This is a genomic window from Actinophytocola sp. KF-1 (genome assembly GCF_054661535.1).
In genome coordinates this window covers 1,012,435-1,069,265 of record NZ_BAAFVK010000001.1, presented here as the reverse complement: position 1 = coordinate 1,069,265, position 56,831 = coordinate 1,012,435, and the positions used below count along the sequence as shown (strand labels likewise).

The 56,831-nt window shown below is 71.5% G+C and carries 51 protein-coding genes (2 of these 51 only partly in view); 23 read left to right on the top strand and 28 right to left on the bottom strand.

Features of this window, described 5'->3' with window-relative positions:
* Positions 1-349, top strand: the 3' portion of a protein-coding gene (locus ACYQ77_RS05195) for a VOC family protein (protein ID WP_459707880.1). It extends 8 nt beyond the left edge of the window; only the last 349 of its 357 coding nucleotides appear in the window; the start codon falls outside the window, past its left edge; the stop codon is at positions 347-349.
* Between the two features lie 365 nt (positions 350-714).
* Complete coding sequence (locus ACYQ77_RS05190) at positions 715-2,235, top strand: Nramp family divalent metal transporter (RefSeq protein ID WP_459707878.1); 1,521 nt, start codon at positions 715-717, stop codon at positions 2,233-2,235.
* Here the strand turns inward: ACYQ77_RS05190 and ACYQ77_RS05185 are convergent.
* On the bottom strand, positions 2,232-2,567 hold the full coding sequence (locus tag ACYQ77_RS05185; protein WP_459707876.1) for a hypothetical protein: 336 nt from the start codon (positions 2,565-2,567) through the stop codon (positions 2,232-2,234). The genes ACYQ77_RS05190 and ACYQ77_RS05185 overlap by 4 nt on opposite strands.
* A gap of 380 nt (positions 2,568-2,947) precedes the next feature.
* On the opposite strand from ACYQ77_RS05185, the gene ACYQ77_RS05180 reads away from it, so the two are divergent.
* Positions 2,948-4,807: an aKG-HExxH-type peptide beta-hydroxylase gene (locus ACYQ77_RS05180; RefSeq protein WP_459707874.1), complete on the top strand. Its 1,860-nt coding sequence runs from the start codon at positions 2,948-2,950 to the stop codon at positions 4,805-4,807.
* 9 nt (positions 4,808-4,816) lie between these two features.
* Here the strand turns inward: ACYQ77_RS05180 and fxsT are convergent, their stop codons facing one another.
* The 5 genes from fxsT to ACYQ77_RS05155 form a co-directional block, all read right to left on the bottom strand.
* Entirely contained in the window at positions 4,817-9,220 is a 4,404-nt protein-coding gene (fxsT, locus tag ACYQ77_RS05175; RefSeq protein ID WP_459707873.1) for an FxSxx-COOH system tetratricopeptide repeat protein, read from the bottom strand.
* Complete coding sequence (locus ACYQ77_RS05170) at positions 9,221-10,327, bottom strand: AAA family ATPase (protein WP_459707871.1); 1,107 nt, start codon at positions 10,325-10,327, stop codon at positions 9,221-9,223.
* A gap of 12 nt (positions 10,328-10,339) precedes the next feature.
* On the bottom strand, positions 10,340-12,064 hold the full coding sequence (locus ACYQ77_RS05165; protein ID WP_459707869.1) for a VMAP-C domain-containing protein: 1,725 nt from the start codon (positions 12,062-12,064) through the stop codon (positions 10,340-10,342).
* Positions 12,065-12,179: 115 nt separating this feature from the next.
* Entirely contained in the window at positions 12,180-13,586 is a 1,407-nt protein-coding gene (locus ACYQ77_RS05160) for a M20/M25/M40 family metallo-hydrolase (protein ID WP_459707866.1), read from the bottom strand.
* Between the two features lie 33 nt (positions 13,587-13,619).
* Positions 13,620-14,492: a sugar phosphate isomerase/epimerase family protein gene (locus ACYQ77_RS05155; protein WP_459707864.1), complete on the bottom strand. Its 873-nt coding sequence runs from the start codon at positions 14,490-14,492 to the stop codon at positions 13,620-13,622.
* A gap of 158 nt (positions 14,493-14,650) precedes the next feature.
* On the opposite strand from ACYQ77_RS05155, the gene ACYQ77_RS05150 reads away from it, so the two are divergent.
* Complete coding sequence (locus tag ACYQ77_RS05150) at positions 14,651-15,829, top strand: MFS transporter (RefSeq protein ID WP_459707862.1); 1,179 nt, start codon at positions 14,651-14,653, stop codon at positions 15,827-15,829.
* A 14-nt stretch (positions 15,830-15,843) separates the two neighbouring features.
* Here the strand turns inward: ACYQ77_RS05150 and ACYQ77_RS05145 are convergent, their stop codons facing one another.
* Positions 15,844-16,335: a CbrC family protein gene (locus ACYQ77_RS05145; protein ID WP_459707861.1), complete on the bottom strand. Its 492-nt coding sequence runs from the start codon at positions 16,333-16,335 to the stop codon at positions 15,844-15,846.
* Between the two features lie 53 nt (positions 16,336-16,388).
* On the opposite strand from ACYQ77_RS05145, the gene ACYQ77_RS05140 reads away from it, so the two are divergent.
* Positions 16,389-17,399 carry a M14 family zinc carboxypeptidase gene (locus ACYQ77_RS05140; RefSeq protein WP_459707859.1) on the top strand — a complete coding sequence of 337 codons (1,011 nt, stop codon included), beginning with the start codon at positions 16,389-16,391 and terminating at the stop codon, positions 17,397-17,399.
* Positions 17,400-17,524: 125 nt separating this feature from the next.
* Entirely contained in the window at positions 17,525-18,739 is a 1,215-nt protein-coding gene (locus ACYQ77_RS05135; RefSeq protein ID WP_459707857.1) for a lytic transglycosylase domain-containing protein, read from the top strand.
* A 377-nt stretch (positions 18,740-19,116) separates the two neighbouring features.
* On the opposite strand, the gene ACYQ77_RS05130 is transcribed toward ACYQ77_RS05135, so the two are convergent.
* The gene (locus tag ACYQ77_RS05130; RefSeq protein ID WP_459707855.1) at positions 19,117-19,539 is read right to left on the bottom strand and encodes a hypothetical protein; all 423 of its coding nucleotides are present in this window, start codon (positions 19,537-19,539) and stop codon (positions 19,117-19,119) included.
* Between the two features lie 229 nt (positions 19,540-19,768).
* Between ACYQ77_RS05130 and ACYQ77_RS05125 the strand changes: the two genes are divergently transcribed.
* From ACYQ77_RS05125 to ACYQ77_RS05105, 5 genes are all read left to right on the top strand, one after another.
* On the top strand, positions 19,769-20,485 hold the full coding sequence (locus tag ACYQ77_RS05125) for a response regulator transcription factor (protein WP_459707853.1): 717 nt from the start codon (positions 19,769-19,771) through the stop codon (positions 20,483-20,485).
* Complete coding sequence (locus ACYQ77_RS05120) at positions 20,463-21,926, top strand: sensor histidine kinase (protein ID WP_459707851.1); 1,464 nt, start codon at positions 20,463-20,465, stop codon at positions 21,924-21,926. The genes ACYQ77_RS05125 and ACYQ77_RS05120 overlap by 23 nt, the downstream gene beginning before the upstream one ends.
* Before the next feature lie 39 nt (positions 21,927-21,965).
* Positions 21,966-23,696 carry a glycosyltransferase family 39 protein gene (locus ACYQ77_RS05115; RefSeq protein ID WP_459707849.1) on the top strand — a complete coding sequence of 577 codons (1,731 nt, stop codon included), beginning with the start codon at positions 21,966-21,968 and terminating at the stop codon, positions 23,694-23,696.
* Between the two features lie 65 nt (positions 23,697-23,761).
* Complete coding sequence (locus ACYQ77_RS05110; RefSeq protein WP_459708157.1) at positions 23,762-24,991, top strand: bifunctional glycosyltransferase family 2/GtrA family protein; 1,230 nt, start codon at positions 23,762-23,764, stop codon at positions 24,989-24,991.
* The gene (locus tag ACYQ77_RS05105; RefSeq protein ID WP_459707847.1) at positions 24,988-26,784 is read left to right on the top strand and encodes an ArnT family glycosyltransferase; all 1,797 of its coding nucleotides are present in this window, start codon (positions 24,988-24,990) and stop codon (positions 26,782-26,784) included. The genes ACYQ77_RS05110 and ACYQ77_RS05105 overlap by 4 nt, the downstream gene beginning before the upstream one ends.
* Before the next feature lie 13 nt (positions 26,785-26,797).
* Here ACYQ77_RS05105 and ACYQ77_RS05100 read toward each other — a convergent pair whose 3' ends face one another.
* Positions 26,798-28,192, bottom strand: a complete 1,395-nt coding sequence (locus ACYQ77_RS05100) for an MFS transporter (protein WP_459707846.1) — start codon at positions 28,190-28,192, stop codon at positions 26,798-26,800.
* Between the two features lie 76 nt (positions 28,193-28,268).
* On the opposite strand from ACYQ77_RS05100, the gene ACYQ77_RS05095 reads away from it, so the two are divergent.
* The 3 genes from ACYQ77_RS05095 to ACYQ77_RS05085 all read left to right on the top strand — a co-directional run bounded on the left by ACYQ77_RS05095 (position 28,269) and on the right by ACYQ77_RS05085 (position 30,202).
* Positions 28,269-28,703 (top strand): MarR family winged helix-turn-helix transcriptional regulator, encoded by a 435-nt coding sequence (locus tag ACYQ77_RS05095; protein ID WP_459707844.1) that lies wholly within the window; start codon positions 28,269-28,271, stop codon positions 28,701-28,703.
* A 117-nt stretch (positions 28,704-28,820) separates the two neighbouring features.
* The gene (locus ACYQ77_RS05090; protein ID WP_459707842.1) at positions 28,821-29,459 is read left to right on the top strand and encodes a TetR/AcrR family transcriptional regulator; all 639 of its coding nucleotides are present in this window, start codon (positions 28,821-28,823) and stop codon (positions 29,457-29,459) included.
* Entirely contained in the window at positions 29,456-30,202 is a 747-nt protein-coding gene (locus tag ACYQ77_RS05085) for a sugar isomerase domain-containing protein (protein ID WP_459707840.1), read from the top strand. Before ACYQ77_RS05090 ends, ACYQ77_RS05085 begins: the two co-directional genes overlap by 4 nt.
* A 13-nt stretch (positions 30,203-30,215) precedes the next feature.
* On the opposite strand, the gene ACYQ77_RS05080 is transcribed toward ACYQ77_RS05085, so the two are convergent.
* Positions 30,216-30,680, bottom strand: a complete 465-nt coding sequence (locus ACYQ77_RS05080) for a cupin domain-containing protein (protein WP_459707839.1) — start codon at positions 30,678-30,680, stop codon at positions 30,216-30,218.
* Between ACYQ77_RS05080 and ACYQ77_RS05075 the strand changes: the two genes are divergently transcribed.
* Genes ACYQ77_RS05075 through ACYQ77_RS05055 form a run of 5 tightly spaced genes read left to right on the top strand, consistent with a single transcriptional unit; the run spans position 30,679 to position 34,398 of the window.
* On the top strand, positions 30,679-31,728 hold the full coding sequence (locus ACYQ77_RS05075; RefSeq protein WP_459707838.1) for a dihydrofolate reductase family protein: 1,050 nt from the start codon (positions 30,679-30,681) through the stop codon (positions 31,726-31,728). The two genes, ACYQ77_RS05080 and ACYQ77_RS05075, sit on opposite strands and share 2 nt — an antisense overlap.
* A gap of 58 nt (positions 31,729-31,786) precedes the next feature.
* The gene (locus tag ACYQ77_RS05070) at positions 31,787-32,113 is read left to right on the top strand and encodes a PadR family transcriptional regulator (protein WP_459707836.1); all 327 of its coding nucleotides are present in this window, start codon (positions 31,787-31,789) and stop codon (positions 32,111-32,113) included.
* Entirely contained in the window at positions 32,110-32,886 is a 777-nt protein-coding gene (locus tag ACYQ77_RS05065) for a DUF1700 domain-containing protein (protein WP_459707834.1), read from the top strand. The genes ACYQ77_RS05070 and ACYQ77_RS05065 overlap by 4 nt, the downstream gene beginning before the upstream one ends.
* Before the next feature lie 36 nt (positions 32,887-32,922).
* The gene (locus ACYQ77_RS05060) at positions 32,923-33,552 is read left to right on the top strand and encodes a TetR/AcrR family transcriptional regulator (protein ID WP_459707832.1); all 630 of its coding nucleotides are present in this window, start codon (positions 32,923-32,925) and stop codon (positions 33,550-33,552) included.
* A gap of 9 nt (positions 33,553-33,561) precedes the next feature.
* Complete coding sequence (locus ACYQ77_RS05055; RefSeq protein ID WP_459707831.1) at positions 33,562-34,398, top strand: hypothetical protein; 837 nt, start codon at positions 33,562-33,564, stop codon at positions 34,396-34,398.
* Positions 34,399-34,766: 368 nt separating this feature from the next.
* Here ACYQ77_RS05055 and ACYQ77_RS05050 read toward each other — a convergent pair whose 3' ends face one another.
* From ACYQ77_RS05050 to ACYQ77_RS05000, 11 genes are read right to left on the bottom strand one after another with little or no spacing between them, the layout of a single operon-like run.
* Positions 34,767-35,996 carry an MCE family protein gene (locus tag ACYQ77_RS05050; protein ID WP_459707829.1) on the bottom strand — a complete coding sequence of 410 codons (1,230 nt, stop codon included), beginning with the start codon at positions 35,994-35,996 and terminating at the stop codon, positions 34,767-34,769.
* Positions 35,996-37,147, bottom strand: coding sequence for an MCE family protein (locus ACYQ77_RS05045; RefSeq protein WP_459707828.1), 1,152 nt, complete (start codon positions 37,145-37,147; stop codon positions 35,996-35,998). The genes ACYQ77_RS05050 and ACYQ77_RS05045 overlap by 1 nt, the downstream gene beginning before the upstream one ends.
* On the bottom strand, positions 37,144-38,355 hold the full coding sequence (locus tag ACYQ77_RS05040; RefSeq protein WP_459707825.1) for an MCE family protein: 1,212 nt from the start codon (positions 38,353-38,355) through the stop codon (positions 37,144-37,146). The genes ACYQ77_RS05045 and ACYQ77_RS05040 overlap by 4 nt, the downstream gene beginning before the upstream one ends.
* Positions 38,352-39,371, bottom strand: a complete 1,020-nt coding sequence (locus tag ACYQ77_RS05035; RefSeq protein WP_459707824.1) for an MCE family protein — start codon at positions 39,369-39,371, stop codon at positions 38,352-38,354. Before ACYQ77_RS05035 ends, ACYQ77_RS05040 begins: the two co-directional genes overlap by 4 nt.
* On the bottom strand, positions 39,371-40,408 hold the full coding sequence (locus tag ACYQ77_RS05030) for an MCE family protein (RefSeq protein WP_459707822.1): 1,038 nt from the start codon (positions 40,406-40,408) through the stop codon (positions 39,371-39,373). The genes ACYQ77_RS05035 and ACYQ77_RS05030 overlap by 1 nt, the downstream gene beginning before the upstream one ends.
* A complete protein-coding gene (locus tag ACYQ77_RS05025) occupies positions 40,405-41,718 on the bottom strand; it encodes an MCE family protein (RefSeq protein WP_459707820.1) in 1,314 nt (437 codons plus the stop codon). Before ACYQ77_RS05025 ends, ACYQ77_RS05030 begins: the two co-directional genes overlap by 4 nt.
* Before the next feature lie 2 nt (positions 41,719-41,720).
* The gene (locus tag ACYQ77_RS05020; protein ID WP_459707818.1) at positions 41,721-42,578 is read right to left on the bottom strand and encodes an MlaE family ABC transporter permease; all 858 of its coding nucleotides are present in this window, start codon (positions 42,576-42,578) and stop codon (positions 41,721-41,723) included.
* On the bottom strand, positions 42,579-43,367 hold the full coding sequence (locus ACYQ77_RS05015; protein WP_459707816.1) for an MlaE family ABC transporter permease: 789 nt from the start codon (positions 43,365-43,367) through the stop codon (positions 42,579-42,581). It lies immediately after the preceding gene.
* Positions 43,368-43,409: 42 nt separating this feature from the next.
* A complete protein-coding gene (locus ACYQ77_RS05010) occupies positions 43,410-44,171 on the bottom strand; it encodes a glucose 1-dehydrogenase (protein ID WP_459707815.1) in 762 nt (253 codons plus the stop codon).
* A gap of 1 nt (position 44,172) precedes the next feature.
* Positions 44,173-45,684 carry an aldehyde dehydrogenase family protein gene (locus ACYQ77_RS05005; protein WP_459707814.1) on the bottom strand — a complete coding sequence of 504 codons (1,512 nt, stop codon included), beginning with the start codon at positions 45,682-45,684 and terminating at the stop codon, positions 44,173-44,175.
* Positions 45,681-46,580 (bottom strand): 3-oxoacyl-ACP reductase, encoded by a 900-nt coding sequence (locus tag ACYQ77_RS05000; RefSeq protein WP_459707812.1) that lies wholly within the window; start codon positions 46,578-46,580, stop codon positions 45,681-45,683. The genes ACYQ77_RS05005 and ACYQ77_RS05000 overlap by 4 nt, the downstream gene beginning before the upstream one ends.
* 70 nt (positions 46,581-46,650) lie before the next feature.
* Between ACYQ77_RS05000 and ACYQ77_RS04995 the strand changes: the two genes are divergently transcribed.
* From ACYQ77_RS04995 to ACYQ77_RS04980, 4 genes are all read left to right on the top strand, one after another.
* Entirely contained in the window at positions 46,651-47,829 is a 1,179-nt protein-coding gene (locus tag ACYQ77_RS04995; RefSeq protein WP_459707811.1) for an acyl-CoA dehydrogenase family protein, read from the top strand.
* A gap of 6 nt (positions 47,830-47,835) precedes the next feature.
* Positions 47,836-48,963, top strand: coding sequence for an acyl-CoA dehydrogenase family protein (locus ACYQ77_RS04990; RefSeq protein WP_459707809.1), 1,128 nt, complete (start codon positions 47,836-47,838; stop codon positions 48,961-48,963).
* A gap of 11 nt (positions 48,964-48,974) precedes the next feature.
* A complete protein-coding gene (locus tag ACYQ77_RS04985; protein ID WP_459707807.1) occupies positions 48,975-50,573 on the top strand; it encodes a long-chain-fatty-acid--CoA ligase in 1,599 nt (532 codons plus the stop codon).
* 70 nt (positions 50,574-50,643) lie between these two features.
* Positions 50,644-50,787 carry a DUF5302 domain-containing protein gene (locus ACYQ77_RS04980; protein ID WP_459707806.1) on the top strand — a complete coding sequence of 48 codons (144 nt, stop codon included), beginning with the start codon at positions 50,644-50,646 and terminating at the stop codon, positions 50,785-50,787.
* Between the two features lie 611 nt (positions 50,788-51,398).
* On the opposite strand, the gene ACYQ77_RS04975 is transcribed toward ACYQ77_RS04980, so the two are convergent.
* From ACYQ77_RS04975 to ACYQ77_RS04945, 7 genes are all read right to left on the bottom strand, one after another.
* Positions 51,399-52,046, bottom strand: a complete 648-nt coding sequence (locus ACYQ77_RS04975; protein ID WP_459707805.1) for a response regulator — start codon at positions 52,044-52,046, stop codon at positions 51,399-51,401.
* Positions 52,043-53,044, bottom strand: a complete 1,002-nt coding sequence (locus ACYQ77_RS04970; RefSeq protein WP_459707803.1) for a sensor histidine kinase — start codon at positions 53,042-53,044, stop codon at positions 52,043-52,045. The genes ACYQ77_RS04975 and ACYQ77_RS04970 overlap by 4 nt, the downstream gene beginning before the upstream one ends.
* Positions 53,044-53,604: a DUF998 domain-containing protein gene (locus tag ACYQ77_RS04965; protein WP_459707801.1), complete on the bottom strand. Its 561-nt coding sequence runs from the start codon at positions 53,602-53,604 to the stop codon at positions 53,044-53,046. The genes ACYQ77_RS04970 and ACYQ77_RS04965 overlap by 1 nt, the downstream gene beginning before the upstream one ends.
* 78 nt (positions 53,605-53,682) lie before the next feature.
* Positions 53,683-54,207, bottom strand: a complete 525-nt coding sequence (locus tag ACYQ77_RS04960; protein ID WP_459707800.1) for an NUDIX domain-containing protein — start codon at positions 54,205-54,207, stop codon at positions 53,683-53,685.
* Complete coding sequence (locus tag ACYQ77_RS04955) at positions 54,204-54,740, bottom strand: NUDIX domain-containing protein (RefSeq protein ID WP_459707798.1); 537 nt, start codon at positions 54,738-54,740, stop codon at positions 54,204-54,206. Before ACYQ77_RS04955 ends, ACYQ77_RS04960 begins: the two co-directional genes overlap by 4 nt.
* Positions 54,737-55,834: an NAD(P)H-dependent flavin oxidoreductase gene (locus ACYQ77_RS04950; RefSeq protein ID WP_459707796.1), complete on the bottom strand. Its 1,098-nt coding sequence runs from the start codon at positions 55,832-55,834 to the stop codon at positions 54,737-54,739. The genes ACYQ77_RS04955 and ACYQ77_RS04950 overlap by 4 nt, the downstream gene beginning before the upstream one ends.
* Positions 55,821-56,831, bottom strand: the 3' portion of a protein-coding gene (locus ACYQ77_RS04945; RefSeq protein WP_459707795.1) for an acyl-CoA synthetase. The gene runs 609 nt beyond the window's last position; the window shows 1,011 of its 1,620 coding nt (coding positions 610-1,620); its start codon lies beyond the right edge, outside the window; its stop codon occupies positions 55,821-55,823. The genes ACYQ77_RS04950 and ACYQ77_RS04945 overlap by 14 nt, the downstream gene beginning before the upstream one ends.

The window sequence follows — 56,831 nt, the reverse complement described above, 5'->3', positions numbered from 1 at the left end:
GATGTTCCTGTACCAGCCGGTGACCGACCTCGAGGCGACCGTCGCCTTCTACCGCGACGAACTGGGCCTGGACGAGTCGTGGCGCGAGGGCAAGACGACCGCCGCGTTCCGCCTGCCTGGCACGGAGGTCGAGTTGATGCTGGACGTGCGCCCGGACGACGGTCCGGAGTGGAACGCGGGCGGCTTCTTCGCGGTCGACAGCGTGGACGCGTTCGTGGCCGAGCACCCGGACATCACGTGGGTCGGCGAGGTGATCGACGTACCGGGCGGCCGGTCGGCCACGTGCCAGGACCCGGCGGGCAACACGCTCCACCTGCTGGACCAGTCCGCCCCGGAACCGACCGGCTGAAGCCGGGGCCCTCCGCGAGCGGATCCGCGGCACGTCGGTGAAAAGCGTGGCGAGAACGCCGCCGAAACCGCCGGACCGCAAACCCCACCCGATCCCGGGGGCCACCCGCCTTGCCAGTCTACCAGTACCCACCGACAACGACCCCGTTGCCGATCTTGCCTGTGGACAACCCGGTGGGCTGTGGACAACTCCCCGTCGAGCGCCCTCCGCGCTGTGGTGCCGGGCGGCCAGGGTGCTTGCGCTGTGCACAAGACCAACCCCTCCGGACGACCTTCCGCCGCGTTCGCATCGCGAACATTTCCTTGTCGGCAAAGGACAATTGACGGAAATCTCGCCGTGCGCTAAATCAGACGGAGGAGGTCGTCATGGCCAAAGATGTCGATGAACGCGCTTCTCAGTCCACCGAATACCCCCTCGGCGTCAGCCGTCCCCCGCTCAGCGTCGCTGACCTGCCGGAACCGGAAGAAGTCTTCAAGGTCCGCCGCCTCGGGGCGCGGCAGATCATCCAGTTCGTCATCGGCCCGAGCCTGATCGCGCTCGGGATTTCCATCGGCAGCGGCGAGTGGCTGCTCGGGCCCGGCGCCATCGGCGAGTTCGGGTTCGTCGGCGTCGGGTGGGTCATCACCGTTTCCGCGATCCTGCAGACGTTCTACAACGTCGAGTGCGCACGATACGTCACCGCGACCGGCGAGGTGCCGATCGTCGGGTTCGGACGCGTGCCGCCCGGCTGGCGGCTGTGGGTGCCGTTCTCCCTCGTCGCGTTCTACTTCGCGTTCATCTTCGGCGGGTGGGCCGCCGGCGCGGGGCAGGGGCTGTTCGCGTTGATCACCGGCAGGACCCACCGCCCGGACGAGATCGAGTGGGTGCGCCTGCTCGCGATCGCGCTGCTGCTGGTCGTGTTCGCCATCACCGCGTTGGCGCGCAAGGTTTCCCGCACCCTCGAGCTCGCCAACTGGGTGATGGTCGGCACGCTGCTCGTGGTGCTGATCATCGTGTGCCTCGCCGTCGTGCCGTGGACGATCTGGTGGGAGGGCGTGCGCGGCCTCGTCACCCCGGCCGCACCACCGGAGGGCATCACGGCGACGACCCTCGGGGCACTCGCCGGCTTCACCGCGCTCGCGTCGGGCCTCAACTGGTACGCGATGAACCACTACCGCGACAAGGGTTACGGCATGGGCTCGCGCGTCGGGTTCCTGTCCGGCATGCGCGGCAAGCAGGAGACGGTGCGCGACGTCGGCGTGACGTTCCCGGACACGCCGGAGAACACGGCCCGCTGGCGGCGGTGGTACCGGCTGCTGATGATCGACCTGTGGCTGGTGTTCTTCGGCGGCGCGGTGATCGGCATGCTGCTGCCGACGATCCTCATGGCACACGTCGTGAACACCAGCGGCGAGGTCCCCACGACCGCGAACGTGCCGACGTTCACCGCGGAGCTCCTCGGCACGGACTACGGGCAGGGCATGTTCTACCTGATGCTCGTCGTCGGCGTGCTGGTGCTGTTCTCCACGCAGCTCGGCATCTTCGAGGCGCTGGTCCGCAACTTCACCGACGCGGCGCACGCCACCAGCCCCCGGCTGCGCCGGCGGCTGGAAGGCGATCCCCGCAAGTTCTACTACCCGTACATGCTGGTGGTGCTGGTCGTGATCGCGGCAGCGCTGCACCTCGCGCTCCCCGTCGAGCTGGTGCAGATCTCCGCGAACATGTCGAACTTCGGCGCACTGATGTTCCCGTTCGCGTTGATGTACCTGAACTCCCGGCTGCCGAAGGCCGCCAGACCCCGGCCGTGGCACTACGTGATCCTGGTGCTGAACGTGCTGTTCTTCGGGTTCTTCTTCGTGAACTTCGCCTACGAGTTCGTCACCGGCGGCCCCCTGGTGTCGTTCTAGTCCGTCCGGCGGCGCCTGCCGCGCAACAGCACGACAGGCGCCGCCAGCGCGACCATCGTCCCCGCGAGCGCGAACACCCCGTCGTCCAGCGATCGCGCGAGGAACCCGAACAGGCCGAACAGCAACGTCAGCACCACCACGGACCGCGTGGACATCCGCGGGGGCTTGTCGTCCACCGGCGGCCTCCCCGGCCCCGGCGCCTCCTCCGCCGCCCCGCGGTACCAGCCCCCGGACTGCAGCGGCGGATGCGGCAGGTAGACGTCCGGCTTCCGCGCCCCGGATACCGGCGTCCAGACGGCCTGGCGTTCCAGTGTCTTCGCGTGGTCGTTCATTTTCCCGCTCCCCACGTCTCACCCGATGACAACCATCTTGAGCGACGCCACGACCAGGCCATATGCCACGTGGCACGTTCGCGGGAAATTCACCGGCACACCCACCCCACTTCCCGAATCCACCACGGTGAGCGATGATGGTTTGACCGGGTGCAAGCCAATCCGCGGGTGGAGGGGGCCACGACGTGAAATTCGCCGACACCGACACAGGCATCGAATCCCCGTTGATCGACCTGAGTTCCGTTTCCCTCGATCGTTTACGGCGGCTGAACAGTTCAGCGCTGCACCAGGCCATGGACCACGTCCTGGACAGAACGGGACGACAACGAGACATACGAAGCTCCGATGACGGTGGCCACTGTCAATCACGCTAGGCATCCGTGGCAGCCGCGGTCGCCGGACCACCACCCGTGAACAACCAGGACTTCCCGGAAGACGCCCGTTTTCACCGGATGTCCTGGGCAGACTTCGACGAGGTGGCACGCGGCCAGACCGGCCCGGGGGTCGTGCGCAGGCTGCGCCACGCCGAGCGCAGCAGACGCCTTCTCCTGCTGCGTGCGCTGGTGGACGAGGTGTGCAAGAAACCGGAGCTGTACACCCCGCTCCCCTCTCCCGAGGAGGCGTGGGACCTCCTGGCCCGGGTCGACGCGAAGGATCCGGACGCGTTCGACCACGTGCTCGCCCACCCGTACGTCGGGAGCTGGGCCGGGTACACCATCCGATTGTTGCGCAAAGGAATCACCGGTGTTTGTCCGCTGTGGGCGCACGTCGGCCACCTGCACTCGGTCGCCGCGGCCGCCGCCATCCGCGCCGGCCTGGACTTCCACGTCCTCGTGCCCGTGTGGGGCGGCGGCGTCAACCTGCCGACCCTGGGGCTCGCCCGGCTGCCGGCCGACGAACCGCACTCGGTGGCGGCGGTGCGCGGCACCCGCGACCACGTCGAGATCGCGCACGAGAGCGGCCGGGTGGTCCTGACCGCGCCGTTCGGCGACGACGCGCCGGGCTGGTGGGGTGTCCGGCAGCTGGCCATGAGCACGGGCCGGCACCGGCTCACGCTCCGCCTCGACGACGTCGATCACTACCGCGGGCTTCACGAGCCGACGCTCCCCCGGCGGTTGGACGCGACCGAGGTCGATGCCTGGCGGAGGCTGCTGGCGGGCGCGTGGGACCTGGTCTGCCGGCACCTGCCCGAGCGGGCAGGCACGTTCTCGGCCGGACTCGACTCGCTGGTCCCGGTGCGGGCCGTCCGGTTCCAGACCATGAGCGCCTCCTCGGGTGAGGCGTTCGGCAGTGCCGTCATCGCCGAACCGGACGACAGCGTCACGCTGGGCGCCACGCTCGTCCACGAGTTCCACCACATCGTGCTCGGTGGTGTCCTGCACCTCGCGCGGCTGCAGGAAGAGGACCGGCGAGAACGGTTCTACGTGCCGTGGCGCCCCGATCCGCGACCGCTCAGCGGTGCGTTGCAGGGGATCTACGCCTTCTTCGGTGTCACGGAGTTCTGGCGGGCGATCGCGTACGCGCCGGCGAGCGACCTGACACGCCGGGCGATGTTCGAGTTCGCGCAGGCACGGAGCGAGACGTGGCGCGTGCTCCAGGCCGTGCGCGCCGACGGCGGCCTGACGAGAGAGGGGCGCCGGTTCCTCGACGGCATCGCGGGAAGACTGGGGCCGTGGCTGGACGAGCCGGTGCCCGAGGACCTGAGGCGCCTCGCCGAGTCGGTCACCGCGGATCACCACGCAGGGTGGCGGATGCGGCACCTGCGTCCGGACAGCGCCGCCGTCGCGGCACTGACCGAGGCGTGGCTCGCCGGACAGCCGCACGCACCGGTCGCCCTGCCGCAGACCGACCCGGAACCCACGCCGGTGGCCGACGGCACGCCGTCGCTGGCGAGAACCGACCTCATCCGGCTCGGCATCACCACCGGCGACCGGCGGGCCGCGGGCGCGTCATGGCGATCGGTGCGCAACGCCACCACAGCGGATCTGGCATACGCCAACGGCAGGTTCGCCGACGCGGCCCAGGAATACCGGGCCGAGCTGGCGAAGGACCCCGACCGCGTGTCGGCCTGGGTCGGGCTCGGCCTCGCACTCAGCGCCGTCGGCACCGGCCCGGCGGCACGAGCCCTGACCCGCCACCCCGAGCTGGTGCGCGCCGTGCGCAGGCGGATCGCCACGACCGCGCAGGACGTGCCGGCACCGGAACGTCTCGCCACCTGGATCGGCCAGGGCATGTACTGACCCGGCCGGCTACAGCAAGAGCGGATCGATGTCGCAGTTCGCGCGGCTCCCCTTCGCCGCGGCGGTCGTCCCGGGGTGGCTGTCCCCGAACGCCCGGCGGTACCGGGCCATCACGTCGGAGTACCGGGTCTCGGTGTCGTCGTGCCCGGCCAGGCGCATGTCGAAGACGAGGTTCACGGCGGCGGCCAACGTCGTGGGGTGGTCGGGCCCGAGCACGTTCGTGGCCCGCGTGCACATGTCGCGGCCGAGTTCGATCGCCGCGTCGGTCTCGCCGAGCGCCGACAGGTCGCTGGCCAGGTTGATACCGCTCACGATCGTGTTCGGGTGGTCCGCGCCGAGGCCCGTCCGCAGCCCCTCCAGGGCGCGGAGATCGAGTTCGCGCGCTGCCGCCACCTCTCCCGACAACCGCAGCGCCACCGCGAGATCGACGGTCGCCGCGAACGTGTGCGGATGGTGCTCGCCCAGCAGCCGGCGGAAGCTGTCGAAGGCGTTCTCGCCAAGGAGCCGCGCCGCGGTCAGGTCGCCGGCATGCCGCTGATCGATCGAATGGGCGAGCACGCAACCGACCGTGTTGGGATGATCGGGCCCGTAGCGGTGGCGGAAGTGGTCCAGCGCCGGGCCGGACAGCTCGAGTGCCCCCGCGTGGTCGCCGTCCTTCCGGCGGGCGATCGACAACATGTGGATCCGGATCTGGGTGGCCCTGTTGTCCATGCCGAACCGCTCGACGGCCTGTTCCACGAGCTTCTCGTACTCGATCCGGGCCCAGGAGTACTCACCGGCCTCGCGCCGGTCGACGACGACCGACATGAAGGAACCCAGCGTCTTCGGGTGGTCGCGACCGAGGATCTCCACCCGCTTCCGGTAGGTGTTCTCGTCCAGCACGCGCGCGGCGGCGAAGTCGCCGACGAGCCGGAGGCTGATGCCGTGCCGGTACGCGGCGTTCAGGGTCTCCGGGTCGTCGGGGCCCAGCAGCTTGCTGGTCTTGTGCAGGATCTCCTCGCTCAACCGGCGAGCCGCGCCGAAGTCGCCCTGCGCCTTCAGGTCGGCGAGCACGTTCGCCTGGATCGCGAACGTCTCCTCGCTGTTCTCCCCGGACACGTGTACGCGTCGTTCGAGCGTGCGCTGGTTCAGCTCCGCCGCCTCCGCGAACCGGCCGAGTGCCCACAGGTAGATCCCCAGGCGCAGCGCCACTTCGAGCGTCTGCGGGTCGTTGGGCCCCAGTTTCTCCGTGAAATCCTCGTACGCCTGCTGCGCCAGGTTGGCCGCCTCGTCGTGGTCGCCCCACTGGAACAGGAAGCGCATCAGGTTGATGACGAGCTGGCGGACCCAGCTGTCGGTGCAGTTGACGACCTCGGCGGCGTACGCGTGGGGCAGCAGCTCGCGGTAGCGGGGCCAGCTGCGGCCCGACTCGGGGTCGTTCGGGTCGAGGTTCGCCAGCAGCTGGTGCGCGCCGTGGCGCATCTGGGTTTGCAGGGTGGTCGTGGTGATGCGGTTGCGGAGCACGAACTGGACCAGGCGGTGCAGTTGGATGGTGTTGTTGCCGTGGTCGATCTTCGCCAGGCCGTAGCGGTTGATGTCGCGGATCGCGCGGGCCAGCTGGATCGGGTCGCGGAGGGCCACGTCGAGCTCGGGGGAGATCGACACGCCGCGCACGCCGGTGAAGAGGTCGCGGGTGATCGGGTCCGGGGAGAAGAACGAGCAGATGAGCAGGATCTGGTGCGCGGCCGGGTTGCGCCTGCGCAGCTCGTCGAAGGACACGTTCCACGCGGCGGCGACCGAGACCTCGTAGTCGAGTGGGGCCGACGAGTCGAAGATCTCCGAGACCTTCTCCTCGAACAGGCGCAGGTATTCGCGCACCGGCATGCCCGTCTCGGCGCGCCACGCCGCGGCCTGCTCGATCGCGAGCGGCAGGTCACCGAGCTTGTCCGCGATCCGGTCGGCGTCGTCGTCGCTGATGTCCGGGCCCCGGCGGCGCAGCAGCTCCTTGCTCTCCGCGCGGCGGAACACCGAGACCTCGAGCGGGCGGGCGACACCTGCCCACGCCGGGTTGCGGGACGTGACGAGAATCTCGCCGGGACCGTTGGAGGGGAAGAACTTCCGCACCGCCTCCGGGCTCTCCGCGGCGTCGAACACGAGCAGCCACCGGCGCACCGGGTTGCCGCGGCGCAGCGCCTCGAGCACCGCCGGCACCGCGGAGTGCGCCTCCGAACTCCCCGGCAACCCCAGCTGCCGCGCCAGGTCGGTCAGCGCGGACCGGATCTGCGTCGGCTGTGCCGCGGGCACCCACCACACCAGGTCGTAGTCGTCCAGGTGGCGGTAGATGTACTCGACGGCCGTCTGCGTCTTCCCGATCCCGCCCATCCCGTGCAGGGCCGCGGGCAGCACCGCGGTCAGGCCGCCCGAGGTGAGCTGGTCGTGGAGCTGGTCGATCAGGTCCGCACGACCGGTGAAGTTGAGGTTGCGCGGCGGGACGGTGCCCCAGATCGGCGGCGGGTCACCGGGTTGCCGTTCGCCGACCCCGGGCGAGAACACCACCGGCGTCACGGAGGCCGTGTCCGGCTCGGGAGCGTCGACCTCCGGCGCCGAGACCGCCGCCGCTTGCTCGTGCTGGATCCTGGCGCGCTCGGCCGCTTGCGACATGGTGGCACTCTCGGGTGATTCGGTGGGAACGGTGTCGACGGACGGCACGTGGTCAGCCGGTGGTCCGGGCGTAGCGGCGAGCCGCTCCGCCCTCGCGAGGTACGGACCACCGCTCAACGCCCGGAGGACGAGGCTCTGCAGCACTCGGTCGGCCTGCGCCGCGGGTTCCCTGGCATGCTCAGGGTCCGCGATGGCCTCGTGCAGGAGAGCCAGCGCGCCTATTCGATGGCCGTGATGTTGTGCGGCCTTCCGCACGACGCGCGCGGTCTCCGTGCGTCGCGCGCCTTCGAGCAGAATCTCACGGTCTGACCTGGCGATGTCGAACTCGCTCAAGTCCACTGTGGACCCAGTGGGTGCGGTGCGCGAAGCGTACCGCAGTAGTCCCCCGACGACTAATTCGGCCATCAGTTCCGGGCCTGTGCCGGGAAGGAACTCGTCCTGCACCAGTTTCGCCACCGGAAGATCGGCGGGTAGCGCGGCGAGGAGCTGGGCGAACCGCTGGGCTTCCGGCGACGCCGCTCCTCGGAAAGCCGCGACCCGGCTGTGCGGCGACGACGTCTCGCGCACGTTCTCGTACGCGGTGACGTGCGGCCGGGGCTTGTCGGTCGCGAGCAGGACGGTGGCGTGCGCCTGGGCGCGGTGTCCCCCGGTCATCAGGCGCGCCCACCAGCGCAGCCACCGCGGACCGAGCTCGAGCACCGGAACGGGGACGACACCTTCCGGAAGCACGTGTTCGGGTTCCCTTGCGCGCCAGGCATCCGGCAGCTCGATCGACCACGTCCGGTTCGGGCGCAGGTCGGCGGCGGCGAACAGGGTGGCGCGGTGCAGCGCGGGCCCCGCCCGCCCCCACATCCATTGCGGCAGCAGGTGTACGACCGACACGGGCATCGCCCTGCCCCACCGCGCGAGGACCGGTCCGATCAGGTCGCTGCGCCACGCCTCGCCCAGCCCGTCGGTGAGCACCAGCACCACACCGCGGCCGGAGTGGTCGACGACCTCGGCCGGATCGCGGGGACCCGTGGCCCCGCACAGCACCGGCGGCAGTGGCACGCCCGCGGAGAACCGGTTGGTGTCGAGCCTGCGGACCCGGATCATCCGGAAGGCGCCGAGCTGCTCGAGCAGTTCCACGAAGGCGGCGACCTTGTGCCGCCACAGTGCCATGGTCGGTGCGGCGTCGACGACGACCGTCAGGTCGAGCCACCGCTCGCGGCGCTGTTTCGTGACCGGCCACCAGAGTTCGTCCTGCACGGCGCGTTCCGCCGTCGCCACCTCGTCGATCACCACGTCGCCGACGCGGCGGGACGCGACGTAGCGCTTGAGGGGGCGCAGCGCGCGGATGACGTCCAGGCGGTCCGGCAGCTGCCACCCGGACGCGGCCGTGCCGTGTCCTGCGGGTTCGCCGGTCACCGCCTGCGCGGGCAGCGCAGCCTCCTCGCGCGGCCGCTCCGGCGGCGGAGGCGTCGGCGCCGGTTCCGGTTCCGGACGTGCGGGTGGCTGCTCGGCCCGCGTACCGTCCCCGTCCGGCGCCGTGTCCTCGCGCGCCCCCGGTGCGCGCTCCGGGGTGACGTGCTCACCGTCGCCGGGCGGTGTGCGCGGCGCGGCGGGCGGTTCGGACCCGGGCGCCGACGGCATGACCGCCGCGAGCCACAGTGCTTCGGCGAGTTCGTGCCACGTCAGGTCTTCCGCTGACAGGTGGCCGGGTGACGTCCCCGGTGCGGCCGGTTCCGCCGGGATGGCGGCACCGGGCCCCGGGGCGTCGGCCGGCCGAGCCACTCAGGGCGCCAGACTGAGCCGACGCCACAGCGCGTCGAGCAGACGGGGCCACGACTGGTCGTTCCCCCGGAACGCACCGGACGTGGCCAGGTACACGGCTTCCAGCAGCTTGTCGGCGGGCAGGCCGTCGAGTGCCGCGCTCTTCGCGACGAACTCGCGGATCAGCCGGTCGGTGTGGTGCCCGTCCTTGTCCAGCATGTGGTTGGCGACCATCGCCGCGAGCTGGTTGGCGTCCGGTTCGCGCATCTCCAGCCGCAGGCAGCGGCGCAGGAAGGCCGCCGGGAACTCCCGTTCGCCGTTGCTCGTGATGACGATGACCGGGAACGCGGCGCACGCCACGCGGCCGTCCACGACGGTGGCACTGCGGTTCCGGTCGCTGGTGAACACGCGCACGCTCGGGGTGTGCGCGCGAATCCGCTCCAGTTCCGGGATGCCGAACTCGGCGTCCTCGAAAATGCTCAGCAAATCGTTGGGCAGGTCCGCGTCGGACTTGTCCAGCTCGTCGATGAGCAGGACGCGCGGGGTGCGGGTCGGCAGGAACGCGGTGCCCACCGGCCCGAGCCGGATGAAGTCGCCGATCGCGGGCTCGTCGATGTCCGTGGCACCGTTCGTGCTCGCCGCGTCGGTTCTGCGGGCGGCGGCGTACCGGGTCGCGGCGGCCTGCGCACGGCCGATCGCGTCGTATTCGTAAATACCGGACTGCAGCGTCGTGCGGCTCGTGATCGACCAGCGCAGCACGCGACCGAGCCGCAGTTCCCGGGAAATGCGGTACGCGAGCGCCGACTTCCCCGATCCGGGTTTTCCGGTCACCAGCAGCGGCCTGCGCAGGAAAAGGGCCGCGTTGACCATGTCGATCTCGCGGGGATCGACGTCCGCCTCCGCCAGGTGGAATTCCGCGCCGAGCCTGCGTTCCGCCTCGTGGTCGTCGTCCGGCGGGATTTCCGGCCCGTCCGGCGGCACGCCGCGAAAACGCCGCCACGGCGGCGGGGGCGGCAACCGGTCCACGAGCTGGACGTCGTGCAGCGGCCGGCCGGTGCCGCGGTAGATTCCCCACTCGGACGCGACGGAGTACGGTGCCTGCTCTACGTCATGATCGTGCGCGCTCATCCGCGACATCCCCTAGGACGCGGGCCGGCCGACTTCGATTGTTCGATCAGGGTCATCCCAGAGTACCACCAGATCACGAGCGTGCGTGCTGTCAAATGGGTAGACGGATGACCGGAGCGCCGCCCGCCTGACCTTTTTACTTTGGTGGGGCAGATCGAACAACCCGCCACGCTCGACCAGCCCCGTCACCAATTCGTGTAGTTCCGCGGAACTCGCACCGGGACACCACAGAAGAACGGGGAGCCCACTGCGCAGGCCCGCCGTGAACTCGTCGACCGTGGTGCTCACGGAAAGCAGCGGCGGCGCGTTCAGCACCATTGCCACCGAGTCGTGGTCCCGCAACGCGACATCGACGCGTTCCTCCCCCTTCTCCGCGAAATGGATGCGCGCCGGTGAGGGGTCGGCCCGCATCGACTGCCACCTCTCCCGCCACACCCGGTGCCAGTGCGTGGCCTTCAGCCGGTCGAGCGACCGGACCCGGATGATGTAGTCGAGGCAGAGCGGTTGTGGCTGGCCGGAGTCGTACTCCTTGTGCCAGCTGTGCACCGGCAGCCCCAGCAGCTCCCTCGGCAGGAACACCTCCAGCGTCACCGCGGCGCGCTGGCCGGCCCAGGCCCGTTCGGCCGTCACCACGACGTCGTCCACGGCCCGTTCGATGTCGTCGACGCGCACCTCCCGGATGTCGCCGCGCACCGGTGACCACACGTCGGGATCGTCCTGCCGCCACGCGGACAGCACGTAGCGGTCGGCGTCGATCCCGTCGTGTTCCAGGGAGATCACCAGGTGCAGCCGCTGCTCGACGCCGACCGCGCGGGCCGCGGCCGCCCTGCGTTCCGCGAAGGCCTCCTCGATGCGCATCCGCCGCACCTGCCGGTCGACCCACCCGGTCATCGCGCCGCCCAGCTCGCCACCGACCTCGGTCGCCAGCGCGTCGAGGAACACCAGTACCGGCGGTACGCCGTCCGGGCCGGAATTGACATCCGCCAGGCGGGTGCAGGCGTGCCACGGGTCGGCGAACCTCGGCAGCGGCAGCGCGGACGGCGCCGCGCGGCGGGCGATGTCGGCGAAGTCCAGCTCCTTCACGTCGGCGAGCCAGCCGCGCACGCGCTCCATCTCCTCGCGCGGGAACGCGCCGAGCACCTCCGGCTCCTCGGGCGCGGCCGGGGCGCCTTCCGGCCTGCCGAGCAGGCGCAGGTACGCGTCCGCGGCGAACCCGTCGAACTCCGCCCTGATCCGCTCGTAGGTGTCCGGCGCGGCGGCGGGCCGCTGGGAGATCACCTCCGCGTAGAAGTGCTCGGAGACGACCACCGCGAGCAGCCCGCCCGACTCGCGCAACGACCGTTTCGCCACCGGCGCGGCCAGCAGGCGGAAGGCGTGGTTCAACGCCGGTCCCGCCACCCCGGCCGCGTCCTTCTCCACCTGGCCGGAGTGCAGCACGAGCCGCAGCTGGATGGACGCCTCGCGCGCGTGCACGGCGTTGTGGTCGCGCAGCGCGGAGACGATCCGGTCGAGCAGTTCGTCGGCCAGCACGACGGCGGGCACGTCCGCGGGCACGAGGATCATCGCCCCGTCGCCGCGGTCCTCCCGGTCGCACCTCGACCAGTCGACCCGCGCCTTGGTGAACGCCTCCTCGAGGACCTTGTAGAGGCCATCACGCACCGCGACCTGGTGGGCCAGCTTCCGCTCCGGCCGGGTGAAGCCGGCCACGTCCACCAGCACCATGAGCGACTCCGGCATGCCGAACCTCCCCGACAGCGTCGACGCCCAGGTTGGACACCTCAAGGTCGTTGATTATCAAAAGCGGGGCGGTCCGGATGTGCCGGTGTCACGAGACTGTCATGGATTTGACCATTCAGCTCCCGGGTTGCGGGTACGCGACCGGGCTGCGGTGGCCCGCCGTGCCGACCGCGCGGACGCCGAAGAACACGTTGTCCTTCGACATGTCGACGGTCGCCGTGGTGACGTCGCCGACCGGGATGACGTGGGTCCACTCCGGGGCGGTCGTCTCGCGCCAGACGATCTCGTAGCCCGCCAGGCCGGGGTCGTCGGCGCGGGTCCAGTACAGCTCGGTGTCGTTGGTGAGGCCGCTGGTGCGCACCCGCACGCCCTTCGGGGTGCCCGGGGCGGCCGCCAGGGACCAGAGCGCGGCGCCGTTCACGCGGGCCACCCTGGCGATGTAGCCGAAGTCGCAGAACTCGGGGAGGTCGCCGTACTGCTTGCCGTTCTCGACGCGGACGTCCTGGTGCTGGTGGGCGAAGTCCTCGTCGGGCTCGGTGAACCGCGCGGCCGGGTAGCCCTGCTCGAGGAAGCCGATGTGGTCGCCGCCGCGCAGGTAGCGGTCGCGGCGGTAGATGACCCGGACCCGCAGGCCGGTCTCGTGGTTCTCCGCGACCGAGCGGACGAACCTGGCCAGCTGGCGGGGCGGGGAGTCGTTCTCGCCGCCGACGGACCTGCGGACCGCCGCTTCCTCCGGGGTCTCCGCCGTCGGCACGCCCTCCGCGAACAGGCGCACGGTGCGCGGGTCGCGGGTGCCGTCGTCGGCCGTGCTGGAGCCGACGATGTCGTTGGTGAACATGGCCTGGACGTCCGCGCCCGCGGCCTTGTACTGGGCGGCCATGTACCGCGCGCCGTACAGGCCCTGCTCCTCGCCCGCCACCGCGGCGAAGACGATCGTCGACCTGGGGGCGCGCGTGGCCATGACCCTGGCCAGTTCCATGGACACCGCGACGCCGGACGCGTCGTCGTCGGCGCCCGGGGCGTCCGCGGTCGCGTTCATGACGTCGGTGACGCGGGAGTCGTAGTGGCCGGACACCACGTACACGCGTTCCGGGGTGACCGAGCCGCGCAGGGTGGCGACCACGTTGGTGATCCTGGTGGGGACCGGGATCCTGGGCCCCGGCTCCTGGACGCACGACTGCAGCTCCACGGTCATGCGGCCGCCGGAGGCCGCCGCGTAGCGCCGCATCTCCGCGAAGATCCAGTCCCGGGCCGCGCCGATGCCCCGGTTCGGGTCGTCCTGAGTGGACAGCGTGTGCCGCGTGCCGAACGACACCAGCTTGCGCACGATCGCCTCGACGCGGGCGGGGTCGACCTCCCGCAGGATCGCACGCAACTCCCTGTCCGGCGGCTGGGCCAGGGGCGGGCGGCCGGCACCGTCCGCCCCTGACGAATCCGCCACCGCCGGTGTGCCCGCGAGCGCCGCACCGCCCGCCGCCGCCACCGTCGCCGTGAGAAACGTTCGCCGAGAGTTCTCAGTCATGCTCCCTGCCTACACCGGGAGCGCGGGTGATCGCTAGAACCTAAGCCCGGCAAGCGTTTCCCAGCTGTTCCTGGCCGTGTCGAGCGGCGCGGGCTGGTCGTCCCGTTCGACCAGCCAGTACTTGACGCCGCCGACGTGCGCGGTCTCGAACGTGCGCGACCAGTCGATGACGCCGTGGCCGACGTCGGTCCACGCGCCCCGCCCGTTGTGGTCCTTGACGTGCAGCACCGGGAACCGGCGCGGGTGGTCGAGGAACAGCTGCCTGCCGTCCATGCCTGCCCGGTCGGCCCAGCCGAGGTCCAGTTCGAAGCCGACGTGCTCCGGGTCGGTCTCGCCGAACAGTATGTCCGACAGGCGGGTGCCGTCGACCACCCGGAACTCGGAGTCGTGGTTGTGGTGCAGGATCGGCCCGAAACCCATCTCGCGGGCGGCCTGACCCGCCTCGTTGAGCTGCCGGGCACCCAGCCGGATGCCGTCGACGGTGTACATGCTGCCCGGGAACGACGACAGGACCACCCACTTGACGCCGATGGTCCGCGCGTCGGCGAGCTTCGCCGCCCAGTTCCCGGTGATGTCACCGTGCCCGACGTGCAGGATCACCGGCTTGAGCCCGGCCTCCGCGCACATGTCCCTGATCTCCGCCGCCGGGCGCGGGAAAGCGCTCACGCCGACGCACTTGTACCCGATCCCGGCCAGCGCCGCCAGCGTGCCGAGGGGGTCGGCCGCGAGGATGTCGCGGACCGTGTAGAGGTGCATGCCGATCCCGCCGCGCGGGATGCGCCTGCGGCGTCCGTCCGCCGCGAGCGGATCGGCGCTCGCCGTGCCTGTCATCGACGCTCCCGCCACGCCCGCCGCACCGGCCCCGAGTAACGCGAGCAGTCTTCGCCTGGTGATGCCGTGGTTCATCCGTGCACTTCCTCGTGGTCACGTTCGCCTCGTATCGCTTCGGAAAGTACCTGAGAAAGCGCTTTCCCGCTAGGTCCAACCCAGACACCCGCCGCGGCGCACCGCGACCTGGGAATTGCGGCGACATGCCGCTGCCGGTGAAGGTAGCCTGCCCGCTTGTGTCTTTCCGGTTGGTCCGGGCCAACCGGGCGTTCGGCGCGCTGGCGCTCGCGCGTGTCGTGTCGCTGACGGGCGACTCCCTCAGCCTCGTGGCACTGATGCTGCTCGTCGCGGACCGGGCCGGGGACGCGCTCGCGGTCGCGTTGCTGTTGCTGGTGGGCGACTTCGCGCCTGCTCTGCTCGGCCCGTTCACCGGCGCGCTCGCCGACCGGTTCGACCTGCGGCGGGTGATGATCGCCGCCGAGGTGGTGCAGGGTGGGCTGGTCCTCGGGATCGCGCTGACCCTGCCGCCGTTGCCGGTGTTGCTGGTCCTGGTGGCGTTGCGGGCGGTGGCGGGTCAGGTGTTCCTGCCCGCCTCACGCGCGGCGGTGCCCGCGCTCGTCGCGGACCGCGACCTCCCCGCCGCCAACGCGGCGCTGGGGTTCGGCGCCAACGCCGGTGAGGTGCTCGGACCGCTGGTCGCGGCGGCGCTCGTCGGGGTGATCGGGGTGCCCGGCGTGCTGGTGGTGGACGCGGTGAGCTTCGGGGTGTCCGCGTTGCTGCTGCTCGCGGTGCCGTCGCTGCGGCCCGCGCCCGCGGACGGCGGGTTGCTGGGGTCGGCGCGTGCCGGGGTGCGGTTCATGTGGTCGCACAAGGCGGTGCGCGTGCTCGCGCTGGGGTTCTGCGCGGTGGTGGCGTGCAACGGGGTCGACGACGTGGCGCTGGTGTTCCTCGCGCACGACACGTTCGGCGCGGGTGACCCGGCGGTGGCGCTGCTCCTCGCCGCCGTCGGCATCGGGCTGCTCGCCGGGTACGCGCTGCTCGGCCCGCTCGGCGCACGCGTTCCGATGCCGGTGCTGCTGATCGCCGGGTTCGCGGTGAGCAGCGCGGGCAACCTGCTGACCGGGCTGTCGTGGGCGGTGGCGGCGGCGTTCACCGTGCAGACCGTGCGCGGGCTGGGCATCGCGGCCATGGACGTCGCGACGAACACCCTGCTGCCGAGGTTGGTGCCGGAGACGATGCTGGGGCGGGTGTTCGGGAACCTGTACGGCGCGATCGGCGTCGCGGCCGCACTGTCCTATGTGGGCGGCAGCGTCCTCCTGGACCGGACGTCCGCGCCGGTCACCCTGGTCGTGGCGGGCGGTCTCGGGCTGCTCGCGACCGTCGCGACGGCCGCGGGACTGCGGGGGCGCACCTGATCGGCCGTGGGCGCTCAGGTGCTGTCCGCGTAGGCCAGGTGCGTGCCGCACCGCCGGCAGCGGAACAGGTACGCGGTCGGCGGGCCGTCCTCGTCGAGCGCGGCGAGGAACCGCGCGTCGTCCAGCGGGAAATCGCTCTCCAGGTCCGGGTGCGCAGCGAGGCCGGCCGCGCCGGCCCGGCCGAGGTACTCCGCGCCGTCACCGCAGTGCGCGAGCCACCGTTCCTGCTGCCAGCCGGAGAAACCGGGGGTGCGCTGGGTGATCGTCACCAGCACGTCGTCCGGGACGTCGCCGTCGACCTCGGTGAACTCGGCGCCGAGACGTGCCGCGGCGCTGCCGTCGGCGATGCACCACGGGCACAGGTGCTCGACCTCGTCCTCGGCGTACACCGGCCCGGTGTAGACGTGGCCGCGGACCTGGCCGCAGCTCGCGCACTCGGCGCCGGACACGACGACGGAACCGGTGGCGAGCGGATCCGGGTGGTACGTGAACACCGGCAGCGTCATGGCGGCCACCGTAGCCTTGTCAGGTTCGTCCGGTCCGTGCGAGGTTGGGGGACATGCGCACTCGAACCCTGCTCGCGCTGGCCGCTGCCACCACGATGGCCTTCGTCTCGCTGACGACGCCCGCGCAGGCGCGGCCCGCCACTCCGCTCACCCACACCGTCGACCCCCGCCCGAGCAACGACGTCCTCGCCGCGCAGCTGAAGGACCTCGCTCGCACGAGCCACGGCCGGATCAAGGTTCGCAGCATCGGCGACACCAACGAGGGGAGGCCGGTCTGGGCCGCCCGCCTCGGGCACGGGCCGGTGCGGATCCAGTACGTCACCCAGCAGCACGGCAACGAGCCGCTCGGCACGCCGGCGGCCGTCGAGTTCCTGCGCACCGTCGGCGTGCCGAACACGGCCTGGCACCGCTGGCTGCTGTCGCGGATCACGCTCGACGTCGTGGTGCGCGCCAACCCCGACGGGCACCAGCGGAACTGGCGCTACAACTACGACCCGGACGCCGACCCCGAGTACGGCGAGAAGGGCAAGGGCTACGACATCAACCGGTACCACAACCCGTCGATGGCGCCCGCGGACAACCCCGCGACCGAGGCCGCGCACATCCAGCGCGCGTACGCCGCGTTCCGGCCGCACATCGCGATGGACTACCACATGCAGGGCCGGTACGTGGACGGCGAGGGCCGGGAGATCACCGCGTCGCTGATGTGGCCGACGCACCCGGACGTGGCGCCGTCGGCGGTCGACGCGGCCAAGCAGGTGACGGTGGTGGCGCAGCAGACCATCGACCGCCTGGCGGGCGGCAACGTGAGCCAGTACCCCGGCGGCGACTACGAGGGCATCGCCCGCAACGCGTACGGGCTGCTCGGCAGCGCCAGCGTGCTGCTGGAACTGTCGGCGATCGACGACGAGCAGTCGCAGATCCGCGCCGCCTACCTGGTGATGCTGACCGTCGCCCAGACCGCGGCCGACGGGTCGCTGCGGCGGGTCGACCCCGCCCGCGCGGACGCCATCCCGCTCCGCGGCGCACCGGTCGGCGCGGAGGCCGTCGAGGCAGCCGACTGACGCTCCGCTGTCACCGATGAGGTGGCATGCGTGCTCGATCGGGTATGCCTGCCGTCTGAACGCGGTACCGGCGGCTACCGGGTGCTCTACTGGCGTGGGCTCGCCTACGTACAGGGGGGATCGGGTTGCCGGAGAAGAACGCGCGACGCCGACGGCTGCAGCCGTCCGGTGGCCTGGTGGCGGTCGGCGCGGTGCTGCTGGTGGCGTCGTCCACGTCGCTGTCGGCGTCGTCGTCGGCCGCCCCCGGCACCGGGGCGCCGGTGGTGAGCGACCCGGCTCCGGCGGCGAGCGCCGACGGCGGTGTCCGGGCGGACGCGGCGTTCCCGCTGGTGGCGGCCCGCCTGGCGAGCGGCAGGTTCGTGCACGCGATGCCGCCCGTCATGACGGGACACATCCCGGCGACGGCGCTGGCCGCGTACCGGCGGGCGGTCGAGCGGACCGACCTGGCCCAGCCGAACTGCCACATCCCGCTGGAACTGCTGGCGGCGATCGGCAAGGTCGAGTCGGGCCACGCCCGCGGCGGCCAGGTCGACGCGACCGGCCGTACCGCCGCGCCCATCCTCGGGCCGGTGCTGAACGGCGGCCCGTTCGCCGCGATCCGCGACACCGACGGTGGTGCCCTGGACGGGGACCGGAGATGGGACCGCGCCGTCGGGCCGATGCAGTTCATCCCCGGCACGTGGACGCACTGGCAGGTGGACGGCAACGACGACGGCGTGCGCGACCCGCACAACGTGTACGACGCCAGCCTGGCGGCGGCGAGGTACCTGTGCGCCGCGAACCGCGACCTGGGCACGCCCGCGGGGCTCGACGAGGCCGTGCTGAGTTACAACCACTCGACGAGTTACCTGTCGCTGGTGCGGTCGTGGATGTCGGTGTACCGGAACGGGACGATCGGGGTCGCGGACATCACCGACGCCGATTGGGTGGCCGTTCCGTTGGCGACCGGGCTGCCGGATTCGGTCGCGGACCCGGTTCCTTCGGCTCCGGTCGGCTCGCCTAGCACGCCCTCGACGCACCCGTCGACGCCGCCTTCCACTCCGCCGTCCGCGCCGCCTTCCGCCCCGCCGTCCACGCCGCCGTCCGCCCCGCCGTCTTCGTCGCCGCCTTCGGTGCCGCCTTCGGTGCCGCCTTCGACGCCGCCTTCGCCACCGTCGGAACCGGCGCCGCCGTCTCCGCCGGAGCCGCCGGTGGCGGAGGAACCGGTCACGTGCGACCTGCTGGACACGGTGGGCGGTGTGGTGGATGGCCTGCTGGGCGGGGCGCCGGACTGTGCGCTGCCGCTGGAACTGTCCGCCCCGGAGAGGACCGGCACCGTGACGGCGAGTCCTGCCCCCTGATGGCAGGGTTTCGTTCCGGGCTTGTCTGTTGACCTTGTGGTGGGTTTCCCTCCGGGGGGTCCTCGCCGGACGGGCTGGTCTCCGGGATGGCGGCGGGTCGGGCACGGGGTTGGTTTGGCAGGGACTGGTGTCCGGGGTCTGCCTGCCATCCCGTCGACCTCCCGGAGGGCTATCACACCGCGTCAAGGGGGCCCGGCGGCTTTGGGCATGTGGTTGGGTCGTGCTTCGGGCCCCCTTGACACGGTGTGATCGGGCTTCGCCAGGTCGACGGGATGGCAGGCACCCCTCAGTGGGTTGATGGGGCTTCGTCCCGCTTCGCGGGGTTCGGGCGCCGCGCCCAGCATGCTGGGGGTCGGCCCCCGCCACCGGCTGTCAGGTCAGTTCCCGTTCGGGGGTCCTCCGTTCGGGGGGCCGCCGTCGCCGTTGCGGCGTTGGGGCATTGCGCCCATTTCCATCACGGACTCGGCTGTGGTGGTTGACCCCTCGGTGGTGGCGATGATGGTGACGTCGTCGCCCTTGGCGATGTCGTCCGCCATCTGGGTGTCGTCGTCGACGACGTAGGTCTTGGTGTAGCCGTCCTCGCTCTTCGCGGTGATCGAATCATCGGTCACCTCGGTGACCTCGCCCGTCTGGAACTCGCCGTGCTGGGTGCCGGTGTCGCCGCCCATGGGGCCGCCGATGAACACCGGGCCGCCCGCACCGCCTCGGCCGCCGCCGGGGCCGCCCGCTTGCTCGGTCGAGCCGCTCGCGGCGTAGATGGCCACGCCGCCGGCGGCCGCGATGCCGACGGCGATCGCCACCGTGACCACGACCCGTTTCGCCGTCCACCGGTTGCGGGGCTCGGCCGGGGGCGGCGGAGCACCCCACTGGGGAGCTTCAGTCTGTTCCGTACTCATACGACCACAGTCGGGGTCGTACCTGTGCGTGCGCTGTGCTCGCTGTGGGCAACCGCTGTGACCTGGCGCCGGCCACAGGGAACGCACAGGTTTCACACAGCGGGACCACACCCCCCGGGGCGACCATATGCCCATGCGGAGTGAGCTGCGACGACCGGACGGTCAACCCGTCCGGGTGCTGGTGGTCGACGACGAGGCCACGCTGGCCGAACTCGTCACGATGGCCCTGCGCCTGGAGGGCTGGGACATCCGCAGCGCCCTCGACGGACTGGGCGCGGTCCGCGTCGCGCGGGAGTTCCGGCCCGACGCGGTCGTCCTCGACGTCATGCTGCCCGACATCGACGGGCTCGAGGTGCTGCGCCGCATGCGGGCCGACCTGCCGACGCTCCCCGTCCTGTTCCTCACCGCCAAGGACGCCGTCGAGGACCGCATCGCCGGGCTGACCGCGGGCGGCGACGACTACGTCACCAAGCCGTTCAGCCTCGAGGAGGTCACCCTCCGCCTGCGTGCCCTGCTGCGCCGCACCGGCGTGACCGAGGCGACCGCGGGCGCGTCGCTGGTCGTCGGGGACCTCACCCTCGACGAGGACAGCCGCGAGGTGCACCGCGGCGGCGAGCCGATCGACCTCACCGCCACCGAGTTCGAGCTGCTGCGCTACCTGATGCGCAACCCGCGCCGGGTGCTGTCCAAGGCGCAGATCCTCGACCGGGTGTGGCACTACGACTTCGGCGGCCAGGCCAACATCGTCGAGCTGTACATCTCCTACCTGCGCAAGAAGATCGACGCGGGCCGGACGCCGATGATCCACACGATGCGGGGCGCGGGCTATGTCCTCAAGCCCGCGACCTGAGCGCGGCGTGGAGAGCTGGTCGCTGCGCCGCCGCCTCATCTTCGAGCAGATCGTGCTGCTCGCGCTGGTGTGCGTGGTCATCGTGGTGGTCTCGCAGATCGCCCTGCGCGCGTTCCTCGTCGACCAGCTCGACGAGCGCCTCGACGACTCGAGCCGCCGGGCGGCGGTCTTCCTCGGGCCGCCCGGCAGCGTGGCGGGCCCCGGTCCCGCCGAGGCGCCGGGGCAGGCGGCGGGCACGATCAACGTCCGCTACTACGACGGCACGGCGCAGGGCGTGCTGCAGACCACCACCGACACCCCGCAGGTGCTGACGCGGGCGCAGCTCACCGACCTGCTGTCGCTGCCGGTCGACGGCGAGCCGCACACCATGACCATCGACGACCTGGGTGAGTTCCGGCTGGTCGCCGAGCGGCGGCCGCAGGGCGAGGTGGTGATCACCGGGCTGCCGATGTCCCAGGTGAACGACATCTTGCTCAGTGCGGGACTGATCATGGGCGGGGTGGCGCTGACCGGGTTGCTCGCCGCGGCGGTCGCGGGCGCGTTCATCGTCCGCAGAGCGCTCTACCCGCTCGAACGGGTCGCCGCCACCGCCAGCCGGGTCGCCGAGCTGCCGTTGGACCGCGGCGAGGTGGAGCTGGCCGAACGGGTGCCGAAGCGGTACGCCGACCCCGGCACCGAGGTCGGGCGGGTCGGGCTCGCGTTCAACCGGATGCTCGGCAACGTGCAGGACGCGCTGACCGCGCGGCAGGAGAGCGAGACCCGCGTCCGCCAGTTCGTCGCGGACGCGAGCCACGAGCTGCGCACCCCGCTCGCGGCCGTGCGCGGGTACGCCGAGCTGATCCGCCGCCGCGACGACGACGTGGCGCCCGAGGTGGCGCACGCGCTCGGCCGCGTCGAGTCCGAGTCGGCGCGGATGACGACGCTCGTCGAGGACCTGCTGCTGCTGGCGCGGCTGGACTCCGGGCGGCCGCTGGAGCACCACGACGTCGACCTGTCCCGGCTGGTCGTGGACGTGGTCAGCGACGCGCAGGTCGCGGGCCGCGAGCACGTGTGGCGCCTCGACGTGCCACCGGAACCGGTCGTCGTGCCCGGTGACGGCGCGCGCCTGCACCAGGTGGTGGCGAACCTGCTGTCCAACGCCCGCACGCACACCCCGCCGGGCACGACCGTCACGATCGGACTGTCCACAAAGGACCCAGCGGCGACGCTGACGGTCACCGACGACGGCCCCGGCATCCCCGCCGACCTGCAGCCGGAGGTGTTCGAGCGGTTCGCCCGCGGCGACACGTCCCGCTCACGCGCCGCGGGCAGCACGGGGCTGGGCCTGGCGATCGTCGCGGCGGTCGTGCAGGCGCACCACGGGAACGTGTCGGTGGAAAGCCGTCCCGGGTACACGCGGTTCACCGTGCGCCTGCCACGCACAGCGCGCACACAGGGTTGACCAAGGCGGCGCCCAGCCCGGCCCGACAGGTTGGGTGCCATGACCACACTGGCCCCTCCCCTGCGCCGCACGGCTTTCCGGCCCGTGCTGCCCGTCCTGCTCGCCGCCACCGGCCTGCTGTACCTGTGGGGGCTGGGCGCCTCCGGCTGGGCCAACGCGTACTACTCGGCCGCCGCGCAGGCGGGTGCGGCGAGCTGGAAGGCGCTCTTCTTCGGCGCGACCGACGCGGCGGGCGGGATCACCGTCGACAAGACACCCGCGTCGGTGTGGGTGATGGGCCTGTCGGCGCGGATCTTCGGGGTGAACGCGTGGAGCATCCTGGTGCCGCAGGCGCTGATGGGCGTGGCGACCGTGTGGTTGCTGTACGCGGCCGTGAAACGGGTCGCGGGTGAGGCGGCGGCGCTGCTCGCCGGTGTGGTGCTCGCGCTGACACCGGTCGCGGTGCTGATGTTCCGGTTCAACAACCCGGACGCGCTGCTCGTGCTGCTGCTGACCGCGGGCGCGTACGCGACCGTGCGTGCCGTCGAGGACGGGCGCATGCGGTGGCTCGTGCTCGCCGGCGCGTGCGTCGGGTTCGGGTTCCTCACCAAGATGCTGCAGGCGTTCCTCGTGCTGCCCGCGTTCGGGCTCGCGTGGCTGGTGGGAGCCCGGCGCAAACGCTTGCTGGGCCTCGCGGTGGCGCTCGGCGCGATCGTGGTGAGCGCGGGCTGGTGGGTGCTGGTGGTGTCGTTGTGGCCCGCCGACGACCGGCCGTACATCGGCGGGTCGCAGCACAACTCCGTGCTGGAGCTGACGTTCGGCTACAACGGGTTCGGCAGGTTGACCGGTGACGAGGTCGGCAGCGTCGGCGGAGGCGGCACCGGGGGCGTGTGGGGGCGGCTGTTCGGCACGGAGATGGCGGGCGGGATCGCGTGGCTGCTGCCCGCGGCCGTGGTGCTGCTGACCGGCGGGCTGTGGGCGACCCGGCGGCACCGCCCGCAACGGGTGTCGCTGCTGCTGTGGGGCGGGTGGCTGGTCGTCACGGCCGTGGTGTTCAGCCTCATGGACGGGATCATCCACGCCTACTACACGGTGGCGCTGGCCCCGGCACTCGCGGGTGTGATCGGCATCGGCGCGGTCGCGTTGTGGCGCACGGGGTTCACCGGGGTGCCGGTGCTGTCGGGGGCGGTGGCGTTGACCGCGCTGGAGACGTACCTGTTGCTGGACTCCCTGGTGCTGCTGGTGTTCGGGCTCGTCGCGGCCGCGTTGGTGCTGGTGGTCGAGCGGAACGTGGCGGTGGCCGTGCTCGCGGCGGTCGTGGCGCTGGCGGGCCCGGCGGCGTACTCGCTGCGGACGGCGGCCGCGACGCATTCCGGCGCGCTGCCCTCGGCCGGGCCGTCGGCGAGGAACGTGACCTTCGCGGGCCCCGGTGGCATGGGTGGTCTCCTCGACGCGCCGACACCCGGTCCGGACCTCGTGGCGCTGCTGCGGCAGGGCGACCACACGTGGACCGCGGCGACGGTCGGCTCGAACAACGCCGCCGGGTACCAGCTGGCGTCCGGGAGACCGGTGCTCGCGGTCGGCGGGTTCAACGGCACCGACCCGGCGCCGACGCTCGCCGAGTTCCAGGACATGGTCCGCGCCGGGCAGGTCCACTGGTTCATCGGCGACGGCGCCATGTCGTCGACGGCGACCGGCGGCAGTGACGCGGGCAGGCAGATCGCCGAGTGGGTGGCCGCGAACTACCCGGCCCGGCAGGTCTCCGGCGTCACGGTCCACGACCTGTCATGACTTCCACAGCGGGCGCACAGGCGAGCCACACGGTCAACCAAGCCACGGAGCCGAGCGTGGTCACCATGACGCTGACCGTGCCCAACCCCACCGAGCGGGGCGCCGTCGAGCCGGATGGCGAGACCCCGGTGCTCGACGTCGTCGTCCCCGTGTTCAACGAGGAACGGGACCTCGCCCCCGGTGTCCGCAGGCTGCACGAGCACCTGTCGACCGGGTTCCCGTACCGGTTCCGGATCACGATCGCCGACAACGCGAGCACCGACGGCACCGCGGCCGTCGCGAGGGCGCTCGCCGAGGAGTTCGCCGAGGTCACCGCCGTGCACCTGGCCGAGAAGGGCCGCGGGCGAGCGCTGCACCACGTGTGGTCGGCGAGCGACGCGGCGATCCTCGCCTACCTCGACGTCGACCTGTCCACCGACCTGAACGCGCTCCCCCCGCTGGTCGCGCCGCTGCTGTCCGGCCACTCCGACCTCGCGATCGGGTCCCGGCTCGCCCGCGGCGCCCGGGTGGTGCGGGGACCGAAACGCGAGCTGATCTCCCGTGGCTACAACCTGTTGCTGCGCGGCGCGCTCGCGACCCGGTTCTCCGACGCGCAGTGCGGGTTCAAGGCGATCCGCGCGGACGTGGCGGCGAAGCTGCTGCCGCACGTCGCGGACACCGGCTGGTTCTTCGACACCGAGCTGCTCGTGCTCGCCGAGCGGACCGGGCTGCGCATCCACGAGGTGCCGGTCGACTGGGTGGACGACCCGGACAGCCGCGTGGACATCGTCGCCACCGCGATCGCCGACGTGGCGGGGATCGCCCGGCTGGCACGGGGTTTCGCCACCGGCCGCATCCCCGTCGCGCAGCTGCGGGAACAGCTCGGCCGGGACGCGCCGCCGACCGGTCTGCTGCGGCAGCTGGTCCGGTTCGCCGCGGTCGGCGTGGTGTCCACTGTGGCCTACCTGGTGCTGTACTCGTTGCTGCGCACCGGTTTGGGCGCGCAGGGCGCGAACTTCGCCGCGCTCGGTGTGACGGCGGTCGGCAACACGGCCGCCAACCGGCGGTACACGTTCGGGGTCCGCGGGCGTGCCGGGGTGGCACGCCACCAGTTCGAGGGCCTGATCGTGTTCTGCCTCGGCCTGGCGCTGACGTCCGGGTCGCTCGCCGTCCTGCACGGCGTGACCGCGCCCGGCCGGGGGCTGGAGCTGGCCGTGCTCGTCGTCGCCAACCTCGCGGCCACCGTGCTGCGGTTCCTGCTGCTCCGCGGCTGGGTGTTCCACCCGCGCCGCCTGACCGAGAAGAGTGCGTCGTGACCGCCATCGCCTCGCCCGTCACCGCCGCCGCGCCGGTGGCACCCGAACGGACACAGCGCCCGTGGGGGCTGGTGGTGCTCCTCGCGGGCACCGCAGTGCTGTACCTGTGGAACCTGACCGCCACCGGCTGGGGGAACAGTTACTACGCAGGCGCCATCCAGGCCGGCGCGCAGAGCTGGAAGGCGTGGCTGTTCGGCGCGACCGACGTGGGCAGCGTGGTCACCGTCGACAAGCCGCCCGCCGCGATGTGGCTCCCCGGCCTGTTCGCGCGGGTCTTCGGGGTGTCGAGCTGGACGGTGCTGGTGCCGCAGGCGCTCATGGGCGTGGCGGCCGTGTGGCTGCTGTACGCGACGGTGCGGCGGACGTCGGGAGCCATGGCGGGCCTGCTCGCCGGCGCCGGGCTCGCGCTCACCCCGGTGGCCGCGCTGATGTTCCGCTACGACCAGCCGGACGCGCTGCTGACGCTGCTGCTGGTGGCGGGCGCGTACTGCACGGTCCGCGCGGTGGAGCAGGCCAGTCCGAAGTGGCTGGTGCTGGCGGGCGTGACGGTCGGGTTCGCGTTCCTCACCAAGATGATGCAGGGCTTCCTGACGTTGCCCGCGCTGGCGCTCGCGTACCTGGTGGCGGCCCCGGCCGCGCTGGGGCGGCGGCTCTGGCACCTCGCGCTGGGCCTGGTCTCGGTGGTCGTGTCGATGGGCTGGTACGTGGCGCTCGTGGCGCTGTGGCCCGCGGACTCGCGGCCGTACATCGCGGGATCGACCGACGACAGCGTGCTGGAGCTGGCGCTCGGCTACAACGGGCTGGGCCGGATCTTCGGCGGTGACGGCAACCCCGGCGGCGGCATGGGCGGCGGCGGGAACATCGGCTTCGGCGGCGAGAGCGGGCTGGGCCGGATGTTCGGGCCGGCGTTCGGGGTCGAGGTGTCGTGGCTGCTGCCCGCGGCGCTGATCGGCCTCGTGGCGGGCCTGTGGTTCACCCGCCGCGCACCGCGCACGGACCGGACGCGTGCCGCGCTGCTGCTGTGGGGCGGCTGGACGGTCGTCACGGCGGTCGTGTTCAGCCTCATGAGCGGCATCGTCCACCCGTACTACGCGGTGGCGCTGGCACCCGGGGTGGTCGCCGTGGCGGCGATCGCCGGGCGGGAGCTGTGGCGTGGCCGCGCGCACCCGCCCGCCCGGTACGTGCTGGCGGCGATGGTCGCGGTGACCGGCGTGTGGACGTACATCCTGCTGGACCGGTCGCCGGAGTGGCTGCCGTGGCTGCGCTGGGTGGTCCTCGCGGCGGCGGTGGTCGTGGCGACGGCACTGGCCGTCGGCGTGCGGGCCAGGCCGCTGGGGGTGGCGGCCGTGGTGACGGCGTTGCTGGGCACCGGCGCGTTCACGGTGGCGACGGCGGCCGAGCCCCACGCGGGGTCGATCCCGCTGTCGGGTCCGGTGAGCAGTGACGACGCGCAGATGGGCATGGGCGAGATGGCGGTGCCTGCCGAGCTGGCCGAGTTGCTGGCGGCGACGGACACCAAGTGGGCGGCCGCGTCGGCGGGCGGCCCCGAGTCGGCCAACCTCGCCCTGGCCAGCGGCAAGTCGGTGATCGGCATCGGCGGCTGGAACGGTGGCGACCCGGCCCCGACGCTGGCGGAGTTCAAGCAGTACGTCGCGAACGGCGAGATCTCGTACTACGTCGGCGGCGGCCGGATGGGTGGTCCGCGGGGCGGTGACGACATCGCGCAGTGGGTGGCGGACAACTTCGCGGCGCGGACGGTCGGCGACCGGACGGTGTACGACCTGCGCGGCTGACGTCCGGCGCCGGTCACCAGCTGCCGCGGTGGTCGGGGATCGTGTAGATCAGCGGGACCGCGGCCAGCATCAGCACCGACAGGACCACGAAACCGTGTGCCTGCGCCATGGCCGGGCTGGCGCTGTTCGCGGCGACGGCGGTCATCACCGACACCGCGATGATCGACCCGCTCTGCCGGAACATCCCGCGCAGCCCGGCGATCGACGCGATCTGGTCCGGCGCCAGCTGCAGCCCCGCGTTGTTCGACGCGGGCACGGACACGCCCATGCCGACCCCGGTGATGCCCGCCGCCAGCATCAGCCACAGGTACCCGTCGGTGTCCGGCGGCGGGAACGCCATCAGCACGAACCCGAGCATGATCAACGCGAAGCCGACGGTCATCGGGATGCGGCTGCCCAGCCTGCGCAGCGTCAGCACGGCCAGCGCGGCGACGCAGATCACGCCCGCGCCGCGGGCCGTCAGCACGGTCCCGGCGGCGAGCGGGTCGAGGTGGAAGCGTTCCTCCGCGTACAGCGGCACGAGCGCGCCGAACCCGATCGCGGCGCCGCCGAACAGCAGGTTCAGGACGTTCATGGCGCCGAAACCCCGGCCGCGCAACAGTCTCATCGGGATGAACGGGGCGCGGGCGCGGACGGTGTGCCGCACGAACACGTACGCGAACACCGCCCCGAGCGCGACCGGCACCACGAACCACGGGCTGGTGAGGCCGCGTTCGAGGTTCGTCAGGCCGTACATCGCGGTCAGCATCAGCGACGCGAGCAGCACGAGCCCGCGGACGTCGATGCGGTCGGCGGGCTTGCGCGTGGTCTCGCCGATCAGCCGCCAGCCGAGGAACAGCAGCACCAGCCCGATGGGCACGTTGACGAAGAAGATCGTCCGCCACGACGAGTACGTCACGAACACGCCGCCGAGGATCGGGCCGAGGATGCCGCCGACGGGGAAGATCGACGTGAACATGCCGACCGCGCGGTCGCGGGCCGGGCCGTAGTGGTCGGCGATGATGCCCGTGGCGGACGGCATGAACGCCCCGCCACCCAGTGCCTGCACCGCGCGCAGGGCGACCAGCACGTAGATGTTGTTCGCGAACCCGCAGGCCAGGGACGCGAGCGTGAAGACGACGACCGCGGTGAGGAAGACCTTCTTGCGGCCGAAGTGGTCGCCGAGCTTGCCCGCCATCGGCATCGCGATGATCTGGCCGAGCGAGTAGATGGTGATCGTCCAGCCGCTCCACGTCAGCGGGGCGCCCAGGTCGGACTGGATGGCGTTCAGCCCGGTCGCGACGATGGTCTGGTCCATCGACGCCATGAACAGGGCGATCGCCACCACCGCGAACACCACGTGGCGGCGCGGCGACTGCTCAGCGGGGATGTCTGCCTGTGCCGTTGCTCCTATGCTTCGCATCCCCATGGAGCGTGAGAATACTTGCTTGCCAGCAAGCAACCAAGTGTGTGTGACCAACCAGACCGAACGGGGAGCCGGTTAAGTGGATGCCGAGAACGTGACCCGCCTGCGCCGGGTCATCGGCCGGCTGGCGCGGCTGCTCAACGCCGCCCCGGTCAGCGAGAACCTGACGCCCACGCAGGCCTCCGTGCTCGGCATCGTCGCGCACCGCGGCCCGGTCGGGATGACCGAGGTGGCCGACATCGAGGGCCTCAACCCGACGATGCTGTCGCGCGTGGTGGCCAAGCTCGTCGACGACGGCTTCGTCACCAGACAGCCGGATCCCGCCGACCAGCGCGCGATCCAGCTCGAGGCCACCGACGCGGGCCGCGACGTGCACCTGCGGATCATCAAGTCACGCACCGAGACCGTGGCGCGGATCCTCGACGGGCTCTCCCCCGACGTCACGGAAGCCCTGCTGGACGCGTTGCCCGCGCTCGAAGCGCTCGCCGAGGGACTCCGGACGACCAAGCACTGACGCACGTTACGGGCTTGCCTGAACGTATTTTGCGTAGTTGACCTCGTTGTCTCGCCTCGTCGCATGCCAGTAGCCTGACCGGTGGCAGTGTGGCGGGCTGGAGACGAGGGGAAGCGGATGCCGCGTACCGATGCGGTGACACGGCGGACCTACGGCGGGCGGACGGCCGCGGACCGCCGCGCCGAGCGGCGCGAGCGGTTGATGGCGGCCGGACTGCAGCTGTTCGGCACCGAGGGCTACGCCAGCGCGTCGATCGAGAAGCTGTGCACCCACGCCGGCGTGTCCACGCGCAACTTCTACGAGGAGTTCCACTCCCGCGAGGACCTCCTGATCGCACTGCACTCGAAGGCGAACGAGCACTCCTACCGCGCGGTCAACGCCGCGTTCGCCGACGCGGCCGACGCCGCGCTGGCGGAGCGGTTCGAGCTGGCCGTGCGGACCTTCATCAGCAACATGGCGAGCGACCCGCGCTGGGCGCGGCTCGCCTACGTCGAGATGTACGGCGTCAGCGACAAGGTGGAGAAGCACCGCCTCGCGTGGCGCAAGCGGTGGTGGGACTTCATGGTCGCCGAGGCGGACCGCGCCGTGCTGCGCGGCGAGGCGAACCCCCGCGACTTCACCATGCCCGCGCTGGCCGTGATCGCCTCGGTCAACGAACTGGTCTACCACTACGCGATCAACCGGGGAAGGATCACGTTGGACGAGGTCATCACGGAGGTCGTCCGGATCGCGGTCGCGGCGGTGACGGCCGAATGACCGTCTCTGCCACCGCTTCCGCGGCCGCACTGCTGGAGCGCCTGACCGAGGTCGCCAAGACGGACGTGCGGCCCGCGGCCGAACTGCTCGCGGGCGCCGTGCGGAACAACGGCGTGATCCAGGCGTTCGGCACCGGCCACTCCCAGGGCACCGCCCTGGAGATCGCGGGCCGCGCGGGCGGCCTCGTGCCCACGAACCGCATCGCGCTGTCCGACCTGGTGCAGTTCGGCGGCGAGGACCCGTCGATCCTGGCCGACCCGATGCTGGAGCGCCGCGGTGACGTCGTGTCGCGCCTGTACGAGCTGGCGGCGCCGCAGCCCCAGGACGTGTTCGTGATCGCGTCCAGCTCCGGGGTGAACTCCTCGGTCGTGGAGATGGCGCACACGGTGACGTCGAAGGGCCACAAGCTGGTCGTGATCACGTCGCTGCGGCACAGCAGCCAGGTCCCGGCACAGCACGGGTCGGGGAAGCGGCTGTCCGACTTCGCGGACGTGACGCTGGACAACGGCGCCCCGTTCGGCGACACGCTGCTCCCGTTGCCGGACGGCACGTGCGTGGGTGGCGTGTCGTCGCTGACCGCCGGCCTGCTCGCACAGATGCTGGTCGCGGAGACCGTCCGGCTGCTCATCGAGTCGGGCGTCGAGGCACCGGTGTACGTGTCGAACAACGTCCCGGGCGGCTACGACCGCAACCTCAAGCTGGAAGCGCGGTACGAGGGCCGCATCCGCCGCACCGCCAGCTGACCAGGTCCCGCGGTCACACCATGTACTGGTCGTGGCGGGCGAGGAACTCCGTCCGCTCCTCCGCCGTCAGCTTGCGCCCGCTGGCGGCGATCTCCGCCGACTCGAGGAAGTACCGCTCCCTCGGCGGGCCCGGCGCGAACAGGATGAGCATCGACGCGGGCTCGTCGGAGTCGTTGCGGAACGCGTGGATGCCGTTCTCCGGGACGTACAGGTAGTCGCCCTTCACGGCGTCGACCCAGCGTTCGCCGTCGTACAGGCGGACCGTGCCGTCCAGCACGTAGAAGCTCTCCGAGAACGTCTTGTGGAAGTGCGCACCGGGTCCGCCTGCCCGCGGCGCCATGTCCCACTGGAAGAGTCCGAAGTGGCCGCCGGTGAGCGCGCCCGTGGCGAGGAACCGCGACGTGGTCGTGGGACCCTCGAGCTCCGCGGGGGTGCCCGCCGGGCGATACGTGGCGCTGACCTCACCTTGGAACGACATGTCTGGGATGATAGGCGACACCATGTATGTGCTGCTCAGCTGCGCGATCTCGCTCGACGGCCACCTCGACGACAACTCCGCCGAGCGGCTCGTCCTCTCCAACGCCGCCGACCTCGACCGGGTCGACGCCGAACGCGCGGGCGTCGACGCGATCCTCGTCGGCGCGGGCACGATCCGCACCGACAACCCGCGGCTGTCGGTGCGCTCCCCCGCGCGCCGGGCCGCGCGGGAGGCCGCCGGGAAGCCCGCGACGCCGCTGAAGGTCGTGCTGTCCAACGGGGATCTACCCGCGGACGCCGCCTTCCGCGCCGACGGCGAGTCGCTGGTCACCCACGGGTCCGTCGCGGAAGTCCTGGCGCGGCTGGAGGAACGCGGCGTCGAGCGGCTCATGGTCGAGGGCGGCGGGCGGGTGCTGACCGAGTTCCTCACCGCGGGCGCCGCCGACGAGCTGCAGCTCGTCATCGCGCCGTTCTTCGTCGGGGACGCCAGCGCGCCCCGCTTCGTCCACGGTGGACGGTTCCCCTGGTCGAAGGACCACCGGGCGACGCTCGCGTCCGTCGAGCGGATCGGGAACCTCGTGCTGCACCGGTACCTGCTCAGCGAGTCCGCTGTGGACGGTCACTGGCTCGCCCGCGCGGTCGCGCTGTCCAGGAACTGCCCGCCGTCCACCACGGCGTTCAGCGTCGGCGCGGTGATCGTCGACGCGGCGGGCGAGGAGATCGCGTGGGGGTACTCCCGCGAGACCGACGACACCGTGCACGCCGAGGAGTCCGCGCTGGCCAAGCTCGCCGACGACGACCCGCGCCTGGCCACGGCGACCATCTACAGCTCGGTCGAACCGTGCAGCACCCGCAAGTCCCGGCCACGGCCGTGCGCGCGGCTGATCCTGGACGCGGGCATCCCGCGCGTCGTCTTCACCTACCGCGAGCCGTCGACGTTCGTGGTCGGCGAGGGCGCGGAACAGCTCGCGGCGGCCGGGGTCACCGTCGTCGAGCGCCCCGAACTGGCCGGCGAGGTCCGCGAGATCAACCGGCTGCAACTGGGGTAGCCCGCTATTGCGCATTGCGTGGTAGTGTCCGAGCCACACTACTGGGGCGAGGACACACATGGAGATCAGCCAACTGCTCAAGGGCGTGCTCGACCTCGCCGTGCTCGCCGTGCTGAGCGACGAGGACGGCTACGGGTACGACGTGGTCCGCAGGCTGCGCAAGGCCGGTCTGGACGAGGTCGGCGACGCGTCCGTGTACGGGACGTTGCGCCGCCTCTACAACGCCGGCGCGCTCACCTCCTACGTGCGCCCCAGCGAGGAAGGCCCGCACCGCAAGTACTACGCGCTCAACGAGGTCGGCAGGCAGCAGCTCGCCGACGGGACCAAGACCTGGCGCGGGTTCGCGAAGACCATGACGGATCTGCTGGAAGGGGAGACGGCGTGAGCACGACGACGGACACCGAGGTCGCGGCCTACCTGGACCGGTTGCGGCGCGAGCTGGCAGGCCTTCCCGCCGACGAGGTCGAGGAGATCCTGCAGGACCTCGAACCGCAGCTGGCCGCGATCGCCGCCGGGCTCGAGGACGAACCCGTCTCGCTCGCCGACCAGCTCGGCGATCCCGCCGCGTACGCCAGGGAACTCCGCAGCGCCATGGGTGTGCCGGACGAACCGGAGCCAAGGACGCCGATGTGGGTGTCCCGTGCCGCGTTGTGGCTGCTCGTGGCGACCACGGCCGCGGCGGTCGTGGGGGGCTACCTCACGGCACGGGTGGCCGCGAACGATCCGCGGCCGGTGTTGTGGACGCTCGCCGCCGGGCTGCTCGGGTGCTGGTTCGTGATCGGCAGGCCCCGGTCCACGATCGCCGAGATCACCGAGTTGCCCGAGGTCCGGCAGGTGACGGCATGGCTGGCGACCGCGGAGCAGCACCTGCCGGTCGGCGCGTACGTCGCGTCGCTGCGACCGGGGTTGCGCCTGGTCAAGGCCGCGCTCGTGTGGCTGGGCGTGGTGTGGCTGTTCGCGTGGTTCGGCTGGCACGGCGCGGGCGGGGCGACGGTCGCGTTCGCGTTCGCGGTGCTCACGGTGTGGGTCGGCTACCGGGCGCGGGCCGACCGGCGGTGGCTGTGGCTCAGCGTTCCCCTCACCGGGTGGGCGGTCGGCGTCGCGGTCAAGTCGATGGAGTTCCTGCCGCTGCTGGCGGCGGGCGACTACGCGTGGTGAGTAGTTAGAAGCTGTAACGAATGTTACAGTCAGTCGGTGACGAGTCCGCGTGAACGGTACCGGGCCCAGGTGCGGGCCGAGGTGAAGGAGCACGCCTGGGCGCAGATCGCGGAGGCAGGCGCGTCCGCGATCTCGCTCAACGCCATCGCCAAGACCATGGGCATGAGCGGCCCCGCGCTGTACCGCTACTTCGCCAGCAGGGACGAGCTGATCACCGACCTGGTGAGCGACGCGTACCGCCAGCTGGTCGACGCGTCCCGCGCCGCGGTCGCGGAGCACGGGTCCGATCCCCTGGTGATCGCGCATGCCATCCGCGACTGGGCGCACACGTACCCGCAGCGGTACTTCCTCATCTACGGCACCCCGATCCCCGGCTACCACGCCCCGCCGACCACGACGGAGATCGCGTCGGAGCTGATGGACCTGCTGCTCGACGCGTTGAAGGAACGCGAGCCCGGTCCGGCCATGCCGCTCGACCAGAACCTGGCCGACCACCGCCAGTGGGCGCACGTCGACGTGCCGGAGGGCGTGCTCCGCCAGGCCTTGGGGTTCTGGACCCGCCTGCACGGCGTGGTCAGCCTGGAGATCGCGGGCCACTTCCGGGACATGGGCTTCGACACCCGGCTCCTGTTCGACGCCGAAATGGCGGCCACGCTGGGGCGGTAGCCTTCTCCGGTGAGGAATCTGAAGACTTTTCAGGCCGCGCTGGACGGCGATGACGCGGAACTGCGGGAACAGGCTGGTCCCGGCGCTCTGATCTGCCTCGCGCCGGAGCTGTCGAGCGCGTTCGTGGTGTGGCCAGGCGCCGACGGCACCCAGAACGCCAGGGTCGCCATCATCGGGACCGAGGAGGATGGCGGCAACGCGCTCACGGACGTCCACGTGCCCGCGTCGTTCCGGGTGCTCTCGGTCGAGCGGAACGGTGGCGAGTTCGTGCTCACCTCGGCGGACGGCCGGACCGTGCACGGCACGCCGGAGCAGTTCGCGCAGGAACCGCTGCTGCTCGTCGACGAGGACGACCCGCGCTACACCGAACAGCGCGATCAGCTCTTCTACGAGACGCACCTGCGGCCGCTGGACCGCTTCGCGTCCCTGGACATGGACTCGCCGGAGACCGACATCGCGCTCAGCAACGCCGACGCCGTCGCCGCGGCGGGTGAGGCGATGGTGGCCTTCGGGGACGACGAGGTGTGGCTCAACTTCGAGTGCGCGGGACCGGAGAAGGTCATGCGGCAGATCCCGCACGCACGCGGGCTGCTCGCCGACCTGACCGCCATCGGCCGGGCAGGCGCGGAGTTCGTGTGGGCACGCACCACCGAGGAGGACAAGGCCGGGATCGGCGAGGACGCGTTCTTCGAGCTGATGACACCGAGCAGCCTGGTGGTGCACTCCAACGGCGACTTCGTGGTGCACTACGAACGCACCAGCGACGTCCTGGTCATGGACGGCTACTGGATCGCCGTCCAGTTCGACGCCGACCGCACGCCCGTGGACGACTACGTCGACGCATAGGCGCTGTCCTGTAAGTCATCGGAGCCAGATTTGGTCATCGCGTTCGGGACAGACCATGCGAATGCCGCGTGTTCGCATGGCTTCTCGGGTGGAGGGGTGGGAGTAGGCCTTGTCCAGGATCACCACCTCAGGACGACACCGTGGTCGGCCCGGCCCGTCACGACCGACACTGATGCCGTCCAGCAGCGGCAGGAGCTGCGGATTGTCGCCGGATCACGCCACCGCCGCCCACCACCCGACACCGGCGGCAACAACGCTCAATCCGTGCCCACGCCTTGTCCGTGACCTCACCACGACCCACCATGGCTCAAGATCCAACCGCATCGCAGGTCAACCGCTTACAGGACACTGCCTAGACCGGCGGCGTTCTAGACCGGCAGGGCCAGCAGCCCGGCCAGCGTCGTCGGTCCCCCGCCGGGGAACGACAACGTGCCGGGCAGGCCCGGCACCTCCGGCCGCGGCGCGGCCGCGGGCGCGGGCACCTCGACCGGTTTGCCGCCGAACGGCGCGTTCTGCGAACCCCGCACCCCGATGGGGCTGCCCGGCGGTTCCGCACAGTAGGCCAGCGGGTTCGGCGGCACGTCCGTGACGTCGTTGCCCGGGCGCTGTTTCGTGGTCTCGTACCCCCGCGTGCACGACATGGGGTCGTTGAACGTCAGCACGAGCCCGAGGTGCCCGGTGCCGTCCGGGTTCGCGCCCGGAGCGGTCGCGGTGATCATCGGGAAGGCCACCAGCAGCTGCTCGATCCCGTCGGTGCGGGTGCTCGTGACCTGCATGGTGGTCAGCAGGTTCGCGATGACGACGCCGAGGTCCTGGCCCGAGTCGCGCAGGAGGTCGTCGACCTGCACGGCGACCAGCGGCACGTTCGTGATCAGCTCGCGCAGGTCCGGGTTCGACGTCTTCAGCTGCTCCGCGATGAGCCGCAGGTTGGTGCTGTAGTCGAGGATCTGGCGGGTCTGCTCCGCCTGCGTCGCCAGCACGGTCCTGCCGTTCGCCAGCAGCGACGTGGTCTGCGGCAGGTGCTCGGTCGCCGTGTCCGTCAGCCTGCCCGCGCTGTCGAGCAGCACCCGCAGCGCCGGGCCCGCGTTCTGGAACGCGAGGTACAGCTCGTCGACCGTGGTGCGCAACGAGTCCCTCGGCACGCTGTCGACGAACGTGTCCAGGTTGGACAGCAGGGTCTCCGGGCTCGACGGTGTCGCCGTGCGGTCGCGTGGCACGACCGAGCCGTCGGCGAGGAACGGGCCGCGGTCGTGGTCCGGTCGCAGGTCCACGTACTGCTCGCCGACCGCGGACCGGTTCGCGACGACGGCCCGCGTGTCGGCGGGGATCGGCGGCGCGTCGTCCTCGATGTCCAGCACGACGTCCACGCCGTCGTCGGCGAGCGTCAGGCGTTCGACCCGGCCGACGGTCACGCCCCGGTACGTGACCTCGGCGTTCGCGAAGATGCCGCCGGAGTCGGCGAGCTGCACGGTCACCCGGTAGCCGCGCGTGCCGAACAGCCGGTCCAGGCCCGCGTAGGTGCCGCCGACGTACACGACGCCGACGACCGCGATCATCGCGAACAGGAACAGCCGGACCTTGGTGCCGCGCAACAACATCAGCGACCCACCCCCAGCAGCGCGCCGAGCAGCCCGGTCAGCCCGCCGGGCACCTCACCCCGCGGCACCTGCGGCAGCGTCGGCACCGGCAGTGGTGGTTCGGCCGACGGCGCCGGGCCGGGCGTGGGCGACAGCCCGGGGATCGGGATGACCGGTGTGCTCGCGTTCTCCAGGTTCTCCAGCAGCACCGACAGGTCCAGGTCGAACTTGACGTCCACGTTCACGTAGTCGCCCTTGACCGCGTTGAGGAAGTAGTCGGTGAACGGGTAGGTCACGAGGAACTGCAACGAGTTCGGCAGGTCCGCCCCGGCCTCCGCGAGCTTGTTCAGCGTCGGGGCCAGGAGTTTCAGGTCGTCGACGAGGTCGTCGCGGCTGCGCTCGACGGTGTCGACGGCGACGGTCGACAGGTTCTCCAGCGCGCCCAGCATGGTGACGAGCGCGTCGCGTTGTTCGTTGACGACCGCGAGCCCCGGTCCGAGCTTGTCGAGCGCGACCTCGATGTCGCCGGTCTGCGCGGCGAGCCTGCCGGACAGGCGGCCGAGCGCGTCGATGGCCTTGGTGATGTTGTTCTTCTCGCTGTCGAGGACGCGCACCACCTTGTCGATGTTGGCCAGCGTGGCCCGCAGCTCCGGCTCGTTGCCGTCGAGCGCCGCGTTCACCTCCTCGACGATCGTGGCGAGCTGCCGGATCCCGCCGCCGTTGAGCAGCAGCGACAGCGCGCCGAGGACCTCCTCGATCTCCGGGTTGCGGTTGGTGCGGTCGATGGGGATCACCGCGCCGTCCCGGAGTGTCCCCTTCGGACGCTCCGGGGCCCGCAGCTCGACGAACTTCTCCCCCAGCAGCGACGACTGGCGCAGCTCGGCGACCGCGTTGGCGGGCAGGTGCACGTCGCCGTTGACGAGCATCGTCACCACGGCGGTCTTGTTGTCCTCGGCCAGCTCGATCCTGTCGACGCGGCCGACCGCGACGTCGTGCACCTTCACCCCGGCCTGCGGCACCAGGTCGAGCACGTCGCCGAACTGCGCGACGACCCGGTAGGGGTGCTCGCCGAGGTCGGCGCCACCCGGCAGCGGCATCTGGTACATGCCGGAGAACCCGCCGGACGAGCAGCCCGCGAGCAGGAGCGCCAGCGCCACCAGGACATATCTCATCGGCCACCGCCGGTGGCCGCGGCGGACAGGTCCACGATCGGGATCGGCAGCGGCGGCAGCCGGCCCGACGACAGCGCGCCGAGGATCTCCGCCGCGGACGGCAGGCCGAGCGTGCCGTCGATGTAGGGCGCCAGCTGCTCGCAGATGTCGGTCAGCGTCGTCGGCAGCTGCTTCGGCGTCGACGCCTCGAGCGTGCGGCACAGCATCAGCACCGGCGGGTAGGTCAGCTCGTTGAGGTTGCCGCGGATCGCGAACGACGCGGACGCGGCGTCGTAGGTGTTGAGGAAGTTCGACATGGCGAGCGGCGCCACGTCGAGGATCTCCGCGACCGCGGCCCGCTGGTCGACGAGCGCCTGCGTCACCCCGGTCAGTTTGTCCACATTGGAGCTGATGGTGTCCTTGTTGGTCGCGATGAACCCGTGCACGTCGGTGAGCGCGGTCCCGAGCGAGGCCAGTGCGGTGCCCAGCTCGTCGCGGTCGTCGGCGAGGTAGCCGCTCACGTCGGCGAGCTTGTCGTTGAACGCCTTGACCTGCGCGTCGCTCTCGGCGAGCGCCTCGGTGAACGTGGCGAGGTTGTCGACGGTGGTGAACAGGTCGCCGCGCGAGTCGGAGAGCGCGGCCGACGCGGCGGACAGCTCCCGGATGGTCTTGTTGAACAGCTCCCCGTTGCCCGCGAGGTTCGCGGCGGCGGTGTCCAGCACGTCGGACAGCGCGCCGTCCTCGTTGGCGCCGTTGGGGCCGAGCGCGGTCGCGAGGTCGTTGACGCTGGCGGTCAGGTCGTCCAGCTCGACCGGGGTCGCGGTGCGTTCGAGGGGGATGACCGTGCGGTCGGCCATCAGCGGGCCGGCCTCGTACGCGGGGGTCAGCTGCACGTACCGGTCGCTGACCAGCGAGGGCGCGACCACGACGGCCTGCGCGGCCGCGGGGATCTCGACGCCGTCGTCCACGGTCATCTCGACCCGCACCCGGTCGCCCTCCGGCGTGACGGCGGTGATGCGCCCGACGCCGACGCCGAGCACCTTGACCTCGGAGTCCGGGTACACGCCGACCGCCTTGGTGAAGTACGCGGTGATCCGCGTGCCCGTCGGCGCCATGGTGATCCACCAGAGCGCGAAGCTGATCATCAGCATCAACGCGAGCGCGTAGACCACCACGAGCGCGGCGCGCCGGCTCGCGCGGCTCTCCTCGACCATCGCCCGGACGTTCATCGGGGGCCCTCCGGGGTGAGCGGCACCGTGCAGCCCTCGGGGTTGATGTCGAAGACACCGATCTTGGTCGGTGGTGGCAGCAGGCCGCAGATGTAGCCCTCGAACCAGCGGCCGTTGCCGACGACGTTGTTGAACGTCCGCACGTACGGCGCCAGCGACCGCAGGCTCTCCGACAGGTTCTTCTGGTTCTTCGCGAGGATCGTGGTGACCCGGTCCAGCTCGTCGAGCGCGGGTTTGAGCTGCTTCTGGTTGTCGGCGACCAGCCCGCGCAGCTCGCCCGCCAGCATGGTGGTGCCGGTCAGCAGCGTGTGCACGGCGTCCCGGCGCAGCTGCAGTTCGCCGAGCAGCAGTGACGCGTCGGCGAACAGCTTCTTCAACTGGTCGTCCCGGTCGGCGACGGTCGTGGAGAACCCGGCCGTGTTGGCGAGCAGGGTGCGCAGCTGCTCGTCCCGCGACGACAACACGGACGACAACCGCGACAGACCCGTCAGCGTGTCCTTCATGTGCTTCGGGCTGTTCGCGAACGTGTCGGACAGCACCTCGAAGCTCTGCGCGAGCTGCTCGGTGTCGATCCGGTCGACCGTCTGCGACAGCTTCCCCACCGCCGGGACGATGTCGAACGGGGTCTGCGTGCGGTCGACGGGGATGGGGTCGTCGGCGCTCTGCGGTGTCCCGCCCGCGGACTCGACGGCCAGGTACTTGTCGCCCAGCAGGGTCTTGATCTGGATCGACACCGTGCTGCGGTCGCCGAGGCTGACGTCGGCCACGCGGAAGTCCACGACGACCTTGTTGCGTGCCAGCTCCACGGACCGCACCTCGCCGACCTTCACGCCGGCCAGCCGCACCTCGTTGCCCGGCCGCAGCCCGGCGGACTCCCGGAACTCCGCGGTGTAGGTGGTGCCGCCGCCGATGATCGGCAGGTCGTCGGAGTTGAACGCGACGAGCAACCCCAGCACCAGCAACACGATCGTCACCGTGCCGACCGCCGCCGGGTCCCGCTCCTTGAGGGGCTTCATCATTGACACCTCTCAGCCGGCGGCGTGCCGGGGATGGGCAGCAGCGGCAGGTCGACGGAGACACCCAGGTCCGACACGCCGATGCGGCCGGACATGCTGCAGAGGTAGTAGTTGTACCAACCGCCGTAGCTCGACACCCGGCTGATCGTCTGCACCTTGTGCGGGAGCCCGGCGAGGAACTTGTCGACCGTGTCGCCGTGGTCGGCGAGGTTGCCCGCGAGCCGGCCGAGCGCGGCGATGTCCTCCTTGATCGGCGGCCGCACCGACGACAGCAGCCCGGCCGTCGACTCGGTCAGGTCGCCGAGCGCGCCGATCGCGTCGCCGATCGGCTGCCGTTGCGCGGCGAGCCCGGACGCGAGCCGCTGCAGCTGGTCGATCAGCCCGGACACCTCGGTCGTGCGTTCGTTGACCGTGGTCAGCACGGTGTTGAGGTTGTCGATGACCTGCCCGATCACCTCGTCCTTGCCCGCGATCGTGGTCGCGAGCGACGCGGTGTGCGCGAGCACGCTGTCGATCGTGCCGCCCTCCCCCTGCAGCACCTGGATCAACTCGCCCGCGAGCTTGTTGACCTCGTCCGGCTTGAGCGCCTGGAACAGCGGCTGGAAGCCGTTGAACAGCTCGGTCAGGTTCAGGGCGGGCTGGGTGCGGTCGAGCGGGATCGTGTCGCCGGGCCGCAGCACCGCGTTGGTGTCGCCGGGCCCGACGGCGAGCGCGATGTACCGCTGCCCGATCAGGTTGCGGTACTTGATGGTCGCGGTGACCGACTTCGGCAGCCGCCGTGCCGCCTCGACGTCGAACCGCACGTCCGCCCACTTGTCGGCCACGACCGCGATGTCGGTGATCTGTCCGATCCGGACACCGGACATGCGGATGTCGTCGCCCTCGTTGAGGCCGGTGACGTCGGTGAAGCGGGCGACGTACCCACTGGTCGCGCCGAGCGTGGTGTTGGCGATCGTGAGGCCCAACAGTGCGGTCAGCGTGACGGTGACGACCGCGAACACGGCCATCTTGATCAAGGGAGCCAGGAAGTTCCTCATTCCACCGTCACCGCCACGCCCCGGAACAGCGGGCCGAGCAGCAGCGACGACCAGTCGGGCACGTCCGACGGCTGCACCCCGAGGCCCGGCGCGACGAGTGCCGCGATCAGCTCCTGCTCCGGCGGAGTGTTGGCGACCTGCGCCGTCGTGGCCGACTGCGGCAGCGTGTTCGGGAAGTCCTCCGGCCGGTCCGACTTCGGTGGCGGCGGCTTCGACGACCCGTCGGCGAGCGGCCCGCCCTCGGGGTACTGCGGGAACCGGGCGGGCGGCTTCGCGACCGGGTAGCAGCGCGGTCCGCGTTTGTCGTCGTAGCGCGGGGTGTCCACGCCCGGCACGTACTTGCCGCGGCTCGACGTGATCTCGATGGTCACCTTCGTGACGTTCGGCGTTGCCGTGCCCTTGCCGAACGCCCGGTCGGCCGCCGGGATCGCGTCGACCAACTGTTTGAGCAGGCACGGGTACTCTGGCGCGTACTTCGCCAGCACGGCCAGTGTGGACTCCGACTCGCTCACCAGGTCGATGATGTTGTCCTTGTTGGCGGCCAGGAAACCGCCGAGGTCGATCGACGCGTTCGTCAGCGTGCTGTACAGGTCCCGCAGTCGGCTGCGCTGCTCGACGACGGTCTGCGTGGTGACCGTCAGATCCCGCAGGGCGGTCAGCAGCTCGGGACCGGCCTGCGCGTACGTGTCCGCGACCGTCGACAGCCGCTGGATGTTCGCCCGCAGGTCCGGCAGCGACGGGGTGATCTCCGTCAGGTAGTCGCCGAGCTGGACGAGCGTGTCGCCGAACTGCTTGCCGCGCCCGTCGAGCGCGGTCGCCATCGCGTTCAGCGTGGACGACAGCTTCTCCGGCTGGATGGCCCGCAGCACCGGCATGAGGTTGTCGAGCACCTGCTCGATCTCGACCGCCGAGCTGGTGCGGTCCTGCCCGATCACCGCGCCTTCCCGCAACCGCCCGCTCGGCTCGGCGGGGGTCTGCAGCGCCACGTACCGCTCGCCGAACAACGTCTTCGGCAGCAGCCGCGCGGTGACGTTGCCGGGGATCGCGCCGACGTGGTCCGGGTCGAGCGCGAGGTCGAGGACCGCGTGGTCGCCGTCGGGCCGGATCGCGCGCACCTCGCCGACGATCAGCCCGCGCAGCTTCACGTCCGCACCGGCGCGGAGCTGGTTGCCGACGTGGTCGGTTTCGAGCGTCACCGGCACGACCGGGGTGAACGTCTTGCGGTAGAAGGCGATCGAGAGCACGACGAACATCCCGGCGATGACCAGGAAGATCAGCCCGTAGATCTGGTACCGGCGGCGTTCGCTCATGGTCACCCCGCCAGCCGCACGGTCGTGGTCGCGCCCCAGATGGCGAGCGACAGGAAGAAGTCGAGGAGCATCTGCACCACGATCGCCGCCCGCACCGCCCTACCCACGGCCACCCCCACCCCGGCCGGACCGCCGGACGCGGTGTAGCCGTAGTAGCAGTGCACGAGGATCACGACGACGCTGAACACGATCACCTTGAGGAACGACCACAGCACGTCCTCCGGTGGCAGGAAGAGGTGGAAGTAGTGGTCGTAGGTGCCCGCGGACTGGCCGTAGAACCACACGGTCACCTGCCGCGACGCCACGTACGACGAGAGCAGACCCACCAGGTACAGGGGAATCACGGCCGCGACCGCCGCGATCACGCGCGTGGTCACCAGGTACGGCAGCGACGGCACCGCCATCACCTCGAGCGCGTCGATCTCCTCGGAGATCCGCATCGCGCCGAGCTGTGCGGTGAACCCGCAGCCCACGGTGGCGGACAACGCGAGCCCGGCGGCGAGTGGCGCGACCTCGCGGGTGTCGAAGTACGCGGCGATGAAGCCGGTCAGCGCGGACGTGCCGAGCTGGTTGAGCGCCGAGTACCCCTGCAGGCCGACGATCAGGCCGGTGAACACGGTCATGCCGATCATCACGCCGAGCGTGCCGCCGATGACGGCGAGCGCGCCGGACCCGAAGAACACGTCCGACAGCAGGCGCAGGATCTCCCGCGGGTAGTGCGCGAGCGTGCGCGGCACCCAGGCGAGGACGCGGACGTAGAACGCGAGCTGCTGACCCAGCGTGGCGAGCCCGTCGGCGGGCTGCTTCGCGGCGACCACGAGCCGTCGCGGCACCTTCGGCGGGATGTCCACTGTGGCCATCTACATCCCCTTCGGCGGGACGATCTGCAGGTATATCCCGGTGATCACCACGTTGATGAGGAACAGCAGCAGGAACGTGATCACGACCGTCTGGTTCACCGCGTCCCCGACACCCTTGGGCCCGCGCCCGGGGTTGAGCCCGCGGTAGGCGGCGACGATGCCGGCGACGAACCCGTACAGCACCGCCTTGATCTCGCTCACCCACAGGTCCGGCAGCTGCGAGAGCGCGTTGAACGACGCCAGGTACGCGCCCGGGGTGCCGCCCTGCATCACCACGTTGAAGAAGTAGCCACCCGCGACACCGACCACGCTGACGAGCCCGTTGAGCAGCACCGCGACGATCATCATGCCGAGCACCCGCGGCACGATCAGGCGCTGGACCGGTGACACGCCGAGGACTTCGAGCGCGTCGATCTCCTCGCGGATGGTCCGCGACCCGATGTCCGCGCACATGGCCGACCCGCCGGCACCGGCGACGAGCAGCGAGGTGATCAACGGCGACGCCTGCTGGACGATCGCGAGCGCGCTCGCCGCGCCCGTGAACGACTGCGCGCCGATCTGCTGGGTCAGCGAGCCGAGCTGCAACGCGATGACCGCGCCGAACGGGATCGACACCAGCGCGGTGGGCAGGATCGTGACGCTCGCGAAGAACCAGCACTGCTGGATGAGCTCACGCCACTGAAACGGTCGCCGGGGCGTGTACTTCGCGACCTCCCAGGCGAGCGTCGACATGCGCCCGACCTGTGCGAGCCCGCGCACGGGCGCAGGACGTCCAGCGTCAATGCTCATGTGCCATCACCCGTGAGGTACAACGACCCGGAACCGTTGCGGTTACCCGAAACTCGACAAAGAATGGGCCGCGGTCACACCCCCGTCCGCCACGAACTCGGCGCCCGTGCAGTAGGAGCTTTCGTCGCTCGCCAGGAACAGCACCAGCTCGGCGATCTCGGGCGGCTGGCCCACTCTCTTCATCGGCACCCGTTTGCCGACGTAGGTCAGGTCGACGGGCTGCCCGCCGAGCGCGGTCGGCAGCAGGCCGGTCTCGATCGCGCCGGGGTGCACGGAGTTCACCCGCACGCCCTTGCGCGCCAGCTCCAGCGCCGCCACCTTCGTCATGCCGCGCACCGCGAACTTGCTCGCGGTGTACGCGGTCAGCGCCGGTGTCGCCGCCAAACCCTCCACAGAGGACACGTTGACGATGGAGCCGCCGCCCGCCTCGACCATCAGCGGTGCCACGGTCTTCATGCCGAGGAAGCAGCCGACCTGGTTCACCTGGATCACGCGCAGGTAGTCCGCGAGCGCGGTCTCGGTCAGCAACGCGAAGTGCAGGATGCCCGCGTTGTTCACGAGCACGGTCGGCGGGCCGTAGGTCGCGACGACCTCCTCGACCCCGGCCGTCCACTCGTCTTCGGCCGACACGTCCAGGTGCAGGTAGTGCGCGCCGATCTCCGCCGCGAACTCCTTGCCCAGCTCGTCGTTCACGTCCGCGACGACGACCCGGGCACCCTCCTCGGTGAACCGGCGCGCGGCAGCCGCGCCCTGCCCGCCCGCGGCGCCGGTGATCAGCGCGACCTTCCCGGTCAGCCGACCCATGTCACATCAACTCCTCGCCGAGTGGCATCAGGACCGTCTTCAGTTCCGTGTACGCCTCGAACGCGCTCCGCCCGCCCTCGCGTCCGAGGCCGGACTGCTTGAAGCCGCCGAACGGCAGGTGCGGCTCGACCTGGAACCCGTTGATGCCGACCGTGCCCGCGCGCAGCCGCCGCGCCAGCCGGAAGGCCCGCCGCGCGTCCGTCGTGTACAGACCGGCACCGAGACCGTACTCTGTGTCATTGGCGATCGCGACGGCCTCGTCCTCGGTCTCGAACGGGAGCACCGCGAGGACCGGCCCGAAGACCTCCTGCCGCGCGATGTCCATGCCGTTGTCGACGTCGGCGAAGATCGTCGGCCGCACGAAGTTGCCGGCCGCCAGGTCACCTTCGACCCGCTCGCCACCGCACACGACCCGCGCGCCCTGTTCCTTGCCGCGGGCGATGAGTCCCAGGACGTGGTCGAGCTGCTTGGTGTTGATCAGCGGACTGGCCAGCGTGGCCGCCTCGAACGGGTCGCCGTAGGTGATCGCGCCCGCCATCATCTCGGCGGCGCCGAGGAACTGGTCGTGGACGTCCCGGTGCACGAGCGCCCTGGTGTGCGCGACACAGGCCTGTCCGGACAGTCCCATGGTGACGGTGCCCATGGTGGTCATCGCGGCGAGGCCGATGTCCGGCGCGTCCGGGAACACGAGCGTCGGGCTCTTGCCGCCGAGCTCGAGCGACACCCGCTTGAGCGTGCCGGCCGAGGCGGCGACGATCCGCTTGCCGACGGCGCGGCTGCCGGTGAAGCTGACCTTGTCGACGAGCGGGTGCGTGATCAACGCCTCGCCGGTCGGGTCACCCGGTCCGGTCACCACGTTGACCACGCCGTCCGGGATGCCCGCCTCGGCGAGGAGCTCGACCATGCGCAGCACGCAGAACGTGGCGTACTCGGACGGTTTGACCACGACCGTGCAGCCCGCGGCGAGCGCGGGCGCGAGCTTCTGCGCGTACAGCAGGAAGGGCCCGTTCCACGGCAGGACCGCCGCGACCACGCCGACCGGTTCGCGGAACGTCATCGCCAGGTGGTCGCCGCCCTGGTACGGGGTGAGCGTCTGGCCGCCGATCTTGTCGATCCAGCCCGCGTGGTGGTCGAACGCGTCCGCGGCGGCGCCGACCGAGGTGGCGTAGACCGGCCCGAACGACAGCGGCACACCGTTGTCGAGCGCCTGCAGGCCACGCAGCTCGTCGGCGTGCTCGCGCAACAGGTCCGCGTACCGGTGCAGTGCCTTGACGCGTTCGCCCGCACGCGTGCCCGGCCAGCGGCCGTCGTCGAACGCGCGCCGCGCCGCCCGGACCGCCTCGTCCACATCGGACGGCCCGGCGACCGCGATGTCGGCGATGGCCTCGCCGGTCGCGGGGTGGACGTGTGTCCACGTCTCGCCGGACGCCGCTGCCCGCCACGTCCCGTCGATCAGCAGCATGCCGTCGGTGAGGCCCACCTCGTCGCGGCGGGCGAGCAGGCTGAGCGTCATCGTCCCGCCTCCAGCGACATGAGGTCGGTGGCGGCGAACGTCTTCTTCGGGTCGCGGTCGGCGAAGTACGCCCCGAGCGCGGTGTCCAGCGCCTCCGGGGTCCACCGCGGGTGGTCGAACCGCGCCTCGACGGTCGGCGGCGCGAGCAGGGCGACCATGCCGCCGTACACGACGAACACCTGCCCGCTGATCTTGTCGGCGGCGGGCGAGGCGAGATAGGCGACGAGCGGCGCGACGTGGTCCGGGGACAGGGGATCAGTCACGCCGTCGTCGCCTGCCGGGGCGGCGCCGAACACCGCCGCGGTCATGGCCGTGCGCGCACGGGGGCAGATGGCGTTGGCCCGCACGCCGTACCGGGCGAGGCCGCGTGCGGTGGCGAGGGTGAGCGCGGTGATGCCCGCCTTGGCGGCGGCGTAGTTCGGCTGGCCCTCGGACCCGAACAGGAACGCCTCGGACGCGGTGTTCACCACGCGGCCGTAGGTGGTGCCGCCGTTCGCCTTCGCGTGCCCGCGCCAGTAGGCGGCCGCGTTGCGGGACAGGAGGAAGTGGCCGCGCAGGTGCACCCGGACGACGAGGTCCCACTCGTCGTCGGTCATGTTGAACAGCATCCGGTCGCGCAGCACGCCCGCGTTGTTGACGACCACGTGCAGCCCGCCGAACCGGTCGACGGCCGTGCTCGTCAGCGCCGTCGCGGTGTCCGCGTCGGACACGTCGCCGCGCACGAGCACCGCCTTGGCGCCCAGGGCCTCGATCTCGTCGACCACGTCGGTGCCGGCGACGTCGTTCACCACGAGGTCCGCCCCGGCCCTGGCGAGGGCGAGCGCCTCGGCCCGGCCCAGCCCGGCACCCGCGCCGGTCACGATCGCGACCTTCCCGTCGAGTACCGCCGCCGTCATTGCCGGACCTCCTCGTTTGGCCAGGACTCTAGTACATTCTTAGAACGTGTTCTAGTAGCGAGGAGCGCCGATGCACATCGCGTACACGCCCGAGCAGGAGGAACTGCGGCGCGAGCTGCGGGCGTACTTCGCCACGCTGATGACACCCGAGCGCCGGGAAGCGCTCTCCGGCGGTGGCGACTACGGCGACGGCGAGGTGTACAAGGAGGTCGTGCGGCAGATGGGTGCCGACGGCTGGCTCGCGCTCGGGTGGCCCGCGGAGTACGGCGGGCAGGCCCGGCCCATGATCGACCAGCTGATCTTCACCGACGAGGCGGCCGTCGCGGGCGCGCCGGTGCCGTTCCTGACGATCAACACGGTCGGGCCGACGATCATGCGGTTCGGGACCGAAAAGCAGAAGCGGTTCTACCTGCCGAGGATCGCCTCCGGCGAGCTGCACTTCGCGATCGGCTACTCCGAACCGGAGGCGGGCACGGACCTCGCGTCACTGCGGACCCGGGCCGTGCGCGACGGTGACGACTGGGTGGTCAACGGCCAGAAGATGTGGACGTCGCTGATCTCCTACGCCGACTACGTGTGGCTCGCGTGCCGCACCGACCCGGACGCGCCGAAGCACAAGGGCCTGTCGATCCTGATCGTCCCGACCGACGCCGAGGGGTTCTCGTGGACGCCGGTCCGCACGGTGTCCGGGCCGACCACCAGCGCCACCTACTACTCCGACGTCCGCGTGCCCGCGGACGCGCTGGTCGGGGAGGTGAACCGCGGCTGGCCGCTGATCACCAACCAGCTCAACCACGAACGCGTGGCCCTGACGTCGTCGGCGCCCGTCCGCGAGGCGCTGCGCGAGGTGCGGGAGTGGGCGCAGGCGACGAAACTCCCGGACGGCCGCCGGGTGATCGACCAGGAGTGGGTGCAGATCCACCTGGCACGCGTGCACGCGAAGGCCGAGTTCCTGAAGCTGATCAACTGGAAGATCGCCTGGGGCGTCGACAAGGGGCTCAGCCCCGCCGACGCGTCGGCGACCAAGGTGTTCGGCACCGAGTTCGCGATCGAGGCGTACCGGCTGCTGATGGAGGTGCTCGGCCCGCAGGCGTACGTGCGGGCCGGTTCGCCGGGCGCCCTGCTGCGCGGCCGGGTCGAACGGATGCACCGGGCGTCGCTGATCCTGACGTTCGGTGGCGGGACCAACGAGGTGCAACGCGACATCGTGGCGGCCGTCGGCCTCGGCCTGCCCCCGGCGAAGAGGTGATCTCCCGTGGACTTCTCCTTCCCTGACGAGGGCCGGGAACTGGCCGGACTGACCAGGACTATCCTGGCGGACCGCCTGACGCCGGCCAGGCTCGCCGAGGTCGAGGCCGGCGGCGACCGGTTCGACCGTGCACTGTGGACGGACCTGGCCACGGCGGGCGTGCTGTCGGCGGCCCTGCCGGAGACGGTCGGCGGCAGCGGGCTCGGGCTGCTCGAGCAGTGCGCGGTGCTCGTGGAGCTGGGCCGGGCGGTCGCGCCGGTGCCGTACCTGTGCTCGATCGTCCAGTCGGCGTCGGCGATCGCCGAGTTCGGCACGGACGCCCAGCGGACCGCGTGGGCGGCGCCCGCCGCGGCGGGCGAACTGGTGCTGACGGCGGCTCTGTCCGAAGAGGTCGGTGACGACCCCGCGCGGCCGACGACGACCGGCAACCGTGCAAGTGCATCTGCACAATGGCATCTGCACGGTTCAAAAGTCGCTGTGCAAGCCGGTCCGTTGGCGAATCTGTTTCTGGTGCCCGCGGAAACGGCACTCGGACTGACTGTGTTCCTTGTCACTCCGGCGGATTCCGGGGTGTCCGTCCGGCGCCAGCAGATCGTCGACGGCGACGCCGAGGCGGTCCTCGAACTGGACGACGTGGTGCTCGACGACGACCGCGTGCTCGGCGAACCGGGCGGCGGCGCGGCCGTCGTCGACTGGCTCACGACCCGGGGCACGGTCGGACTGTGCGCGCTCCAAGCAGGCGTTTCGACGGAATGTCTGCAGATGACGGCCCGGTACGCAAGTAGCAGAGTGCAATTTGAACGCCCAATCGCGACATTTCAGGCAGTGGGCCAGCGGCTCGCCGACTGCTACATCGACGCGGAGGCGATCCGGTTGACACTGTGGCAGGCCGCTTGGCGACTGTCCAAAAATCTCGCTGCCCACAATGAGATCGCGACCGCGAAGTTCTGGGCGGCGGACGGCGGCCACCGCATAGCCCATGCCGCGGTGCACATCCACGGCGGTGTGGGTATTGACGTGGACTACCCGTTGCATCGATATTTTGTGGCCACGAAACGCATCGAGTTCAGTCTTGGCGGCGCCACCACGCAGCTGCGCCGCATCGGTAACGCACTGGCCGCGGAGCCGGCCTGAGGAGGTTACGCATGACCGCGCCGGGGGATCCGGTCCCCACTGTCACCGAGCTGCTGCTCGCCCGCGCGGACGATGCGAACCCCGGCCTCGTGTTCGAGGACCGGCAGTGGACGTGGGCGGAGCACCTGCGGGAGTGCGCGGACCGGGCGGCGCTGCTCCGGTCGCTGCGGCGCCCGGGGCCGTTCCACATCGGCGTCCTGATGGACAACGTCCCGGAGTTCTCGTTCCTGCTCGGCGGCGCCGCGCTCGCGGGCGCGGTGGTCGTCGGCCTGAACACGAGCAGGCGCGGCGAGGCGCTCGTGCGGGACATCAAGCTCGCCGACTGCCAGGTCGTGCTGACCGACAGCCGGTACGTGGAGTTGTTGCAGGGCCTGGACATCGGCGCGCGGGTGCTGGACGTGGACTCGGCGGCGTGGCACGTCACCGCGTACCGCCACCAGTACTCGCCGCTGGAGGCCGTGCCCGCCACGCGGGACGACCTGCTGATGCTGATCTTCACGTCCGGCACCAGCGGCGAACCGAAGGCGGTGCGCTGCACCCACGGCAAGATCGCGGGCCCCGGCAGGATGCTGGCCGAGCGGTACGGCTTGGGCCCCGGCGACACCACGTACGTGTCGATGCCGATGTTCCACTCGAACGCGATCATCGCGGGCTGGGCCGTCGGCCTGGCGGCGGGCGCCCGCATCGCGCTGCGGCGCCGCTTCTCGGCGTCGGGCTTCCTCGCGGACGTCCGGGACTACGCGGTGACGTACGCGAACTACGTCGGGAAACCGCTCTCCTACGTGCTGTCCACACCGGAGAAGCCGGACGACGCGGACAACCCGCTGAAGGTGATGTTCGGCAACGAGGCCAACCCGAGGGACGTCGAGGCGTTCGCGAAGCGCTTCGGCTGCCAGGTGGTGGACGCGTACGGCTCCACGGAGGGCGGCATCGTCGTGCCCCGGCCGCCGGGCACCCCGCCGGGCTCGCTCGGTCACCTGGCACCGCCGCTGGCGGTGCTCGACCCGTCGACGGGCAGGCCGTGCGCCCCCGGTGAGGTGGGCGAGCTGGTGAACACGTCCGGCGCGGGCCAGTTCGCGGGCTACTACCGCGACTCGGCCGCGGACGCCGACCGCGTGCGGGACGGCAAGTTCTGGAGCGGCGACCTCGTCCACCACGACGAGGACGGCTGGCTGTACTTCGTCGGCCGGACGTCCGAGTGGCTGCGCGTGGACGGCGAGAACCTCGGCACCGCACCCATCGAACGCATCCTGCTGCGCCACCCGTCGGTCACCGAGGCCGCGGTGTACGCCGTCCCGGACCCGGCGACGGGCGACCAGGTGATGGCGGCGCTGGTGATGCGCGACAACTTCGACCCGGACGAGTTCGCGGCGTTCCTGTCGGCCCAGCCCGACCTGGGCCCGAAGCAGGTCCCCAGGTTCGTCCGCATCACGGCCCGCCTCCCGCGAACGGCGACGTACAAGGTGCTGAAGCGGACGTTGTCGGCGCAGCGCTGGCGCACGCCGGACACCGTGTGGTGGCGCCCGGGGCCCGAGCTGGAGTTCGAACCGCTGACACCGTCGAGCGACCCTATCCGGCTCGACTGGGGTGCCCGGTCCGTGCGACCCTGAGCGCATGCCTGACAAATCGGAACCCGCGGCCACACCCGAATCCGCAGAGGCAGAGCCCCAGCAGGAGGATGTGAAGGCCGCTTTCCGCGCGGCCCTGGAGCGCAAGCAGGCGCAGAACCGCAAGGGCCAGGAACACGCGGACGCCCGCTCCAAGGTGGACAACGCCCACGGCCCCGCGGCCGCGAAGCGCACGTTCCGCCGCAAGAGCGGCTGAGCCAACGGGAAAGGGGCCGGCTTGATGCCGGCCCCCTTTTTTGTGCCCGCAGTTGTCCACAGCCGACAGAGTTGTCCACAGTTTCGCGCCGCGCCCTGGAATTGTCGGTGGGCACCGGTAGACTGGCATGGCGGGTGGCCCCCCGGGAATGGGTGGGGGTTCACGTACGTACTGGGCGGGGCGTTTTCGCAGGTCAGCGCCGTTGTGGCGATTCGTGTGCCCGGGGTTTGTGGTGTGCCTTGCCTGGGTTTTCCCTCCGGGGGGTCCTCGCCGGACGGGCTGGTCTCCGGGATGGCGGCGGGTCCTGCACGGGGTTGGGTTGGCAAGGACTGCTGTCCGTGGTGGTGCCTGCCATCCCGTCGACCTCCCGCCGGGCTATCACACCGGGTCAAGGGGGCCCGGCGGCCTTGGGCACGTGGGCGCGTTGAGCTTCGGGCCCCCTTGACCCGGTGTGATCGGGCTTCGCCAGGTCGACGGGATGGCAGGCACCCCCTCAGTGGGTGTTGGGGGCTTCGCCCCCCTTGCGAGGGCCGGGCGCTGCGCGCCCGGCACGCTGGGTTGCGCGCCCGATCCGCCAAGGCCCGCCCATCCGGCGGCACCGGACACACCCGTCAACCTCCAGGCTGAACCAGCCCGGTCTCATACGCCCAGATCACCAACTGCACCCGATCCCGCAACCCGAGCTTCGACAACGCGCGCGTCACGTGCGTCTTCGCCGTCAGCGGGCTGATCACCAGCCGCTCCGCGACCCCGGCGTTGTCGAGCCCCTCCGCCACCAACCGCACGACCTCGGCCTCCCGTGCCGTCAGCTCCGTCACCGCCGGCACGGCGCGTGCCACCGGCCGGTGCGCCAGCGCCGACACCACCCGCCGCGTCACGCTCGGCGACAGCAGCGCATCCCCCGACGCCACCGCCGAGATCGCCCGCCGCAGGTCGCGCGGCTCGACCTCCTTGGTGAGGAACCCGCTCGCCCCGGCCCGCAGCGCCGCGAACACGTGCTCGTCCGTCTCGAACGTCGTCAGGATGATCACCCGGCACGCGGGCCGTTCGGCGACGATCCTCGCCGTCGCCGCGATGCCGTCCAGCCCTGGCATGCGGGTGTCCATCAGCACCACGTCCGGCTGGTGGGCCCGCGCGGCCCGCACCGCCTCGTCGCCGGTCGCGGCCTCGGCGACCACCCGGAACGGCTCCCGGCGCAGCAGGCTGCGGAAGCCCGCGCGCACGAGCGCCTGGTCGTCGGCCAGCAACACGGTGATCATGGCAGCGGCAGCCTCGCACTCAGCGCGAACCCGCCCTCGACCGGCCCGGCGGTCAGCGTCCCGCCGTGCGCGGCCACCCGCTCCCGCATCCCGGCGAGCCCGTGCCCGCCACCCTCGCCCGGCGTGCCGCCCCGCCCGTCCTCGACGACCGACACCGTCACCGCGTCGTCGTCGCGCGTGACCGTCACCACCGCGGACGACGCCCGCGCGTGTTTCAGCACGTTCGTCAGGCCCTCCTGCACCACCCGGAACACCGTCATCGCGACCGGCGCGGGCAGGCCGGACAGGTCCCCGTCGAGCCGCACCGGCAAGCCCGTGCGCTCGACCAGTTCGCGCAGGTCGGGGACGTGCGGGCCGGTGCGCAGCACGTCGATCAGCGACCGCAGGTCGGCCATCGCCTGCCCGCGCACCGACTGCGCCAGCCGCAGCGCCTCCCGCGCCTCGGCGGGATCGTCGTCGAGGGTGTCGGCGACGACGTTCAGGTGGATCCCGACGACCGCGAGGGTGTGCGCGACGATGTCGTGCAGCTCCCGCGCCACCACCAGCCGCTCCTCCGCCGCGCGGCCGCGTTCGGCGAGCGCCGCGGTCCGGCGCGTTCCGACGTAGGCCTGCGCCGCCGCCAGCACCGCGACCAGCCACAACGCCTCGCCGCCGAGCTGGGCGGGGCTCGCCGCGAACGCCGCCAGCACCCCGAGGTTCGCCACGCCGACCCCGATCGCCCACCGCGGCTCGCCGGCGAGGACGGCGCCCGCGTACGCGACCGTCACCGGCCACACGAACCCCGGCGCGCCCAGGTCCGAGCCGCCGAACCCGCACAGCACCACGACCGACGCGACCAGCACGTGCACCGGCCACCGCCGCCGGAACAGCAGCGCGCCCCCGAGCGCGACGGCGAGCGGCACGGTGCCGCCGTAGGTCACCGGCTCCCCGGCCAGCGCGGTCCCCACGACCACGGCGGCCGCGGTGGCCGCGCCGAGGGCGATGTCGAGCGCCCGCATCACGCCCTCCTCCCGCGCGTGGCCGCCGCGCACAGCACCAGCCAGCCCAGGTCCGCCACGATCATGAGCCGTTCGGCCAACCCAAGCACATGCCCGAGGTGGTCGGGCCCGTCCATCACCTCGACGGTCCCGACGGCGAGGACCACGACGAGCCCGGCAGACACCAGCCCCGGCCACCACGGCACGTCCCGCCGCGCCAGCCACGCCGCGACCGGCAGCGCGAGGAACGCGAGCCAGCCGCCCAGCCCGTGCACGACCGTCGCGGCGGACGGGCCGGACCAGTCGCCGTACGCCTGGGTGGGCACGACCCCGGCGACGAGCAACCCGGCGCCGAACACGGCGACGGCGATCGCGGGCCCGCGCCGCAGACGGGGCACGACGGCGAACGCGGCGAGCGCGCACCCGAGCCCGACAACCGTGATCAGCCAGCCGGCGCGGGCGTGGACGAAGTAGCTCGCCATGTGCGCGACGGGGTCGAGCACGGCGTGGTCGAGGTTCAGCAGGTCGACGCAGAGCAGCGCCGCGAGGGCGGCGCACGCGCCGCTGACGGTGAGGATCATGCGACCGAGCCTGTCGCCGGACGCGCGCCCGCACGTCGTCCCCGGGGACGCACTTGCGCGTACACCAGGTGGTGTACGTCAGGTCCGCAGCGTGAACAACAGGTACGCCGCGATCGACGGGCCGTCCGTGATCACGCCATCGCGCAGCATCCGCTCCACCTCGGCGCGCGGGAACCACTGCTGCCGCATGTCCTGCTCGGTGGCCTCCCGCTCCGGCCTGCCCGGCGTCAGGTCCGTCGCCAGGAACACGTGGCAGCCCTGCCCGGACAGGGCGTTCGCCGGGTGGAGGTAGCCGACGCGCGTCAACCCGGCGGCCGTCAGCCCGGTCTCCTCCCGCAGCTCGGCCGCCGCCAGCTCCTCCGGCGTGCCCGTCACACCGGCCGGGAACGACCCCGACGGGAACTCCCACGACCGCGCGCCCACCGGGTACCGGTACTGCTCGACCAGGTGGAACCCGTCGTTCTCGAACGGCAGGACCAGCGCGAAGTCCTTCGCGTCCACCACCGAGTAGATGCCCTGCGCGCCGTCCGCACGCACGACCAGGTCCTCGCGCAGCGACAGCCACCGGTTCTCGTACACCAGGCGCGACGACAGCTGCCTCACACCGGCCGCCGCATGGTGAACAGCAGGTACGCGGCCAGCGACGAGTCGTCGGTGATCACGCCGTCGCGCAGCATCCGCTCCACCTCGGCGCGCGGGAACCAGTCCTGCCGCATGTCCTGTTCGGTCACCTCGCGGCGCGGCTCACCGGGTGTCAGGTCCGTCGCCAGAAACACATGGAAACCCTGGCCGGAGATGCCGTGCGCGCAGTTGAGGTACCCGAGGCGCTCGTACGCACCGGCGGTCAGGCCCGTCTCCTCGCCCAGCTCGGCGGCCGCGAGCTCCTCGGGCGTGCCCGTGACACCCTGCGGGAACGCGCCCTGCGGGAAGCACCAGCGCCGCTCACCCAGCGGGTACCGGTACTCCTCGACCAGGTGGAAGCCGTCGTTCTCGTACGGCAGCACCAGCGCGAAGTCCGGCTTGTCGACCACCGAGTAGATGCCACGCGTCCCGTCCGGGTGCTCGATCTCGTCCTCGCGCAGCGTCAGCCACGGGTTCTCGTACACGATCCGGGAAGACAGCGTCCTGATGCTCACGCCTTCAGTCTGGCCCGCGCTTCCTCCACCTCGGCGAGGAGGCTCGCCATGACCTCCGCGACCGGGCGGACCTCGTTCATCCGCCCCACGATCTGCCCGACGGGCATCGCGACCACGTCCGGGTCGCCGCCCTTCGACATCCGCAGGTGCGCCTCGCCGACGAGCATGTTCTGCAGCGGCATCGGCAGCGGTTCCGGCGCGTCCGGTTCGGCCCACGCCTGTGTCCACTTGTTCTTCAGCAGCCGCGCGGGCTTGCCGGTGTAGATCCGCGACCGGACGGTGTCGCTCGAGGTCGCGCGCACGAGCGCGGTCTGGATGGCGGTCTCCGACAACCGGTACTCGGCGGTGGTGAGCCAGTACGAGCCCATCCACACGCCCGACGCGCCGAGCGCGTGCGCGGCGAGCACCTGCCGGCCGCTGCCGATCCCGCCCGCGGCCAGTACGGGAACGCGCTCCCCGACCGCGTCCACGACCTCGGGCACCAGCACCATCGACGCGATCTCACCGGTGTGCCCGCCCGCCTCGTAGCCCTGCGCCACCACGATGTCGACGCCGTTGTCGACATGTCGCCTGGCGTGCGCGGCGGTGCCCGCGAGCGCGGCGACCGGCACCCCGGCCGCGTGCGCCCGCTCGATGACGTCCACCGGCGGCGAACCGAGCGCGTTGGCGATCAGCGCGATGCGGTGTCCCAGCGCGACGTCCACGTGCGACCGCGCGACGGAGTGCAGCCAGCCGAGCACACCCGCGTCACCCGCGGAGCCACCCGACAGCGGCGGCACCCCGAGCTTGAGCAGCGTCCGCTCGACGAACTCCTTGTGGCCCTGGGGAACCAGCGCGGACAGGTCCTTCGGCGTGCCCTCGGTGGGGACCTTCGCGGGCATCACGATGTCCACACCGTACGGACGGCCGTCGGTGTTCTCGTCCATGAAGGACAGCGCGGCGTCGAGGTCGGCCGGGTCGTTGAACCGCACGCACCCGAGCACCCCGAGCCCGCCCGCCCTGCTGATGGCCGCGGCCACGTGCTCGGACGGGGTGAACCCGAAGATCGCGTGCTGGATGCCCAGCCGCTCGCACAGCGCCTCAGACCCCGACATTGGCCGCCTGCCACATGGGTTCGTGCTCCTCGGTGTACTTCTTCGCCCAGGGGTAGTCCGGTTTCCCGCTCGGGGCGCGGCCGACCTGATCGACGATCCACACGCTGCGTGGCGTCTTGTAGCCGGCGAGCCGCTCCCGCACGTGCGCGTCCAGCGCGGCGAAGTCGATCTCGCGGCCCTCCCACGGCTGCACGAGCGCCGCGACCCGCTGCCCGAGCCGATCGTCCGGCACGCCGACGACGAGCACGTCGAACACGTCCTCATAGGACTTCAGCGCGGCCTCGACCTCCTCGGGGAACACCTTCTCCCCGCCCGTGTTGATCGAGACGTTGCCGCGGCCGAGCAGCGTGATCGTGCCGTCCTCCTCGAGCCGCGCGTAGTCGCCCGCCACGACGTAGCGTTCCCCGTCGACCTCGACGAAGATCGACGCGGTCTTCTCGGGGTCCTTGTAGTAGCCGAGCGGCACGTGCCCGCCGCGCGCGAGCCTGCCGATCTGCCCCGGCTGATCGACCCTGCGGTTGTCGTCGTCGATCACGATCGTCTTCGGGCCGCCGTTCACCCTGGGCCCGCCCGCGCTCGGCTTGCTGCCCTTGAGGATCACGCCCATGCCCTGGAACCCGCTCTCCGACGACCCGATGGCGTCGGTGATGACCGCGTTCGGCAGGGCCTCGAGGATCTCCTCCTTCACCGACGGCGAGAACAGCGCCGCGTGGCTGGAGAACGCGATCACCGAGGACGCGTCGTAGTCGCCCTCCTGGTAGGCGGCGAGCAGCGGCCGCGCCATGGCGTCGCCGACGATGGTGACGATCCGGACCTGGTGCCGGTCGATCGCCTTCCACACCTCGTGCGGGTCGAACTGCGGCAGCAGCACCACGGTGTCGCCGGAGAACAGTGCCGGGAGCGTCGCCCACTGCGCGGCGCCGTGGATCAGCGGCGCGCACGGCAGGCGCGTCATGCCGCCGGACTCGCGGCCGCGCTGCGACTGGGCCCACTCGTC

Bases quoted from the DNA above. Each gene is read 5' to 3' on its own strand.
- ACYQ77_RS05190 (WP_459707878.1), top strand. From the start codon at position 715: ATGGCCAAAGATGTCGATGAACGCGCTTCTCAGTCCACCGAATACCCC.
- ACYQ77_RS05185 (WP_459707876.1), bottom strand. From the start codon at position 2,567: ATGAACGACCACGCGAAGACACTGGAACGCCAGGCCGTCTGGACGCCG.
- ACYQ77_RS05170 (WP_459707871.1), bottom strand. From the start codon at position 10,327: ATGAGCGCGCACGATCATGACGTAGAGCAGGCACCGTACTCCGTCGCG.
- ACYQ77_RS05165 (WP_459707869.1), bottom strand. From the start codon at position 12,064: ATGCCGGAGTCGCTCATGGTGCTGGTGGACGTGGCCGGCTTCACCCGG.
- ACYQ77_RS05160 (WP_459707866.1), bottom strand. From the start codon at position 13,586: ATGACTGAGAACTCTCGGCGAACGTTTCTCACGGCGACGGTGGCGGCG.
- ACYQ77_RS05155 (WP_459707864.1), bottom strand. From the start codon at position 14,492: ATGAACCACGGCATCACCAGGCGAAGACTGCTCGCGTTACTCGGGGCC.
- ACYQ77_RS05145 (WP_459707861.1), bottom strand. From the start codon at position 16,335: ATGACGCTGCCGGTGTTCACGTACCACCCGGATCCGCTCGCCACCGGT.
- ACYQ77_RS05140 (WP_459707859.1), top strand. From the start codon at position 16,389: ATGCGCACTCGAACCCTGCTCGCGCTGGCCGCTGCCACCACGATGGCC.
- ACYQ77_RS05125 (WP_459707853.1), top strand. From the start codon at position 19,769: ATGCGGAGTGAGCTGCGACGACCGGACGGTCAACCCGTCCGGGTGCTG.
- ACYQ77_RS05120 (WP_459707851.1), top strand. From the start codon at position 20,463: ATGTCCTCAAGCCCGCGACCTGAGCGCGGCGTGGAGAGCTGGTCGCTG.
- ACYQ77_RS05115 (WP_459707849.1), top strand. From the start codon at position 21,966: ATGACCACACTGGCCCCTCCCCTGCGCCGCACGGCTTTCCGGCCCGTG.
- ACYQ77_RS05110 (WP_459708157.1), top strand. From the start codon at position 23,762: ATGACGCTGACCGTGCCCAACCCCACCGAGCGGGGCGCCGTCGAGCCG.
- ACYQ77_RS05100 (WP_459707846.1), bottom strand. From the start codon at position 28,192: ATGGGGATGCGAAGCATAGGAGCAACGGCACAGGCAGACATCCCCGCT.
- ACYQ77_RS05090 (WP_459707842.1), top strand. From the start codon at position 28,821: ATGCCGCGTACCGATGCGGTGACACGGCGGACCTACGGCGGGCGGACG.
- ACYQ77_RS05085 (WP_459707840.1), top strand. From the start codon at position 29,456: ATGACCGTCTCTGCCACCGCTTCCGCGGCCGCACTGCTGGAGCGCCTG.
- ACYQ77_RS05075 (WP_459707838.1), top strand. From the start codon at position 30,679: ATGTCTGGGATGATAGGCGACACCATGTATGTGCTGCTCAGCTGCGCG.
- ACYQ77_RS05080 (WP_459707839.1), bottom strand. From the start codon at position 30,680: ATGTCGTTCCAAGGTGAGGTCAGCGCCACGTATCGCCCGGCGGGCACC.
- ACYQ77_RS05070 (WP_459707836.1), top strand. From the start codon at position 31,787: ATGGAGATCAGCCAACTGCTCAAGGGCGTGCTCGACCTCGCCGTGCTC.
- ACYQ77_RS05050 (WP_459707829.1), bottom strand. From the start codon at position 35,996: ATGTTGTTGCGCGGCACCAAGGTCCGGCTGTTCCTGTTCGCGATGATC.
- ACYQ77_RS05045 (WP_459707828.1), bottom strand. From the start codon at position 37,147: ATGAGATATGTCCTGGTGGCGCTGGCGCTCCTGCTCGCGGGCTGCTCG.
- ACYQ77_RS05040 (WP_459707825.1), bottom strand. From the start codon at position 38,355: ATGAACGTCCGGGCGATGGTCGAGGAGAGCCGCGCGAGCCGGCGCGCC.
- ACYQ77_RS05035 (WP_459707824.1), bottom strand. From the start codon at position 39,371: ATGAAGCCCCTCAAGGAGCGGGACCCGGCGGCGGTCGGCACGGTGACG.
- ACYQ77_RS05030 (WP_459707822.1), bottom strand. From the start codon at position 40,408: ATGAGGAACTTCCTGGCTCCCTTGATCAAGATGGCCGTGTTCGCGGTC.
- ACYQ77_RS05025 (WP_459707820.1), bottom strand. From the start codon at position 41,718: ATGAGCGAACGCCGCCGGTACCAGATCTACGGGCTGATCTTCCTGGTC.
- ACYQ77_RS05020 (WP_459707818.1), bottom strand. From the start codon at position 42,578: ATGGCCACAGTGGACATCCCGCCGAAGGTGCCGCGACGGCTCGTGGTC.
- ACYQ77_RS05015 (WP_459707816.1), bottom strand. From the start codon at position 43,367: ATGAGCATTGACGCTGGACGTCCTGCGCCCGTGCGCGGGCTCGCACAG.
- ACYQ77_RS05010 (WP_459707815.1), bottom strand. From the start codon at position 44,171: ATGGGTCGGCTGACCGGGAAGGTCGCGCTGATCACCGGCGCCGCGGGC.
- ACYQ77_RS05005 (WP_459707814.1), bottom strand. From the start codon at position 45,684: ATGACGCTCAGCCTGCTCGCCCGCCGCGACGAGGTGGGCCTCACCGAC.
- ACYQ77_RS05000 (WP_459707812.1), bottom strand. From the start codon at position 46,580: ATGACGGCGGCGGTACTCGACGGGAAGGTCGCGATCGTGACCGGCGCG.
- ACYQ77_RS04995 (WP_459707811.1), top strand. From the start codon at position 46,651: ATGCACATCGCGTACACGCCCGAGCAGGAGGAACTGCGGCGCGAGCTG.
- ACYQ77_RS04985 (WP_459707807.1), top strand. From the start codon at position 48,975: ATGACCGCGCCGGGGGATCCGGTCCCCACTGTCACCGAGCTGCTGCTC.
- ACYQ77_RS04975 (WP_459707805.1), bottom strand. From the start codon at position 52,046: ATGATCACCGTGTTGCTGGCCGACGACCAGGCGCTCGTGCGCGCGGGC.
- ACYQ77_RS04970 (WP_459707803.1), bottom strand. From the start codon at position 53,044: ATGCGGGCGCTCGACATCGCCCTCGGCGCGGCCACCGCGGCCGCCGTG.
- ACYQ77_RS04965 (WP_459707801.1), bottom strand. From the start codon at position 53,604: ATGATCCTCACCGTCAGCGGCGCGTGCGCCGCCCTCGCGGCGCTGCTC.
- ACYQ77_RS04950 (WP_459707796.1), bottom strand. From the start codon at position 55,834: ATGTCGGGGTCTGAGGCGCTGTGCGAGCGGCTGGGCATCCAGCACGCG.